The following is a 41298-nucleotide window of genomic DNA, read 5'->3' as shown; positions in this document are numbered from 1 at the left end:
GGTAAAGGTCGAGTACAACAGCAAAAGGCAGGTCGAGCTCGCCGAGGCTGCATTAATTGAAGGCGTAAAAGAGCATTTACAAGCCCCGTGGGGAGAATACATGGGAGAGAGTTTCCGAAGAGTTTTGGGAACATTTATTGCGCGTGCAAAGTTCGCCTCGTATCAGTTTGAACAAGAATATCGGTATATAATAGGGGCCTACAGTACCTACAAGCCGAAAATTAACGAGTTGAACGGCCAGGAATATATGCCATTGGCGTGCTTTGATTCTGAGAATACTTGGATTCGACCTTTGCCATTGGTAGCTGTACGTCTAGGTAGACACTGTCTTCTCGAAATTAAGGATGTCCAAGCGATGCTGAACGCTGCTGGTATTGAGGAGTGTGACGTGTCCAGAGTGAAATAAACAGGTAGTCACGTCTTGCGTTAGGAACGAAGTTACATAGTGCAGTTTTCGAGGATGTATTGGGAATCTCTGCTGGCGTAAGTGCTGATTTGGACCGACATTTAGAGTTCGGGAAATGGATGGTCTCTCTTTCCTGCTTCTAGCCATACCTGGTACGTATCGATTTATGGTGCCGACAAAACTCGGAGAGTCTCTGAAAGCTACTTCATAGTGGAGGCTTCATTTTGTGGCTGATGCAGGTATGTGAGTATGAGTCTGAAGATTCTTTATCTCTGACAACGGAGCTGCTTCTTCACAGCATTAGAATGCTTTAGTAGAGAACTGTAATTGGTTTGACGCAAGAATTAGATTTAGTCTTTTGCAACACCAAGTTCGTCTGGTGAGCGAAGTAACCGTCGTATAACCTGTTCAAACGACCATATAAGGGTGATAACTAGGACGGGGTTGGCTGTAAGCCCCAGGGTGGCAAGCGTAACGATTGATTGAGCAATCAGTGAAGCGGCATCGTGCGAAATAGCCTTCTTTCGGGTGAATTCCATGATTTGGTCTAGTAGCGCAGTAAGGGCGTCAGCAGTGCGGTAAGTAGCTGATAGGGCGATCGACTTGGTTGTTGCAGATTCCTTAGAGTCTTCTTCTGGGAGCGAGGGAATCTGATCTTTTGGAGCTTCGTCCGAGACTGCTAACTTGTCAACAGTATCCTGAAGCGCAAATTCAAAATTTTGAAAGCTAATAGCAATCGAAGGTGTGGAGAGAAGCTCCTCAAGTGCCTGACTGATAGCCCCCGTATTGTTAAAAAGTGCGGAGTAATCGACTTCTGGTCCGAAAAACTGCTGGTCAAGGGCTTTAACCATTTTATTCATCGGTGATGACTGAATCTGGTGTATAAGACTGGGGATGGCAGCAGATATGCATTGCGAGAACTGTGCGACTGGGTCTATTTTTAGTTTTGCTCCACTCCTGTCAAGTGCTAAATTCGTATTTTTCGCAAAAGTATTTAATTGTTTTGCTAGTTCTTTCGCATTGGTCTCGTGCACCTGTTGCACGAAGTTGCTTAGGTCGGGGGTAACACCATGCAACGTTGGGTTTATCGCCTGCAAGCGCAAAGGCTTAGTGGGGTCCATCGGGGTGGCATCATTGTTCATAGTATGCATTTTAGGTTAGTGGGGGTGTCTGGTTCCCGCTGGAAGAACTAGTGTTTTGAACTACTGAGTGGCCGATTCTCCGGCAATGGTCCCGTCTACTAGATATGGGCTGAAACACTTTCAGTTTTTGGATTGGGAAACTCGGCTATGACGTGCTTCTCTTTCTTTTGACATAGAAGTCCATATTTGGCTGGTTGATTCAGAATCTAAGACTTTCATTAAAAGGTTAGGTGCCATTAAATCGAGTTGCATCTACCCCCAAAGGAAGATTCTGAATGCCCCATTCAGCTTGTTCTCGTCGTCAATGCTGGGCTGCTGCGCGCTGTACATGTCGTAGCGCGTAATGCTCACTTGAGTCTAGTTTTGTCTTCTTCTTTCTTAATCTGAGGTGATTTTCCAGAATCAGACTGCTATCGAGGAGTACGGAAGCTGGGGTGAATAGTTACGCTATGCGTGCAATCGCTTAACCGTGAACACCTTTCCCTCTTATTCCATTTCCGGTCATGAAACCGACAGGGCTGACATAGAAGTCAGTGGTACCCAGGTTCTATGCGCCGGCACGCTCTTTGCACTGGATCCCGTTATCGGCGCAATCCTGGGCTGGGCGTTTTCCGGTGACCGAGTGACCTGGTCGATGGCGCTGGGTATCGTGCTGATCGCGGCGGCTGGCGCGATTATTACCTGGCGCGGGGCGCGGGAGTCGCGCGAGCTGCGGGGGCTTGCGCAGTAAAAATGCGGATACCAGAACCCGCCGAAAAGTGGGGTCTCGACGTGTTCTGCTGGAAAACGACAGTGAATGCGGGTAAGTTTGTCGAAGATTTACTGTTTCTTAAGGTAATTCCCTGAAGCGGAAACACGCCTGATAGTTCCCACCGGCCGTGGGGAATCGCACATTGTGAGGAGAATGCACACGTGAAAATCACCTCTACTTTCCGTGGTTGGCGCCGAAAGGTTGCAGCCGTTGCGTCCGTAGTAGCTGTGGCTGCGTCTGCATTGACCATGGCGCCGGCCGCGAGCGCGGCGGGTGACCGAGGCTCGCTGCGTCCGGGTTGTGAGTGGGATTCGTACCAGTACTTCACCCAGAAGTGCCAGGTTTATTCGCCGGCCATGGATCGTAATATTCCGGTTCAGATTGTGGCCTCTGCCAATGGCGGTAACAAGGCTCTCTATCTGCTAGATGGCCTGCGTAGCCCGGCTGATGCCTCTGACTGGGTGGAGCACGGTAACGCCCCACGTACTTTTGAGGGATCCAACGTCAACCTGGTTATTCCAGGTGGTGGCGGCGGTAGCTTCTACACCGACTGGAAGCGTCCGTCGGTTAGTGTGCACGGTCCGTTTGTAAACATGTGGGAGACTTTCCTGACTCAGGAATTGCCGGTTTACCTTGAGCGTGAGTTCGGCATTTCTCGCACTGGTAACTCCATTGCAGGTCTGTCCATGGGTGCATCTGCTGCACTGTCGCTGGCATACAACCACCGAGACCAGTTCGGTCAGGCTCTTGCCTTCTCCGGTTACCTGCACACCACTGCGCCGGGTATGACTACTGCAATTGAGGCTGCTCAGCTGTCGGCTGGCTACAGCTCGTTCGACATGTGGGGTGCGCCTATGTCAGCGGAGCGTGTCCGCAATGATCCGTACCTGAACGTCGAGAAGATGAAGGGGCTGGATCTGGTTATTACCTCGGCAAATGGTGTTCCGGATGAGGTTCGTGACCCGAAGAACCTCTATCGTGTCGTCCCGAAGGCCGGTGGCGTTGCGCTGGAGTCGCTGTCCCGCTTGTCCACCCGCGAGTTTGAGTTGCGTGCTCGTACCTCCGGTCTGGATGCCACGTTTGAATACGAGCAGACCGGTATCCACGATTGGCCAACCTGGGATCGCAACCTCCAGAACTCCAAGGCCCGCATCGAAGGTTTCCTCGGAGCTTAAAACTAGAGCCTGAACGAAAAAGCCCCTATGCGCAGCAGATAGTCCGCAGCGCGTAGGGGCTTTCACATTCTGGGCTGTCGCTAGCGTGGCAACAAGAGGCAATCCGCCACGGGCACTAGGATGCTATGAGATAGAAACGTCGGTAACTTATCGGCGGCAACATCCCCGGTAGACCTTTCGGAAAGTGGTTGATACGTCTCATGGCATCACAGCCTGAACAAAAGCGGACACATACCCCGACAACGTCGTCAAGCCTTGCCGTTGAACGCCTGCAGCGGATTTTGCTGCCAAAGTTGGGTGAGCCCCGTGATGTCCGCTCGCTCTACTTGGTTGAGCCGGAGACTAATGCCGGTCGTGTGCAAGCGCATTCGCGCACGTCAGCCACCATTCCGGCGGGTGATGAAGTTAGTTTTGAAACCTACTTCAATGCTTTTCCGGCCAGCTACTGGCGCCGGTGGACGAATCTGGACAATGTTGTCCTGCGCCTGGAACTGTCCGGTACTGCGCGCGTGGACATTTACCGTTCGAAGATTGACGGTGCGCGTATCGCCGTGACCGGCGAAGTTGTCGGTGATCTGGGTGCGGCGGCTGAAGGTGCAGAAGCCAAGGTGGACGGCAAGGATGTGCACGTCTGCGAAATCCCAGTACCGCTGACGCAATTTGAAGACGGCGGCTGGATTTGGTTTGACCTCACCTGTGAGACGGACGTGGTAATCCACTCCGCAGGTTGGTACTCCGATATCGAGGCGCCGAGCCAGACGTACCCGGACGGCACGGAGCATCCGGCGCCGGAGGGGCGCGTCACTATCGGTATCCCGACGTTCAATCGCCCGACCGACGCAGTTGCTGCTCTTGAGGCGCTGTCCTCGGATCCTGAGGTCGATGCCATCATCGATGCTGTTTTGATGCCTGACCAGGGCACCAAGCACCCGGCAGACGAGCCGGGCTTTGATGCTGTCGCCGAGCACTTTGGTGACCGCCTGCGTATTTTCCCGCAGGGAAATCTCGGGGGTTCCGGCGGGTACTCCCGCATTATGTATGAGGCCCTGGGCGGTCCGGATTCGGATTCGAAGCGTGCGACCGATAGCCCGTTCATCCTCTACATGGATGACGACATCGCCATCGAACCGGATTCCATTCTGCGTGCGGTCGCTGTCGGCCGGTTCGCGAAGTCCCCGATGCTGGTCGGCGGTCAGATGCTGAACCTGCAGGAGCGCAGCCACTTGCACTCGATGGGTGAAGTCATCGGCCGCCATGACTTCATGTGGACTTCCGCTCCGCACGTCCACTATGACCACGACTTTTATGCGCACCCACTGCGCGATCGCGGGGAGCACGGCACTAACGCAACCGGTGAGGTTGTCGATTCGAAGGATCTTCACCGTCGCATCGATGTTGAGTTCAACGGCTGGTGGATGTGCCTGATTCCGCGCGTCGCCGCTGAGACAATCGGTCAGCCACTGCCGCTGTTTATTAAGTGGGACGATGCCGAATACGGTTTGCGCGCAGGTAAGGCAGGCTTTCCGACGGCCACGTGGCCGGGCGTCGCAATTTGGCATATGGCCTGGTCGGACAAAGACGATGCGATTGATTGGCAGGCGTACTTCCACCTGCGCAACCGCTTGATTGTCGCGGCTCTTCAGCACGAGGGCGATGCTGCCGGTATCGTGCGTTCCATGCGCAAGGCCACTTTCAAGCACCTTCTGTGCCTGGAGTACTCCACTGTTGCCATCCAGAACGAAGCCATGAAGGACTTCCTGGCAGGCCCGGAGCACCTGTTCGATATTCTCGAGTCCTCGCTGCCGCGCATCAATGCCCTGCGCAAGAGCTTCCCCGACGCGGTTGTGCTGCCGAGCGCAGGCGATCTGCCAAAGCCCTCCGGTATTCCGGGGGTTCCGACAAAGGATGTCGGTGGTCGTCTGGGCAAGCTGAAGAAGGTCGGTTGGCTGGCCAAGGGTCTGCTGCACAGCGTGCGCCCGGAAAACTCCGAGCACCATGCGGTGCCGCAGGCAAACCTGGCGCCGCTGGAGGCTCGTTGGTTCTCCCTGTCGCGTCTGGATGGCGCAACGGTCACCACCGCTGATGGCCGTGGCGTGGTGTATCGCCAGCGTGACCGCGACAAGGCCAAGGCTCTGCTGGAAGAATCCTGGGAGCTGCAAAAGCAGGTTGAGGAGCGGTTCGAGCAAATGCAGGCACGCTACCGCGCAGCCTATGACGATCTGACCAGTAGGAAGGCCTGGGCGAATGTCTTCGAAAATTAAAGGCGATCCGTTCGGCGAGTCCGACGTTCTCGTTAATATTCAGCACACGCTTAACGACGTCCCGGGTGTGCTGCCCACCGCGCGTGCCATGAGCTATTTCGGTGAGCACGCCCTTGGGTGGATGGGGCTCGCTGCCCTCGGGGCGGCGGTGGATAAGGAGCGACGCATTAGCTGGGCAAAGGTCGGTGTGGCCGCCTTTACCTCGCATGCGGCATCGGTGGTGCTTAAGCGCATTGTCCGTCGCCCGCGTCCCCATGACCGTCGTATAGCAATCGGCGTTGGTACGCCAAGCAAGCTGAGTTTCCCGTCCTCGCACGCGACGTCGACGACGGCGGCGCTGGTGGGGATTGCAAAGTTGGGTTACCCGGCAGCACCGGCCGTGGGCGTGCCGGCGATTATGCTCTCCCGCCTGGTGCTGGGAGTTCATTACCCGACGGATGTTGCTCTCGGAGCGGCGCTGGGTACAGCCACTGCTCTTGCGGTGGACAAGATAGGTGATAAGGTCATCGAGCCGAAAAAGGCGCAGCATAACCAGGGTGGACAGCCCTCCATTGCGGAAAGGAATGCACAGTGACACAGGCGGAGAACGACAACTTGGCCAATGTGTCGGCCAACCAGCGGCAAGCTTCTCAATCAAGGATTGGGTCCGAGCCGCACACTTCCGGTATCGATGAGCCTGCGCACCCGCAGGGGCATCCGCCGAAGAATCTGTTGGACGGCATGATCAAGGCGCTTCGCCCGAAGCAGTGGGTGAAGAATGTCCTGGTCATTGCGGCTCCACTGGCAGCCGGCAACGAGATCATGGACTCGGGACGTTCGATCGGTACGCTGACCGTCGACATCCTGGTGGCGTTTGTGGCCTTCTGTTTGGCCGCATCGTCGATTTACCTGATTAATGATGCCCGCGATGTTGAAGCTGACCGGGCGCACCCAACCAAGCGCTTCCGCCCAATTGCCGCTGGCGTACTGCCGGTGAGCATGGCGTACATTATGGCGGTCGCACTAATCATTGGTTCGATTGCGGTGTCCTGGTTCGCCTCTGAGGGGCCGGGGCTAGCAATTGTTGTGGCTGTATACATTGCACTGCAGCTCGGTTACTGCTTTGGCCTGAAGCACCAGCCGGTGATTGATATTGCGCTGGTGTCCTCGGGTTTCATGCTGCGTGCAATGGCCGGCGGTGTTGCTGCCAACATCAACCTGTCCCAGTGGTTCTTGCTGGTTGCCGCCTTTGGTTCGCTGTTCATGGCAGCCGGTAAGCGTTACGCTGAGCTGCTGTTGGCAGAGCGCACGGGTAAGAAAATCCGTAAGTCGTTGCAGGGTTACACCGCGACTTACCTGCGCTTTGTGTGGACCCTCGCTGCGACCGCCGTGGTGCTGAGCTACGCGCTGTGGGGCTTTGAGATGGGCCGCGCGCCGGGCACTTCATCGACTTCGGCTATTTGGTACGAGATCTCGATGGTTCCATTCACTGTGGCCATCCTGCGCTTCGCAGCTGACGTTGACCGTGGTGATGCGGGAAGCCCGGATGAGATTGCGCTCAAGGACCGTCCGCTGCAGGCACTGGCCGTCCTGTGGCTGCTGTCCATTGCTATCGCTGTCTACGCTGTCCCGACTCTGGGGTAGTTCCCAGTTCTTTTCCCTGTAAGCGAACTGCGATTTCCGTCGGTTTTCTCGTCGGGTTCGGTCGGGTTCGATTGGTAGCTGAAAGCCCATGCGCCGAGGGGTGCATGGGCTTTTTCTGTATTTCGTTAGTACTTAGGTTGTGTTTGGGGTTCTTGTAGGCGTGTTTTAGGTTTCTCAGTTAGTCCTACGGATCAGCCGGGGGGGCAGAATTACAATTTTGTAATTCCATGCTGGTAAACATTGTTTCTCCTTGTGGTGGATAGTTTTGGGGAGAAATGTGAGAAATATTACGGAATGATTACGATTTAAACTTGGATGTAGGGAAACGATTGAGTATCGTTACATACTCGAGATTCTTTTGTGGGGTCTCCAGTTGTCGCGTCACAACTGGAAGCAGAAAAGCGAAAGCTCGCGTAAGCGACTGCCTCCGAAAAGTCTGGCGCGGAGGTAAGTCCGAAAGTAAAGAGGAGAACGATGAGCTTTACTGCAGTGAGTCGTAACTTCACGGTGAAGGTCGTAGCTGCCCTTGTGGCTGTTGCAATGGTGTTTGGTGGCATCATGCTCGCATCCGCGAAGGATGCGAGTGCTGATCCAAACCGTGATCGACTGCGTCCAGGCTGTGAGTGGGATCCATATCAGTGGTTTGTTCAGTACTGCCAGGTTTTCTCGCCGGCTATGAACCGCAATATTCCGGTTCAGATTAAGGCGGCTACTGGTGGCGGCGATGCGTCTCTGTACATGCTCGACGGTCTGTGGGGCTTTAATAAGGGTGCGTCCGGTTGGATTTGGTCGGGCCACATTGCTCAGACCTTCGCCAACGACAACATCACTCTGGTTGCGCCGGCTGCTGGCGACGGCTCCTTCTATGCCGACTGGAACGATCCGGCCGTGACTTCCGAAGGGGTCAAGACTCAGAAGTGGGAGACCTTCCTGACTCAGGAGCTGCCGGTCTATCTGCAGCGTGAGTTTGGTGTCAACCCGAACCGCAACGCAATCGCTGGTTTGTCCATGGGTGCGGCTGCGGCGGTTTCTTTGGCAGCCCGCCACCGTGACCAGTTCAAGCATGTTACTTCGCTGTCCGGTTACTACCAGATGTCGAACGAGGTAGTTGCTACGGGTACCACTGCAATGGTGGCTAGCACTGGTGTAGTGAATCCGACTGGCATGTGGGGTCTTCCGGTTCCGGCTTCGGCGGAACGCCAGGCCCATGACCCTTCGATGCTGCTCGACCAGCTCAAGGGGCTGCCGATGTATGTTTCCTCCGCCCAGGGTGTTCAGAGCCTGTGGAGTGATCCGGAGGTTTTGAACCGTCCGGTGCCGCAGCTCCCTGACACCGTCTGGCGTGCCGTGATGGAGTCCGTATCCCGCGCTTCGACGCAGCGCTTTGAGCAGGATGCTCGCGCTGCCGGCCTCAATGCGCAGTTTGTCTACAGCCCGAACGGTATCCACTCGTGGGAGCTGTGGGGCCGTGATGCCGCGCTTGCTCGCCCGCACATTCTTCGGGCGCTGGGCCTTTAGGTCGATAGTTATTTCAGGGCGCTCTGGCGCGCTGACCTAGCGCTGGTGCTGGATGACTTCTTAAAGGGGGTAGCTTCTTAAGAAGTCTCAATTTTGAAGAAAGACCAATCCTTTTGTTGGGATTGGTCTTTTTTCTGTGTCGAGTCCGGGTTTGGATGCTGAGCGGAAGGTGTGGGTAACGGCCTACAGAGGGGCGCAAAGAGTTGCGCTGTCAAAGCTTGAATTCAGTTCCTTTTGCGTGTGTCTCCACGGTTTTTACCCGTAAGAGGGTAAACATGAGAGTCGAACCTTAAAGTAAAGGGTGAAGCTATTCAGGTAGCTATACCGTTTGTTTCGCAGAACGTGTGTGAGATTCTTCGTGCAGCGGCACGCCGGAGGAGGGGAACCTTCGGATACGTTGCTGGTCACCACGTAATTCTGCGAAGCCGAACGGTAAACGCATAGCTCTAGCGCCGCGTGATGCTATCTGCAGGTGCCTAACCGGCGCCGGTGCAACACTCAACGTCTCAAATAATTTCAACCAGCGACTTTGTAAAGGGAAGCCCTCTTATGCGCGTAACCGCTAGATTCCTCCGTGGTGGCCTCGGCAACAGCCGGAAGTCATCGCGGGCGTTGACCGCACTTTTGGCACTACCGTTGACTCTCGCTCTCGGTGCCCCTGCTGCAGTGGCGGCTCCCGAGCCAGCTCAGCCAGGTCTGCCTAGCTACGAGGAACTTCAGGCCGTTCAGGGGCAGTTGGCTCAATCTGAAGACCTGGGAGACCTTGCTAAGGCCGCTGAAGCAGCGCAAGCTGCTGGTGCGCAGCTACCTGGCCTGGGTATGCCGAAGCCGATGCCAGGGCCGGAGCGTACGCCATTTAAAGTCGATACTCCCGCAGTGGCGAACCTGCCCAGCGGAGTCAGCGTAGACAAGGTCGAGTGGTACACAGATCACCACGTCATTGCGCACATTCGCTCGGCTGCCATGCCGGAGAAGCCAATTCAGGTTGAGATTTTGCTGCCGCGCGATTGGTACCGCGACAAGGAGCGCACATTCCCGAGCGTCTATCACCTTGACGGTATGGCATCGTTTGATGACTACTCCGGTTGGATTCGCGCTACCAATATCGAGCGCTTCTACGAGGACAAGAATGTCCTGGTGGTTATGCCCGCCGGCGGTACATCGTCCTTCTACTCTGACTGGGATCAGCCGGATAACGGTCAGAACTACAAGTGGGAGAGCTTCATTACTAAGGAGCTCGTGCCGGTTATCACCAACGGCTTCCGCGGCAACGATGAACGCGGCATTATCGGTATCTCCATGGGAGCTACCGGTGCTTACAACGTTGCAGCACACTCTCCGGAGCTGTGGAAGTTTGCCGGTAGCCTCTCTGGTTACCTGGATATGACTTCGCCGGGCATGCCGCAGGCAATCTCTCTGGCGATGAAGAACACCGGTGGCTATGACGCGACGAAGATGTGGGGCCCGCTCGGTTCGCAGCGTTGGAAGGACAATGATCCGAAGCTGAACATCGACAAGCTCAAGGGCATGTCGCTGTACATCTCGGCGGGTAACGGCAACACCGGTGAGTGGGACGTGCCGTCGCAGATCGATCCGACGAAGCCGGACAATCCGACCGGTTACGCATTGGAAGTGCTTTCCCGCATGACCAGTGAGACCTTCATCCGAAATGCTCGCGAAAAGGGCGTCGAGCCGGTTGTGAACTTCCGGAGCTCGGGTACTCACACCTGGCCGTACTGGCAATTCGAGGTCAGTCAGGCCTGGCCAACGCTGGCCGATGCACTGCAGTTGCCGGAGTCCGATCGTGGCGCTGTCTGCCGCGTAGGTGGCGAGATTGAGAAGGCCGTTGCATCTCTGCCGGGAATTGGCACCTGCCTGTCGGATGAGTATGGTGTCGCCAAGAATGGCGTGGCTCAGGACTTTACCGGCGGTACCGCCTACTGGCACCCGGATTCCGGGGCACATGTGGTCTGGGGGCGCATCGGTTCGCGTTACAACGAGCTCGGTGGTCCGTCCTCGCCGCTCGGCTACCCAGTGACCAACGAACTGGCTACGCCGGATGGCTCGGGACGCTTCGTTCACTTCGAAAAGGGTTCGATTTACTGGACTCCGGAAGGCGGAGCCCACGAAGTCACCGGCGACATTATGAACGTCTGGGGCAAGGCCGGCTTCGAGACCGGTCCGCTGGGCTACCCAGTCGCCAACCACCGCGATATTCCGGGCGGTGTCGCCCAGGACTTCCAGGGTGGCACCATCGTCAAGATCGGCGGCGAAGAACCTCGCATCGTGCGTGGTGAAATCGGCCGTGTCTACAAGGAGCTCGGTGGCGCTGAGTCCGATCTGGGTCTGCCTGTCGACGGCGACGAGGTCAAGCTCGCCCGCGGCGCTTTCCAGCGCTTCGAACACGGTGCCATTTACTGGACTCCGGAAACTGGTGCACAGCCGGTGCGCTCCAACGACATCACTGACCACTGGGGCAGCACTGGCTACGAAAATGGCCCGTTCGGCTACCCGGTCGGCCCACTGCAGCCAGTCAAGGCCGGCGGTCTTGAGCAGCAGTTCGAGGGTGGCTGGATTCGTCAGCTCAACGGCAAGATTGTCGAAGAGCGCAATAAGCCAGAAGCGCCGGCCCCAGCCGCCGACAACGATGATGACAAGTAAGCCAACCAAAGCAGGGCACTGAATAAGGGATAGACAAATGTCCATGAACAAGTCCTTCCGGACACTGGCTACAACCACAGCTGTTGCGCTGCTGACCTTCGGAGTGGCCGCCTGTGGCAGCTCCACAGTGGAGTCTTCGGAGGTCACCTCGTCGACGACTACGAAGACCTCCACGACGTCGTCAAGCACGAAGACTTCTGCGCCGAAGTCGAGCGAAAAGTCTGCGCCGGAGATCACAGATCCCCAAGCTAAGCGCGTGGACGAAGCGCCCGATGGGCAGATGAAGCTCAGCGAGGCGGACGATTCATACCTCGGAGCGCTGGAAAAAGCGGGAATCGATGTTGATGGGGTGGAGGATCAGCTCATCGGCACAGGTCGCGCGGCATGCGCGGACGCACCGGAGGAGGAGCGTGAAGTCATCGCGCTGGCGATTGCCGGGCAGCTGGTCGCACAGGGGCGCTCACAGGAAAGCGCCGAGGAAGTGGCGAAGACTATTGCAAGCTCCGCTAAAAAGGCGTATTGCTAGCACTCATGCGTAAAGTGCTGACAATTCTGGCGGTCATTGTGCTGGTGGCCGCTATTGGCTTCGGCGTAGTGCAATGGCTTAACGACGACCAAGGCGGTCAAACCCCACCGACCCCCGGTGACGATGGCGGGGTTCTGGCCGAACAACCCGAGTGGTGCCCGGCGGTAGAAGTTATCGCTGTGCCCGGAACTGCGGAATCGCGTGCTGACGATGATCCGATGGCCCCGACCGCGAACCCGCATTCGCTGCTGCTTGGTCTGACGAACTCGATTTCGGAGTCCTACTCGGAGGGTGATGTCAAGGTCTGGACTACGCCGTACCCGGCACAGATCAAGACGCATCAGCTGCCCGACCAACTCACTTACGATGATTCGCAGGCAGTCGGGCGCGATGTCACCGCTAAGGAAATGGCTGACTTGCACGGGCAGTGTCCACTGACGGACTTCGTCCTGATGGGCTTCTCCCAGGGTGCCGCTATTGCAGGTGATTTGGCCTCTGACATCGGCAATGGCCGCGGTGTCGTTCCGGCCGAGCGCATTGCGGGCGTGGCTCTGTTGGGCGACCCGCGGCGTGACCCCAATCAGGGCGTGAACCAGGGCGTTCCGCTGGCTGGTGTGGGCGTCGAGCTGTCATTGCAGCCGCTTGGCGGCATTGTGCAGGCTGTGGTTCCGGGCGCGACGATGCGCGGTCCACGAGACGGCTTTGGTCCTCTTAATGACAAGGTCCAGAATGTCTGCGTGCCATCGGACTCCTTCTGTGATGTGCCTCCGGGAGTGGCCGATGCGATTGCACGAGCGCAGGAGATGATTACCGGCGCGGGTGCGCACGCGACCTACGCCACGAATGATGTGGCAATTCCGGGGACGACTCCGCTGGCCTGGACTGAGGGTTGGGCTCGCGAACTGATTGAGCAATCGCTGGCGCGGTAGAGGCAGCTCGAAATGTGCGAGACGCCCCCGACGGGGACTTGCTGTTAGAATCTTGCTCAAGAACTGGTGTTTAATGTTCCAAAACAACAGTTTCGCTAAAATTTCGAAAGAAATTGACAAAGTTGCAGGAAGCAGTCTGACGGAACCGGTTATTATCGCCCAAGGAACTGCTGTTCATGACCGGGGAAATCTAGGCGAAAAGGTAGGGTGCAATGACGAATCCGACAAACCCATATGGAGATTTCGACGAAGACGGTATGCCGAGGTCCAAGGGGAAGTTCGCTAACAGCTCGGGTGCTTACAGCTCCGGTATGCCGTACTCGGATCCATACCCACCGCAGCAGCCGAACGTGGGGCAGGGCTATCAGGACCCGAGCCAGCACAATTTCCACAACGGGTACTCGAATCCGTATCAGAGTGGTTACCCAAACCAGCAGGCGCCGGCGTATTCCGCTGGCTTCGGCGGCCCGAACCCGCACCAGGGCTACGGGGTGGCAGGTTCCCCTGTCTCGGATAAGTCCAAGATTGCAGCGGCTCTGCTTGCCTTCTTCCTGGGCACCCTCGGTGTTCATAATTTCTACTTGGGGCACAACTCGCGTGGTGCTATTCAGCTAGCACTGACGGTATTCGGCTGGATTACCGCCATCTTCCTGGTTGGCTTCTTCCTCATTATCGGCGTCAGTATCTGGGCATTTATCGAGTTCATTCTGATTCTCGTCGGTAGCGGCTCCTACGCCTATGACGCAAATGGGCGCCGCCTGCAATCGTAGGAGCCCCGTCCGAAGCTGCTAGTTCCTGAACCCGTGCACCGGCGCGGGGATGTAGCCGCCGCGGGCAATGAACTCGGCATTGCCCTTGGCATTGACATCGATGACCGGCGCGTAGCCGAGCAGACCACCGAAGTTCACCTCATCGCCCGGCTTGGTACCTGGCACCGGAATGAGGCGAGCTGCGGTGGTTTTGTGGTTCATCACACCGATGGCGGCCTCGTCGGCAATCATGCCGGAAATCGTGGTCGCAGGCGTGTCACCAGGAATCGCAATCATGTCGAAGCCCACCGAGCAAATAGAGGTCATCGCCTCCAGCTTGTCCATGCTGATCGACCCCGCGCGCACAGCATCAATCATGCCCTTGTCCTCAGAGACCGGAATGAACGACCCGGACAGTCCACCGACGCGTGAACACGCCATCAGGCCGCCTTTCTTCACGGCGTCGTTAAGCAGTGCCAGCGCGGCAGTGGTGCCGTGCGTGCCGACCTGCTCCAACCCCATGTGCTCGAGAATATGAGCGACGGAGTCGCCCATCTCGGCGGTCGGCGCGAGCGAGAGATCCACGATGCCAAAAGGCACGCCCAGGCGCTCCGACGCCATCGTGCCGACCAGCTGACCCGTGCGTGTGATCTTGAACGCTGCCTTCTTGATCTCCTCGGCGACTTCGTTAAAGCTGGCGCCATGCAGATCGCCGAGCGCGCGATCGACCACGCCCGGCCCCGAAACGCCGACAGACACGACGCAATCTGGCTCCCCGACACCGTGGAACGCGCCGGCCATGAAGGGGTTGTCGCCCACCGCATTGGCGAAAACCACCAGTTTTGCGCAGGCAATCGAGCTGCGGTCGGCGGTCTGCGCCGCAGCTTCCTTCACCACTTCGCCCATGCGTCGCACTGCATCCATGTTGATGCCCGCGCGTGACGAGGCTACGTTGACCGAGCTGCACACCAATTCGGTCTCGCTAAGAGCGTGGGGAATGGAGTCGATGAGCCGCTTCTCGCTGGTCGTCGCGCCCTTTTCGACGAGCGCCGAGTAGCCGCCGAGGAAGTTCACCCCAGAATCGCGGGCGGCGCGGTCGAGCGCCTTGGCAACCACTGTGGGATCGCCTTCGCAACCGGCCGTGATGAGGGAAACTGGTGTGACGGAGATGCGCTTATTGACAATCGGAATGCCCAGCTCCGCCTCGATGCCCTCGCAGACCTCCACGAGGCGAGCGGCCTGCCTGGTTACGCGGTCATACACCGCCTGTGCGGTGGCTTCCATTTCAGAGCGAGAGCACTCGAGCAGGGAAATTCCCATAGTGACCGTCCGGATATCCAGACGGTACTTCTCAATCATGTCAATGGTGTCGAGGAACTTAGATTGCGCGAAGTTGAAATCCATCCTGGTCGCGCCCTTTAAATCTCGTTGACGGCGTTGAACAGCGCCTCAGACTGGATTCGAATGACAAGCCCCTCCCGCTTGCCGACGGAATCCATGTAACCCTGCAGCGTGCTAATGGGGGTGGCCTTCTCGTTGAACTCCACCCGCAGGATCATGGTGAACCATTTATCCATGAGTGTCTGGGAAACATCGACAATGTTGACGTCCTGCTCCGCCAGAGCAGTGGTGACGGCGGCGATGATGCCGGTGTGATCCTCGCCGGTGACGGTAATGATGGCAAACATGGCCTCAATTTTAGCCGGTGGGGAGGTGGGGAAAATCTGTGGATGGCGGTTGTGCTGGTGGCAAGTTTGCGGCGAAGCATGTTCAGGGCCACCCAAAAACACTTCACGACACCTATGTCACCTCGTGCCATCTGTGGAGGCGGCATGAGGTGACATAGGTGTCGTGAAGTGGGGAGGAGGGGAGGGGCGTGGGCGTGGGCTGTGCCAGAGCGAGGGGCAGCCCTACGGAGCCAGCCCTATCGGACGTCGACGAACTCCTTGACAATCCACTTGCGCAGTGCGAGCAGAATCAAGCCCAAGACAACCGAGGCGATACCCAGGGTGATGAAGAAGGTGTTCTCAGCAGCGGCATCCTCATAGTTGTAGAAGCCGGCCAGGGTGCCTGCCAGCGAAGTACCCATAGCGACTGCCATCAGCCAGACGGCCATCATGCGCGACGGGAATGCCGCCGGAGCGACCTTTGTAGCAAGGGCGTTGCCGACCGGGCTCAGCATGAGCTCACCCATGGTGAACAGGAAGAGAATCCAGATAATCGCATACAGCGGAGTGGAGTTCTCACCGCCACCGGAGAATGGGATGAAGAAGAACAGCGAGATACCGATGATGATGTTGGCGACACCGAACTTCACTGGGGTGGACCACTGGCGGTCACCAAGCTTGGACCAGGCGGCTGCAAAGACCATCGAGAAGGCGATGATGAAGATCGGGTTGATCGAGTTAATCCAGGCCGGGGACATTTCCCAACCGAAGATCTCGCGGTCGAGGCGGATGTCCGAGTAGATGGCCAGCACCGTGAACTGCTGCTGGAAGATACCGAAGAACAGCACGCCTGAGACGAACATCGGGATGAAACCGACCAGGCGAGTCTTCTCCGATTTCGTCGTAAGTGGCGAGGAGTACATCTGCCACCACAGCACCACAGCGGCGATCAGTGCAATCACCGTGACCACAGTGGAAAGAGTCGTGACCGGAACAATTCCGGTGGAAACCAGCGTAACCGAGACAACAGTGATGACCACTGCGATACCAATCCATACCGGGTACTGCTTCTTCGGCAGCGGGTTCGGAATCTCATGGCCAGCCTCGGCGATGGTGGACTTGCGCATCAGGATGTACTGAATCAGACCGGCAGCCATACCGATAGCGGCCAGGCCGAAGCCCCAGTGGAAGCCCTTCATTCCCCAGATCCAGCCGGTGAGCAGTGGGCCGAACAGGGCACCGATATTGACGCCCATGTAGAAGATGGAGAAGCCGGCGTCACGACGCGGGTCGTCCTTTGCGTAGAGCTGACCCAGCACGACCTGTGCGTTGGTCTTCACGCCGCCGGAGCCGATTGCGATGGAGACAAGGCCAATAGCCAGGCCAATCACGCCGGGGATGAATGCCAAGGAGATGTGGCCAAACATGACCAGGATGGCGGAGTAGAACAGTGTCCGCTCCGAGCCAAGGATACGGTCAGCAACCAGAGAGGCAACGAGTGCGGCCATGTAGACAAGACCGCCGTAAGCACCGACGATGGAGGTAGCAGCACCCTTGTCCAGGCCGAGACCGCCCTGAGTGGTCTCGTAGTACATGTAGAAAGCCAGGATGGCCTGCATGCCGTAGAAGCTGAAGCGCTCCCACATTTCGATGCCGAAGAGGTTGGCGAGACCCCACGGTTGGCCCATGAAGGTACGGTCTTCGCTGGACCCTGCGGGGTTATGAGTTCGTTGGGTCTCAGCAGTTGGTTGATTGCCGAGAGCCTCGTCAGAAGATTTGTCCATTCTTCAATTATCGAGGCGGAGTGCAAAAATTAAAAACCAGATTTAGTCAGTGAACTAAACCGAAGGGCTAGGGATGGGGCCGAAGGCTTAGTCCAGAGACTTACGAGCAACCGCATTCGACGCTGCTCGCCAACCCAGCAGCAGCAAGGCGCTCATGACTGAGGCAACCAGAATGAAGGACCAGTGCGGGACTGCCGAATTGCGGGTGGCCCACACAGCTAGGCCGACGACGACAGTGCCGAGCCACACAATTGCGCCTGAACTCACTGCACGCGGGTTCGGCTCGTTCTTAATCAGCGCGGTGCCCAGGAGGACACCGAATGCGAACGGCCACCAGGTATCGAGGATATTGATGAAGGTAAAAGGATCCTCGGGAGTGTTGTGAGCCAGACGTGCCAACACGGCGAAAATAAAGATGGCGAGGATGTCAATCAAGAACGTCGATACGCGTGTGTTCATGCTTCTTAGTCTAGCGACCCCTCAGATTGGTGGGTGACCAGCGACCAGCGGCGAGGAAGCCATTAGCGGTCAGCGACTGGCTGATGCTCGGGCTGATCCTTGTGGTCGAAGCCGAGGGCGTAGATAATCCAGCCCACAATTGCCACCAGGACGAAGGAAACGATGCGGTAGACCAGCACCGCTGCAAAGGCCTCGGCGCCGGTGGTGCCGCCTGCGATGAGAGCCGCGGTCAAAGCGGCCTCGACAGTGCCGATGCCGCCCGGTGTGGCCTGGATGAAACCTGCGAGCTTGCCGGTTACGAAAGCCAGCAGCACCTTCGTAGCGGAGATGTCATCGACACCAATGGCCCGAATGGCGGCGTAGAGACAGACGATTTCCGCGACCCAGTTGATAAAGGACCAGGTGAAGGAAAGTGCCAAAGTTTGTACGGGCAACTTCACGCTGGTCAGCTGTTTGACGGACTCTTCAAGTCGGTCGACATCGGTGTCCGCGGGCTTCTTCCGAATCTTGTTAAAGACACGTAGACACCATGCACCCGCCTTGTTAAGGAAAGCCGGCTTCTGCGAAATCCGCCACAGCAAAATGGTGGCGAGTAGCACCGCAATTGCCATAGCGATGAGCACTGCGGTCGTTCCACCCTGCCCGACGAAGAAGAGGCTGCCAAGCCCCAGAAATGCCAGACCTAAAAACGACAACGCGCCCGAAAAAAGCACGAACCAGCTGACAAGGACCGCGGATGCGCCCCACTGCATCATGCGCTTAATCTGCAGCGCCGTAGAAAATGCGGCACCACCGGGAACGGTGACCGCCCACGCGTTGGATGCGAGGGTTAGCGCATTGGTGCTACGGCGAGTGGCTGCTTTTACGCCTCCAGCTCGCAACAGCAGACGCATCACTTCCGCCATCGCGTAGAGCGAAAAAGCCACGGAAAAAATGGCGATGAACAGCCACTTAGCGTCAACATCCGCAAGGATTTGCAGCCCCTGGACGACACTGTCCCAGTTTCTTACCGTCAGGACGATACCGGCAATCACGAGGGCTACGAGGATTATCGATCGTAGCCAGCTCGAATTGCCGGTTTTTAGGACATTTTTAAGTCGTGACATAAATCAGAAGCCTGTTCGTCTTCCTGCTCGTCTCCCAGTTCGGCGCTGTGGTGGTCTCCCTAGTCGTCGTTCTTGCCGTCGCGCTCCTTGAGCAACGAAGTGAGCGGACGGAACGGCTGCAGCCACGCACCGCCATCTGGCAGGCGGTCGAGATCGATACGCGGTAGCGGCTCGCGGAAGACGCCCTTGATTTCCTCCAGATCAACAAAGCGAATCGCATCGGAGGCCAGTGCCCAGGAAGCGTGCTCATGAAAACCGATGACGGTTACCCGAATCCCCTCGGATGCGAGCTTTTCCAGCAGCTCCTGGAAATTCTGGCCATCGGCGGACGCAACGACGACACTGCGCAACACGCCTTCGTCGTAACGCCTTTGGATGTGCGCAATCATGTCCGGGTCAACGTCGGTGTCCTCTTCGATCTTCGGCTTTGCGAACACCGCGAAACCGACATTGCGCAGAGCCTCGACCCAGGGGCGGACAATCTCCGCTGAGCCCGGGTTGACGTTGGTGAATACCGTGGCCTCGGGGAGGACATCGGAGCCAATCTTGTGGGATACGCGCTCGGCTTCGTCGATAAGCCATTTGCCCACGGCGTCGAAGCGCGGGCGGTGCGCGGCGGTCGGGCGGGAGCCCAAAATGGCGCCGAGCCCCATGTCCAAGTTCGGGGCGTCCCACACGAGCAGTGCGGTGGGGTGCGTCTCGGTGGTGTTGTAGCTGGCAGAGGTGTTTTGGGTAGTGCTCATGTTCCTATGCCTCTTTCTTGCGCCAGATGAACTCGTGGATGTCGTGGTCGAGGTTCAGGCCGCGGGCTTCGAACTTGGTCGTCGGTCGGTCGAGAAGCATTGGGGATTCCGGCCAGGGCCAGGCGATAGGCTCGAGCGTCGGCTCAACCTCGCGGAGTTCCTCAATCCACTCTGCGTAGTCCGCATGGTCGGTGGCGGCGTGGAAAATGCCGCCGGGCTTCAGACGCGAAGAAATTAGGCGCAACGTGCCGGACTGCACAATGCGGCGCTTGTGGTGGCGTGCCTTCGGCCACGGATCCGGGAAGAACAGGCGCACGCCGGCCAGCGACTCCGGCTCGATCATGCGCTGCAGGACCTCGACGCCGTCGCCGCGGACCATGCGGATGTTCGACACCTCATTGCGCACGGTGGCGGAGAGCAGTTTCGCCAGGCCAGGGCGGTAAAGCTCAACGGCGATGATGTTGTGGTCCGGTTCTTGCGGAGCCATAGCCACGGTGGACGTGCCGGTGCCGCAGCCGATCTCGACGATGGTCGGTCCCTTGCGGCCGAACCATTCCTCCACGTCGATGACCTCGTCGGAGAGGACCTTGCCGTAAGTGTCCCAGTTATCTTCCCAGATCTTTTCTTGGTTGGGAGTCAAAGTGCCTCGGCGGAAGGACAGATTGCCGATGCGCGGGTAGTCAAGACCATCGTCGAATTGGGTCTTTTCCGGACGACCTGAAGGCAATTCGCCCTTCTTCGGCTGGCGCTCATGCGGTTGCTCCGCCTGCTCGTCTGCACGAGTTGGCGATGGTTCGGATTCCTGCGAAACCGCAGGCTGTTCGATATTTTCAGAAAAATCAGAAGTAGTCACGTTCCCTATTGTCCACGACATCGGCCAACTATCCAATCATTGCCCCTAGGATTTTTGTTGTTGTCCTGGCGGTTTCACGCCGGTTGACGATGCCGCGTCGTCCTGAATTGGCGGCACGGCGAGGCGAGTTGTTTTGTCGACTTGCCGAATCCGCGGTCCGCTGTAGGCTGAACGCGAAGCCGCGCTTATTCGTTGGTTGAAGCGGTGCTTGGGGTCTGCCTAGCGCAGCGTTTCAGGGCGCGGAATCTGGCCTACGGGTCGTATGGGGGGTACGCAGGTTTTAACTAAGCCACGCAGGGGATTTATGGGAGGGGACTAGGCCTAATGGACCTTATTTCCGCAACTGATGTCACGGAAACAACACAGCCGACAACGGGATCTACATCGTCGTCGTTGCGCGCTGCTGTGGTGGACTGGCTGTCATCACGGCAGGCCGCGCACTCGGACACCGCTAACACGAGCGGCGCGGAGGTGTGCGTCGCCAAGGCGCTTGAGCGCGAGAAACGGCCACCGATAATCTGCGCGCGATTGCGCAGGGGCGTGCGCGAAACCGCTGTGCGCGAGGCATTTTCGCAATGTCACGCGGAGCTGGCCGACAAGCTGTCCGCCCCTGTCGCGCTGGTCATCGAGCAACAACCGATTCGCCATTCGCTTGCCGACGAGTATTGCGACATCACCACAAACGAGACAGCTGAACACACCTTTTTGTTCAGTTCCGCGTTGCGGAAGATTGCTGAACGCTACGGTGCGGAAGGCGGATCACGCAATGATGACGGGCTACTCGCAGTGCAGTTGACTGAGATCGCGGCAGCCTTTCCCGCGGCTAGAGACAGCCTGGAGGAGTTGCTATGGCAACACCGGACGTAGTTGAGCCACGCCCGGTCTCGGCGGAGGGGTCTGAGCAGCCACCGCTCCTTGTCACCAAAGCCGGGGACGCGGCGGACCGCGCGGACTTCTCGCAGATTGTTGACACTGCGACGCCGCCACGTCGGCTGGAGTTTGTGGATAAACGCAGCGCCGTCGTGCTCTATGTTGCAGACAGCGAGGTGCAGCCCACGCGGGAGTGCGTCAGCACGGTTGCAGCAATTAGCCAGGCCACCGGTCGCGTTGCAGTTGGCCTGATTGGCAATGGTGAGTATGCCGAGGCCTGGCGCCAGGAAATCGACAGCACAATCCCGATGGGAGCGCTGGACGAGAGAATGGCCAGAACCCTGGTTCTGCTGGCAGAAGGCCCGCCCAGAAACTCGGGGGAAACACTGAGTGCGCGCCGGGCTCGAAATGTGCGAGCTCAGCTGACGCAGGAGCGATCGCGCGGAGCTGGGGCGGCGGCGCGATTGCAGCGGAAGATGCAGTTGGCAGCTGAGAGCGCAGTGCGGGATGCACTCCAGGAAGTGGCTGACGGCCCCGCAGGTAATCAGGCGGAACTTCAGGGTCGTGCCGAGGTCGCAGCGACGCGGCTGCAACAGCGGTGTGGCGACGAATTGGGCCTTCGTGTGGAAATTTCAGTGCCCGCTCCAGCAAGCCCGGCTCGCCCCAGTTATGCCATGGACGCGCTGGTGGTGGTGGCCTCGCTTGGCGCGGCGGTCGGCGCAGTGCGGATCGTCCACGGGGTGCTGATGTGGGTTGGGGTGCCGACGCTTGTGGCGCAGCTGGTCGCACTTGCAATAGGCCTCGGCGTTGCGGTGGTGGCGGTGGGCGCAACGATTCGTCGTAACGCACGCCAACGCACCGCGCAGTGGCGGGCAAATTACCTCGCCCATCTGCGGCGAAAATGGACGCAGTCCGTGGAGATGGCGGTGCGCGAGGCCCTTGGTGCGCGGGGTCCGGGATGGCGAATAGAGCAGCTGGCGGAGTACACCGGAACGCCTGCGCGATAGCCGTGACAGCTAAGAGAAATAGGGGGATATCACGATGGATGAGTTTTCTTTACTGCAGTACTTTTCCGATCAACCCGCGTCCGATGGCGGGGCGGAGGCGCGTTCGCCCGCTACGCCGTGTGGTTTGGAGGCGGCGACGCCGATTGATGGGAAGTCGGCAGACGTTGGTGGCGCTGGGCTGGTTGTGGAGGTAGATGGGCAGCTCTACGACCTCGGCGACGACGAGGGGTCAATTACGCTTGCCGACGACTCCGGGTTGTCAATCTATTCGGATTTAGACGGTGACGGCACGGTGGATCACGTTACGACGGTCCGTTTTGACGGCACTTGGGAGTCTTGGAGCAGTGATGATGTGAGGGCTGCTGACGCGATGGGCGGAGCGGCAGTGGAATCGGCATCAGCAGCGGGGAAGTGGGATGCGTACTCATGGGAGCAGTCTGCGCGGGGCAGCTGGGACTAATGACTTTGGAACCGCTGCGCGCGGGGGTACCCGTGTCTCGGTTGCTTACAAATGGGGGTAACTGCACCCAAAGGGTTAATGGTTGTAAATTTATGTGGTGAGGCTGGCCTTATTCGCTGGTTATGGCCATAAATGAACAGGTCGCAAGAATGGGGCGAGGAAAATTATTTGTTGTAAAGCTGTGATGTAACGGCTAGCAAATGAGGGAACGAGCCGATTGTCGATGTGGGGCCCGGCAACTTTCGGTATCCCCCGGTAGCCTTAAATTAAGACGCGAATCAATGAGTCAGGAGAACTGATGTCCGCACCTTCTATTCCTGGTCTCGAGGGCCAGGCCCCGACCGAGAACGCCGAACTGCTGCGCTGGATTGCTGAGGTCGTAGAACTGACCCAGCCAGACAAGGTTGTCTTTGCTGATGGCTCGGAAGAAGAGTGGAACCGCCTTACCCAGGACCTGGTTGATAAGGGAACTCTTATCAAGCTGAATGAGGAAAAGCGCCCGAACTCTTTCCTTGCCCGCTCTAACCCGAAGGACGTTGCTCGTGTGGAGTCCCGCACGTTCATCGCTTCCGAAAAGGAAGAGGACGCTGGCCCGACCAACAACTGGGCGGATCCGGTCGAGCTGAAGAAGGAAATGACCGAGCACTACCGCGGTTCCATGAAGGGCCGTACCATGTTCGTCGTTCCGTTCTGCATGGGTCCGATTACCGATCCGGAGCCGAAGCTGGGTGTTCAGCTGACCGACTCGGAGTACGTGGTTCTCTCCATGCGAATCATGACCCGCATGGGTCAGGATGCCCTGGACAAGATTGGTCCGGACGGAGACTTCGTCCACGCTCTGCACTCCGTTGGCGCTCCGCTGGAGGAGGGCCAGGAGGACGTTGCATGGCCGTGCAACGATGAGAAGTACATCACCCAGTTCCCGGAGACCAAGGAGATTTGGTCCTACGGTTCCGGCTACGGCGGAAACGCCATCCTGGCCAAGAAGTGCTACGCACTGCGTATTGCTTCGGTCATGGCCAAGGAAGAGGGCTGGATGGCTGAGCACATGCTCATCCTGAAGCTCACCAACCCAGAGGGCAAGGCCTACCACATCGCCGCTGCATTCCCGTCTGCATGTGGTAAGACCAACCTGGCTATGCTGACTCCGACCATCGAGGGCTGGAAGGCCGAGGTCGTCGGCGACGACATCGCATGGCTGAAGTTCGGTGAGGACGGCCGCCTGTACGCTGTCAACCCGGAGAACGGCTTCTTCGGTGTTGCACCGGGTACCAACTACTCCTCCAACCCGAACGCCATGAAGACCATGGAGGCCGGTAACACCCTGTTCACCAACGTCGCACTGACCGACGATGGCGACGTCTGGTGGGAAGGTATGGAAGGCAAGCCGGAGCACCTTATTGACTGGAAGGGCAATGACTGGACTCCGGATTCCGACGAGCTGTCCTCGCACCCGAACTCCCGTTACTGCACCCCGATTTCGCAGTGCCCGGTCGCCGCACCGGAGTACGACGACCCGCAGGGTGTCCCGATTGACGCCATCCTGTTCGGTGGCCGTCGCCCGGACACTGTGCCGCTGGTGACCCAGGCTCTGTCCTGGAACCACGCAACCTTCATCGGTGCAACTCTGGCTTCCGGCCAGACCGCTGCTTCCGCTGAGGCTAAGGTTGGCTCCCTGCGTCACGACCCGATGGCAATGCTGCCGTTCATTGGCTACAACGTCGGTGACTACCTGCAGCACTGGATCGACATGGGTGCCAAGGGCGGCGACAAGATGCCAGAGGTCTTCCTGGTCAACTGGTTCCGCCGCGGCGAAGACGGCCGCTTCCTGTGGCCGGGCTTCGGCGACAACTCCCGTGTTCTCAAGTGGATCATCGACCGCATTGAGGGCCGTGTTGGCGCCAAGGAGACCGTTGTTGGTCACACCGCTAAGGCAGAGGACCTGGATCTGACTGGCCTGGACATCGACTTTGCCGATGTCAAGGAAGCCCTGAAGGCACCGGCTGCTAAGTGGCAGGGTGACCTCCCGGACAACGAGGAGTGGCTGAAGTTCCTCGGCGACCGCGTTCCGCAGGAAGTCTGGGACGAGTTCGAGGCGCTGAAGGCTCGTATCGAGAAGAGCCTGCAGGACTAAGATCTTGCTAGCTAACCTAGCTAAAAGCTAGAACCTAGAACCACCCCCTTGTTGCCCGAAGTGGCTGGCAAGGGGGTGGTTTGTGCAGTAGAACGATGAAGGGTGACACGCAATGCAACTAACGCTTTTCTCTGATTTGAGCCTGCGTGTCATCACTTTGATGGCGATGGGGGAGCCGGGGCGCAAATACACCGCTGCCGAGGTAGCGGAGTCTCTCAATGCGTCTCGCGCGCATGTTTCCAAGGTTGTCTCGCGGCTTGTGGAGCTCGGCTTCTTGGAAGCGGTCAAGGGGCGCAATGGTGGCATCTATCTGCGAGATTCGGCTACGGAAAAATCCGTCGGCAAGCTGCTGCGCACTCTGGAAAACAACGAGGTCGTCGATTGTGTCGGCACTGACTGTCCATTGCTGCCGACGTGCCTGTTGCGCGGCAAGTTAGCGGCCGCACAGGAGGCGTTCTTCGCCGCGCTGGATCCGGTGTTGATTGCGGATCTCATTCCCGCCAAGCCGGTTGATGGCGCGGATGGTGATACTCCCGGGGGAGCTAGCGCGCCCGAGGGTTCTCGGCTGAATATTCGTCCGGTTTAGGCGTAGAGCTGAAGGCCTGATTTCGATTCGAAAAGAGCTGAGAGTGGTGCTGTCGAAGCCTGCCTGTCAAAACTTTCGGTGGCGCCGTTTCTGCAGCTAAAAGCGGTTGATTCGCAACTGCAAAGACTAATTTTGGCGCCAACAAACCATATTGCGCAAACAAAATGCGCAATATGGTGATAGTGTGAAGTCATGCCAAACCTGAATGTCAACAAGAACGGCCTGACTCCAGAGCAGGCCGAAGTCGTCACCCAAACCCTGCCCGTCGTCGGTGCCAACATCGAGAAAATCACGCCGAACTTCTACAACCGGATGTTCGCTGCTCACCCCGAACTCATTGCCGATACCTTCAACCGCGGCAACCAGAAGCAGGGGGCTCAGCAGAAGGCGCTGGCGGCATCCGTCGCTACCTTCGCAGCTACCCTGGTCGACCCAGACGCTCCTGCCCCGGAGGAACTGCTTTCCCGCATCGGCCACAAGCACATTTCCGTTGGTATCAAGCCGGAGCAGTACCCAATCGTGCACAAGCACCTCTTCGATGCCATCGAGGAAATCCTCACCCCAGAGGTCTTTCAGGGAGCTGTCCGCGACGCATGGGATGCCGTCTACCTGGAGATGCAGCGTGTTCTCATCAACTTCGAGAAGGGGCTCTATGACGACCTCGGTGTCGAAGCAGGTGATGTTTTCCGCGCCGCTCACGTCGTCTCTCGCGAAGAGCGCGGTGATGATGTCGCAGTATTCTCCGTCAAGCTTGACGACGAAACCCCCGTTTCCTACCTCCCGGGACAGTACATCTCCGTGCGTCAGACCATGCCGGACGGCGCCGGCCAGCTACGTCAATACTCTCTGGTCGGTGGCAAGGAAGGTGTGCTGACCTTCGCGGTTCGTCGTGTCGATGCCTCCGAGGACCTGCCGGCTGGCGAAGTTTCCACACAGCTGTGGGAAAAGGTGCAGCCGGGCGATGCCATCGAGATCTCTCTGCCGGCAGGTGACCTGGTGCTGGACACCAAGTCCGATGACCCGGTGGTACTCATTTCCGCAGGTATTGGCGCCACTCCTATGATCGGCATGCTGGATGCCCTGGTGGCTGCCGACTCTAAGCGTGATGTTGTCGTTCTCCACGCGGACCGCGCAGAAACTGCAGATGCCCTGCGCGCAGAGCGTGACAATGCTGTCGCCGCATTGGCCAATGCTCGCCAGCAGGTGTGGTACGAGCCGGATTTGATGAATCTGGCGGATACGGAGCTGCCGGAGGGCGCTCAGTACTACCTCTGTGGTGGCAATGGCTTCCTGCAGGCCATTCGCCAGCAGCTCGCCGATCGCGGTGTTGCTCGCGATAACGTTCACTTCGAGCTGTTCAGCCCGAACGATTGGCTGCTAGACGCTTAATGCCACAACTGCACCGTCGTCACAAATAAAACCGAATGACCAGCCGCGATATATGTTCGGGCTGGTCATTTTGCAGGTTGTAGCATCGGCGGCTTCGTATTACTTGGCCGGGCCGGAAAGCTCCGCAACAACATCGCCCGCAGTTTGGTTTTCGCACTGCGCAAACCCAATACCGGCCCATAAGTTGAGATATTCAGGATCACCGGCCTTATTCGCCGCGCCGCGAATCGGTGTGGTCAAGTAGTGCAGTTGCGGGTAAAGCTCCGGCGCGACCCTAGAAAACTCCCGAGTAAACGTGTTCTCGATGGCACGCGCAGGCTTACCGGAAAAGGCGTGAGTCAAAACGGTGTCACGCTCCACCAAATCACGCAGTGCCCGTCGGTGCGTTTCCTTCGTACCTGCCTCCGCGGTGGTGAGGAACCGTGTGCCAACTTGCACAGCCACCGCGCCGGCTTCCACAAGCTTGACGACGTCCTCTCGGTTACCCACCCCACCAGCGGCGATGATAGGTACATCGGTTACCGCACATGCTTCGGTGACTGCTTGGGCAAGCTCTTCTACAGAGGCCCCAATGCTGTCGGACGAATCCTTCCCCTCCACAAATGCGCGGTGCCCACCCGCAGCTAGTCCTTGCAGGACAATGCGATCAGCGCCAGCTGCAGCCGCCGCCCGTACGCCCTCAATTGAGGTCGCATTGAGCACCACGCTGCGGCCAGATTCCTTTACCTGAGCAATGACCTCTTTATCTGGGTAGCCAAAAGTGAAGGAGACGAACTCCAGCGCATCGGGGTTGGGCAGAAAATCTTCCGCCAAAATTGCCTCCGCTTTTGCCAGGAAATAGTCATCTGACCAGGTCGGAGTGTCAGGCAAATCGATGTCGAAGTGGGCAGCAGCCGGCGCCAGACGATTACGAAAAGCGGTCCACTGAGCAAGTTCCTCCTCTGAGGTTCCGACACCGGCGTCAGCCGTGTTGGGGCAGAAGAGGTTGATGCCGAAACCTTTGCCGTCGTCAAGCAGTGTGCACGTCTGCTGTGCCTGTTCAGTGAGCTTTTCGACAGTGAGATAGCCGGCGGCAAGGGTGCCGAGCCCGCCAGCATTGGAAACGGCAGCGACGAGTTCGGGCGTGGATGGGCCACCGGCCAGCGGTGCCAGAATGATTGATGACCGTCGGAGGTTTTCGAGTGTCTGCGAGGTTGTACTGCTCATAGGGGCGAGAGTAACACTAAGGCCGGATTCCCCCGCGTGGGAGAACCCGGCCGGTGCCGACGTACGGCGTTGCGCAATAGACGCCGCGCTACCGCCTCAAAAACTCAAGAACTACTTGGTGCTCTCCGGCGGATCCAGCGGCATACCCTGGCCAGCGCGGTAGAAAGGAATGTCCTGCGGTGCCAGCGGAGTCTTGCCGGCGATGAGGTCAGCGGCCTTTTCGGCAATCATCATGGTCGGTGCGTAGATATTGCCGTTGGTGATGCCCGGCATGACCGAAGCGTCCACCACGTAGAGGCCCTCGGTGCCGTGGACCTGCATGGTCTCCGGATCGACCACGGCCATCTCGTCGGAGGCCGGCCCCATCTTGCAGGTGCAGGATGGGTGCAGTGCGGTCTCGGCATCCTTGCGGACCCACTCGAGAATTTCCTCGTCGGTCTGCACATCTGCACCCGGGGAAATCTCGCCGTCGGTGTACTCCTTCATTGCCGGAGTGTCCAGCAGCTTACGGGAGACCTTCACAGCCTCGACCCATTCACGGCGGTCCTGATCAGTGGACAGGTAGTTGAACAGAATCGACGGCTTGACCTTGATGTCCGAGGAGGTGATGTGGACATGGCCACGGGCATCCGAGTACATCGGACCAACGTGGAACTGGAAACCGTGCGGGCTATCGATCTTCGTGCCGTCGTAACGCATGGCCAGCGGCAGGAAGTGGAACATCAGGTTCGGGTAGGGCTCGTTGTCGTTGGAGCGCGCGAAACCGCCACCCTCGAAGTGCGACGTTGCCACCGGGCCCTTGTGGGTGAGCAGCCACCACAGGCCAATGAACGGCCAACGCCACTTCTCCAGGTACGGCTGTGAAGACACCGGCTGGGTGGCGTTGTACTGAATGTAGACCTCCAGGTGGTCCTGCAGGTTTTCGCCGACACCAGGCAGGTGCTTGACGACGTTCACTCCGGCGGCATTCAGAATCTTCTCATCGCCAACGCCGGAGACCTCGAGCAGCTGCGGAGAGTTGAAAGCGCCACCGCAGAGGATGACCTTGTCTGCTCGCACCTGGTGTGTACGACCCTTCCAGGTGTACTCGATGCCGACGGCCTTGGTGCCCTCGAAGAGGATGCGGGTGGCTTCTGCGCGGGTGCGGAGCTCCAGATTTGGACGCTGCAGGGCTGGGTGCAGGTATGCGCGGGCAGCGGAGAGGCGACGGCCCTTGTCGATGTTCGCGTCGAAGGGACCGAAGCCCTCCTGGCGGTAGCCGTTGACGTCCGGGGTGTAGTTGTAGCCGGCCTGCTGGACAGACTTGAAGAAGGCCTTGAACAGCGGAGAATCGGCCGGACCGCGCTTCATGCGCAGTGGGCCGTCGTGGCCACGGCGCGGGTCGTCCTTGTCGGAGCCGAGTGCATTTTCCATGCGCTTGAAGTAAGGCAGAACGTGGTTCCAGCCCCAGTTCTCTAGCCCCTTGGTGTCGCCCCACTTGTCGTAGTCCATGGGGTTACCGCGCTGGTAGATCTGGCCGTTGATGGAGGAGGAGCCGCCGACGACCTTGCCGCGGGCGTGGTAGATGCGGCGACCGTTCATCTCCGGTTCCGGCTCGGATTCGTACTTCCAGTCGTAGTACTTGTTACCGATTGGGAAGGAGAACGCCGAAGGCATGTGAATGTAGAGATCCCAGAGGGAGTCCATGCGGCCGGCCTCGAGCACGAGCACCTGCTGAGTGTGGTCTGCGGACAGCCGGTTAGCCAGCACAGAGCCGGCAGAGCCCGCGCCAACGATGACGACGTCGCGGTGTTCGACTGTAGTGTTGCCATTCTTTTTACCGAAGTTGAAGACAGCCGGGAAAGCTCCCATGTTCTGGTGTACCTCCGTAGGTTGTTTGCCGATGTATATCGGAATGGTTTTCAAGGACTGCGATAAGCCCCGATAAGCCCCAAGTAATATTTAAAGGCAGGCCCTATATATTGATATTGGAATAAGTGGCCGGAGGCGTATCTCAAATCCCCTTCACCTATATAGAATGCCACACAATTGGTATTCAATTCCAGTTGGAACGATTTTAAACGCCTTGAAAACTGGGTAAATATGCAGGTGAAGATGTTGATGTTGGGGTGGAGAATTCTTCTGAATCGATTCTTAAACTTGAGGGATTATTCAAACTAGGTATGCTGGGTTAGTTCCCGAATCTGAAGGATTTTCCTATGTCTGATACTCCGCCAACTGAGAAGGTAACGGAGGAAAAATCTGGATCGTCGCAAGGAATGCAGCGATCGCAGTCGGCCCCTCCACAACAAGCGCAAGCGAGTGTGACCTCCGAGCCTGAGGTCAACTGGCCTGTATTTATTATTTCAGGTGTTGGCATTCTTGCCATTGCCCTGTGGGCTATTTTTGCCCCGGACAATGCAGCGGACACCCTAGCTGGCATTGTCGCCTGGGTATCGAAGAACTTCGGCTGGTTCTATATTGTGACCGCGACGGTGGCAGTGCTCTTCATGCTCTACGTCGCTATCTCGCGAACGGGGCAGATTAAGCTCGGCCCCGATCACGCCAAGCCTCAGTTTGGTCTGTTTTCCTGGGCCTCTATGCTCTTTGCGGCGGGTATCGGCATTGACCTGCTCTTCTTCTCGGTAGCAGAGCCGGTGGCACAGTACTATGGCCCGCCGACCGGAGATGCGGAGACCATCGAAGCTGCACGTCAGGCAGTGGTGTTCACGCTCTTCCACTATGGCGTGACCGGTTGGGCACTCTACGCCCTGATGGGTATGGCATTCGGCTACTTCGCCTATCGCCTGAACATGCCGCTGACCATTCGTTCGGCGCTCTATCCGATTATCGGCAAGCGCATCCACGGCCCCGCTGGTGAAGCGGTCGAAATCGCGGCGATGCTGGGTACCGTTTTCGGTGTCGCAACCTCGCTGGGTATCGGCGTCGTCCAGCTGAATTACGGCCTGCGTGTGCTGTTCGGGGTGGATGAGAGTACGTCCTGGCAGATCGCTCTAATCGTCGTGGCCGTATCGGTGGCTATCGCCTCCGCAGTTTCCGGTGTCGACAAGGGAATTCGTCGTCTCTCGGAGCTCAACGTTGGCCTGGCCATCTGCTTGATGCTCTACATCCTGGTTACCGGCCGCACCGCGTTCCTGTTTGACGCACTGGTGATGAACGTCGGTGAGTACGTCTCGAAGTTCCCGTCCATGACTATGGATACCTACGCGTTCTCCGGAGCGCAGGAATGGTTGAACTCCTGGACCCTGTTCTTCTGGGCTTGGTGGGTGGCCTGGGCACCGTTCGTCGGTTTGTTCCTGGCTCGCATTTCCCGTGGCCGTAGTCTGCGTCAGTTTGTCGTCGGCACGCTGACCATTCCATTCCTCTTCGTTCTGATGTGGGTATCGGTGTTCGGTAACTCGGCTCTGGACCTGGTTATCGGTGGCGATTCGGAGTTTGGGCAGACTGCATTGGATTACCCGGAGCGCGCCTTCTACCTTCTGCTAGAGCAGTACCCGGCACCGATGTTGGTGGCGGCAGTCGCCTCCCTGATCGGTCTGCTGCTCTACATCACCTCGGCTGACTCGGCAGCACTGGTGATGAGTAACTTCACTTCGAAGATCACCGACACACAGCAGGACGGTAAGAAGTGGACCCGTATTTTCTGGGCTGTCGTGGTCGGTGTGCTGACCATCGCGATGCTCTACGTCGGCGGTATTCCGACACTGCAGTCCGCGACGATTGTGATGGGCCTGCCGTTCGCCTTTGTCATCTATCTGGTGATGTATGGCCTGTTTAAGTCGCTGCGACTGGAGCTGCTGCAACAGGATTCGACACGTCGAGCCCTCCATGGGGCGATGTCGGGCCGCGCCGTAGATGGCGAACAGGGCGACTGGCGTAAGCGACTTGCCCGCTCCATGTCCTTCCCGGGCAAGAAGCCAGTCATGCGCTACCTCGACCGAGTGGTACAGCCCGCGCTTGAACAGGTGGCAGAAGCTATCAGGGACCGTGGCGGCGAAGTGACGCTGCACCGTGAACCTGCTGAAGAAGTCGGTATTGACCAGATTGACCTGCAGGTCGGTTTCGGTGAGGAGATGAGCTTCCGCTACCAGGTCTATCCGGTTGAACACTTGACGCCGTCTTTCGCTGGCCTGGTACACCTGGACAGTGATGCTGATATTTACTACTACCGTCTCGAGGTCTTCACGCTTACCGGCTCGCTCGGCTACGACGTCTATGGATACACCCAAGAGCAGCTGATTTCCGACGTCCTCGACCTCTATGAACGGCACTTGGAGTTCCTGCATATGCAGTCTGATCTCCCGGGCACCTCAGATTTGTCCGATAATGCCGAACCTGTCCGCGAATGGTCTGATGACTACGCCAAGGAGGATTCCTAAATGACCTTTAAGCCTTCCACTACTGATAAGGCTCTCGCACCCGAGACCGCCAAATCTCACGAAGGGGCCGCCACGCTGTTTATCAACGGCACCTGGTCCGCTGGAGCCGCTGGCAACACTCGCACCATCGAGTGCCCGGCCGACGGCTCTTTCATCGCCGAGGTCGCGGAAGCAGACGCCACCGACACCGAGCGCGCCATCGCCGCCGCCGACGCTGCTTTCCGACGTACCGGAGAAGGTTCCTGGGCATCCTGGAGCACAGCTGAGCGCAGTAAGTTGGTACTCGATATCGGTACTGCCATCAGGCAGCGCAAGGACGAATTTGCCTGGGCAGAGGCTATGGATACCGGCAAGCGTCTGCCTGAGGCGGCAGCCGATATGGATGACATCATCGCCTGCTTTGAGTACTTCGGGAAGCTCGCGGGCAATGATGCCGGTCGTCTCGTGGATGCGGATGACCCGTCCGTCGTCGCGCGTATTGTGCGTGAGCCCGTCGGTGTCTGTGGTCTGATTACGCCGTGGAACTACCCACTGCTGCAGACCGCATGGAAGGTCGCACCGGCGCTGGCCACGGGCAATACCTTTGTGCTCAAGCCGGCGGAGCTGACTCCGCACACAGCAATTCTGCTCATGCACGTCATCGATGATCTGGGTGTTCCGGCAGGCGTTGCCAACCTCATTACCGGAGCCGGTGCCGAAGCGGGCGCACCGCTGTCCTCGCATCCGAAGGTGGACATGGTCTCCTTCACTGGCGGTCTTGTCACTGGCAAGATTATTGCTGGTGAAGCGGCTAAGTCTGTGAAGAAGGTCGCGCTTGAGCTCGGCGGCAAGAACCCGAACATCATCTTCGCCGACGCCGATTACGAAGCCGCTTTGGACAATGCCCTCAATGCTGCGTTCCTGCACTCCGGTCAGGTGTGCTCGGCGGGCGCTCGCTTGATTGTGGAGGAGTCCATCGCCGAGAAGTTTGTCGACGATCTGGTCGAGCGCGCTGGACACATCCAGCTCGGCGGTCCGCTCGACGAGAAGGCCGAGACCGGTGCGCTGATTTCGAAGCAGCACCTGGATAAGGTCGCGGCATACGTCGATCGAGCTCGTGAGCAGGGCGCACGCGTGCGCGTAGGCGGCGAGATTGCCACGGGCACCACCGCCGATGGTTCCGCCTCGCTTGCCGACGGCTACTTCTACCTCCCAACCGTGATTGACCAGGTCACCCGCGAAATGGACTGCGTTCACGACGAAGCCTTTGGACCGGTGGTGACGGTGGAGACCTTCACCACGGTTGACGAGGCCATCGAGATCGGCAACGACACCGAATACGGCCTGGCCGGTGCGGTGTGGTCATCCAACCGCGAGGTGTCTGAGCGCGTTTCCCGCGAGCTGCGTCACGGTACCGTCTGGATCAACGACTTTGGCCCCTACCTGCCACAGGCCGAGTGGGGTGGCTTTGGTCAGTCCGGTATTGGCCGTGAGCTGGGCCCGACCGGCCTGGAGGAGTACACCGAAGCCAAGCTGGTCTACGAGAACACAGCACCGGCTGTTACCGGTTGGTTCGAGGATCGTCGTTAAATAACTCGGCACAAGCCCGAGCAATAATACGGGAAAACGACCCATCGGCCGTTATACTCACCGATTGAAAAAATCGACTCTGCGCACAACTGCGATAAAGGTTTGCAGTTGTGCGCGTTGTGTTTTCTAAAGGACATCTGCCGTGAACGCTACTACTCGCTCCGACAATGCCAGTTCTAGTACCGCCAGTGGGCCAGATATTGCCTGCGCCGATACTGCCAGCACCGCCGCGACCTTCACCCGCTTCACTCGGCGCCAGCATGTCATCGCCTGGGCTGTGCATGCCTTCACGCTGACTGGTTTGGTGTGGGCAACGCTGGCTGTGGTCGCTCTGTTGGAGGGCCGCCCACATTGGATGTGGCTCTGGTTGGGAATTGCCCTCGTCGTCGATGGTGTCGACGGGAATATGGCGCGTAAGCATCACATCAAGGAAGTCGTCCCGTGGTTTAACGGCGCAGTGGTGGACAACATCGTCGACTATCTCACCTGGACCGCCATACCCGCGGCTTTCATGGTCATGTATCTGCCGTTGGGGCCACGTCCGTTGGCGATCGCCCTGATGATTCTGGTCCTGGTGTCGTCGATGTTCTGCTATGCCAACGAAGCCGCCAAGTCCGGCGACTACTACTTCGTTGGTTTCCCCGCCGCGTGGAATATCGTGGCGGTCTTGCTGTGGGTATGGAACGCGCCCATGGCGGTGTGTATCTCTGCCATTTTTATCTTCAGCGCAATGACGTTGGTGCCGCTGCACTACACGCATCCATTCCGCGTGGAACGCGGCCGGATTGCCAACATTGCCGCAACGTTCATCTGGATTGTCTCGACCGGCATGCTTATCGCAAGTGAGACGATGGCAGCGTCGTTAAGCAAGGCGTCTATCCACGGGCTTGTGGCTGTCAACGTTGCCGCCGGTGCCTGGCTGATTATTGGCGGCGTGCGGCGCTCGCTTAGCGGTCGCTAGCGGCAGTTGGTGGGCGGTTGGCGCAGGATTGCGGAGATGGCGCGGTCGCGCAGCCAGCGGATGTATTCGACGGCGCAGGCTGCAACAATTAACGCAATGACAAAGATGGTGACCCACACCGGATAATCGCGTCCGTTGGCCCAGAAATAGACATAGGGCGAGACGAAAGTCACTACGGTGATCAGGAGCCCCAGCATTCTTCGGCCGAATGAGCGGCCGGTGATCATCTCGACAATTCCCCAGGTGTAGGGGATAGCGGTAATGATGTCGATGCTCCACAGCACCCAGACATTGCCGTGGAATCCGGGGACGAAAACCACAGGTAGCGCGCGGAGCGAAGAGTAGACCATCACCACCAGGTAGGCCAACACTTTCGGGTTGTAGAGCAGGCGCCACACGGGGTTGCGCTCGATGAGTTTGGTCCCGACTTTGCGTAGTGCATGCAGATCCTTTTGCTGCATGACCAGCGTATTTGTTCCCTCCAGCAGGTAAGCGAGCAGTTTTTGCTGCTCGAGACTGCCGTGTGCCCAGGCCTGCACCAGCTCGCTTGGCGAGATAGCGATGGGCACCAGTGGTTCTCCGCGCTGTTTCAGCGCAGTGGGAAGCTCGAGGGTACTGTCATCGAGCTTATCGACGGCCAGTTCCGGGCCCACCACATGAACGATGTCGCCGCCGAGGATGTTTTGTACCTTGTCCACATCACTGTGGGGCAGCGAGCTGAACCAGAGTAGCTGCCGGGAGGAAATCGCCATTCGCAAGGCGGTCCCCAGAGCTTCTGCTGCGTCATCGATGGCGTAAAAGTCCTGCGTGTTGGTGTGGGCGAGTGAACGCAAACTGTCGATTATTGCGACATTTTTGGCATTGAGCTCGCTGAGGCGGGCCACACCGGAAATATCGATGACCGCCTGAGGATCAAGGGCGAAAGCATGGGTAAAAGGAAGGTCGAGTATCGAGCGCATCGCAAGGAACCGCTGGTGTCGCTGGTGTCCAACCAGGGCTGAATTCTGTGCGCTCATAGTATTTTAGCTTGCCACAACTTGCGCTTCTCACCAGCAACTATACGGTTCGGTCTGTCTATTGGCAGGTGTTCTACCCTGTGAAAACTTCATTAAGTTGGACTTTTTTCGCTGTGTAGAGTAGCTTCTAATCCACTAATAGACAGGTCTGTTCATTATGGCTTTGATGACGGACTGGCTCATAAATTTAGGAGAAACACTCTCATGCTCATCTCAGGACTAGCGCTGGGCGCCGTGCTCGGCTTTGTTATGCAGCGAGGACGATTCTGCGTCACCGGCTTCTTGCGCGATATCTTCACTCAGCGCAGCTGGCGTGGCTTCGTCGCCTTGCTGATTGTTATTTCCGTCCACGCCATCGGTCTGGCCGCCCTGACCAGCGCCGGCGTGATTACTCCCGAATACAAGGAGCTGGCACCGCTGGCTGTTATCGTCGGTGGCGTTATCTTCGGTCTGGGTATCGTCCTGGCCGGTGGCTGTGCCTCGGGCACCTGGTACCGCTCCGGTGAAGGCCTGATCGGATCATGGATTGCACTGGTCTTTTACGCTCTGTCCGCTGCTGCCATGAAGACTGGCTTCCTCAATGGGGTACAAGATGCCTTGAAGGACCGCACCGTCGGCCTGACCAGCATCCACGCCTCGCTCGGCATTAGCATCTGGCCCCTGGTCATCGCGTTGAGCGCCGTCACGGCATACTTCGCCGTACGCTACCTGCGTGAAGAATTCTCCGGCCCGCGTCCGGTGACTCTGGCGCCGCGCAAGACCGGCCTGGCACACATCCTGGCCGAAAAGCCCTGGCATGTTTACGCCACCGCTGTTGCCGTTGGTGTGCTCGGCGTTATCGCATGGCCGCTGTCCGCTGCCACCGGCCGCAACGACGGCCTCGGCATCACGACTCCGTCCTCCAACCTTGCCAACTACGTTGTCACTGGTGACACTGAGCGTTTCGACTGGGGCGTCCTCCTCGTCCTCGGCATCCTCGTTGGCTCCTTCATCGCGGCTAAGGCCTCCGGTGAATTCCGTCTCCGCGTCCCGGACGCAACCCAGGGCGCACGCTCGGTCGTCGGCGGCATCTGCATGGGCGTCGGCGCTGCATGGGCCGGCGGCTGCACCGTCGGTAACGGCATGGTTCAGACTTCGCTGTTCAGCTACCAGGGTTGGCTTGCGCTGGCGTCCATCGCCGCAGGTGTCGCTATCGCCGCAAAGCTTTGGCTGAAGCCGTCCGCACCTTCGCTTAACGACGTCCCGAGCACCCCTTCCACCACCAACGACACGGCGGTATCGGCAACGGCTCCGGTCACTTCGGCTGCTACTTCGCCTGTGTCCCTGCCGGGTAGCGACAGTGCAGGTGCCGGTGCCGGTGCCGGTGCCGCTGGCACCGAGGCCTCCCCGCTGGCGGGTGCCTTTGCTGTCGCGCCGGTGGCGTTGCTCGACCGGAGCGTCGTAAAGCAGGAAGACGGCAAGCTCAAGCCGCTGGGCGGCGGGCGTTACGAGCTCGACACCGTCGGTGCGGTGTGCCCATTCCCGCTGATCGAGGCCAAGGACGCGATTGGCAAGATTGAGGTCGGCGAGGAGCTGGTGATTCCATTCGACTGCACCCAGGCCACGGATGCGATTCCACGCTGGGCTGCGAAGGATGGCCACGAGGTCACCAACTTCGAGCAGACCGGTGAGGCTGGCTGGACGATTTCCGTCCGCCGCGGGAAGTAAGGCATGGTGACGGCGGGGGAGCGTTGTTAGGGTGAGGGCATAGATTGATTGACACCAACAACAAAGGAGCTCAACCATGGCAAAGAATATTCGACCACTAGATGCTCTCGTAGCCGCGGGTGCCGCCAGCGTCCTTGTGCTGGCCGGTTGCTCCTCCGATGATTCGGCTAGTACTGAGGCAAGCAGCACTGTTAGCGAGACCAGCTCTTCCGTGTCGGCCACCAGCACTGAGGGCCATGACGACATGGATGATATGGACGATGCCGATGATCATGGCGGTCATGGTGACCACGGTGATGACGCGATGGCCGGCCATGACCATCCGGCCGATGGTGGTCCGGCTCCAGAGGGAATGATTGCGGCGGACAACGCGAAGTTCCCGGTCGGCAGTGAAGTGCAGGTTCTCGCCGATCACATGCCGGGCATGAAGGGTGCAGAAGGCAAGGTTGTTGGTGTTTTCAACACCACTACCTACTCCGTTTCCTACACCCCGACCGATGGCAGTGAGCCGGTGAAGGACCACCGCTGGGTCGTTCATGAGGAGCTGGAGAACCCAGGCGAAGCACCGCTTGCCGACGGCTCCGAGATCACCATCAACGCCGAGCATATGGCGGGCATGAAGGGGGCCAAGGGCACTGTTGACTACTCCACCCAGGAGCCGGTGTACATGGTCGACATTGACGATGATGGTATGACCATGAAGAACCACAAGTGGGTTACTGAAAGCGAGCTCGCACCGGAGGACTAACTAGTCAGGCTTAGTCAGCCACTTCTAGGTTGGTTGCTTCGGGCCGGTTGCTTCGGCCTAACTCAATCCATTAAAACCGGGTATCACGCAGGAAGTGTGGTGCCCGGTTTTTTTATGCTTCGCGCCTATGCTCCGTGTCCAAAAACCTTCGGGTAGCGCGTGGTCCGGCTGGGGCGGAGACGGCGGGGACGGGGCCGGCGAGGGCAGGGGCGGTCGGCCACTTGTCGATGAGCTATTCACCTGTCGATGCGCTATAGCGTGGCCATCAGTGAATAACGCATCGACAAGTGCTCAGGTAGACCCCACAACGTGCGCATAAGTGGCGGAAAACCATCGATAAGACAACGGAAGTCATCGACAGGTCACGGAAAACCATCGATAAGTCGGCAACACCAGTGCGCCTGCTCAGTCCACTCAGCCCCGAAACTGGTATTAATTCGCCGCGTACCTGCATTGGCACTTTCTTAATCAGAAGTGCATTCGCGCATCTCTAAGCGCATAACCCCAGTTCAGTCGGGTGTTAAAAAAGCGTTAATAGGTGCCCGCCGCAGTAGGTATGGGTGTTTTATAACTGTCATGTTCGTAGACATTTTACTTCTTCTACTCACCATTGCGGCCTTCCTGCTACTGCAGGGCTGCGCAAAGGCGGTGAAGAAACTATGACGTGGGAATTGATCGTCGGCGCCATTTTAGGTTTGGCGGCATTGGGCTATGTCCTGGTCGCCCTGATTGATCCGGAGCGATTCTCGTGAGCAACGTCATTATGGGATTTGTCCCGGTAATCATCGTGATGGCCACACTGGCCATCCTTTACATCCCGCTCGGCAATTACATGGGGCGGGTATTCACCACTGATAAACACTTGGGTGTTGAGCGCGGTTTCTACCGCGCCATCGGTGTGCGCCCAGAGGCCAACCAGCACTGGACAAAGTACACCGCCAGTGTGTTGAGCTTCTCCGCTGTCAGCGTCATCTTCGTCTACCTGCTGCAGCGAGTGCAGCAGTGGCTACCGCTCAACCACGGCAAGGGCCCAGTTTCTCCGGACCAGGCGTGGAACACCGCGGTGTCGTTTACCACCAACACCAACTGGCAGTCCTACTCCGGTGAAGAAGCCATGACAGTGCTAACCCAGATGGCTGGCCTGGCAGTTCAGAACTTCGTCTCCGCCGCAGTCGGTATTGCAGTGGCGGTGGCGCTGGTCCGAGGCCTGGCCAACCGTCACGGTGACGGCAACATCGGCAACTTCTGGGTAGATCTGACTCGTACCGTCCTGCGAGTGCTGCTGCCCATCGCCGCTATTGGTGCAATTCTGCTGATTTCGCAGGGTGCCATCCAGAATTTCTCGGCCCCACAGACTATCCAGACTGTCACCGGCGGCAGCCAGACTATCCCGGGCGGTGCCGTGGCATCGCAGGAGGTCATCAAGGAATTGGGCACCAACGGCGGTGGCTACTTCAACGCCAACTCCGCGCATCCATTTGAAAACCCGAATGCGTGGACCAACATGCTGGAGATCTTCCTTATTCTGCTGATTCCGGTGTCGCTGACCAGGGCATTCGGTGTCATCATCGGTGACAAGCGCCAGGGCTGGGCAATTCTTTCCACCATGGCGGTGCTCTACTTCATCTCTCTGGCTGTTGTTATGTCCAGCGAGACTGCATTGCAGGTCTTCCAAGGTGGCGGCATGGAGGGCAAGGAAATGCGCTTTGGCGTGCTGCCAAGTTCTTTCTTTGCGGTGACCACCACCATGACGTCGACAGGCGCGGTGGACAGCTTCCACTCCAGCTACTCGCCACTGGCCGGCGGCATGCTCATGCTGAACATGCTGCTGGGTGAGATTAGCCCTGGTGGTGTGGGCTCTGGCCTCTACGGTATGCTCATCATCGCCATCCTGACCGTCTTCATCGCTGGCCTGATGGTCGGCCGTACCCCGGAGTACCTGGGCAAGCGCATTGGTGTTTCGGAAATCACCAAGGTCTGCCTCTACATCCTGGTCATGCCAGTGCTGGTGCTGGCAGGTGTCGGTATCTCCACCATGTTGCCGTCGACGCTGGACTCTGTTTCCGCCGAGGGGCCGCACGGTTTCTCCGACCTGATTTACGCCTTCACCAGCGCGTCCAACAACAATGGTTCGGCATTCGCGGGCTTCGGTGCCGATACCCCGTGGTTCAACATGAGCCTCGGCTTCGCCATGCTGTTTGGTCGCTTCCTGCCAATTGTCATGGTGCTGGGTCTGGCCGGTGACTTCGCCAAGCAGCGACCAGCCGCCGAGACCGCAGGCACCCTGCCAACTCACCGACCGCAGTTTGTCGGCCTGACCGTTGCCATCGCAATCATCGTCAGCGCCCTGACCTTCCTACCAACCCTCGTCCTTGGCCCGCTGACGGAGGCCCTGTCATGAGCAAGAATTCCAACGCATCTTCCGCATTTTCACCCAGCGCACTGAAAGCGGCTCTGCCACTGGCGCTGAGCAAGATGAACCCGCGCCAGCTCATCGCCACCCCGGTGATGTTCCTGGTCGAAGTCGGTGCCGCATTTACGCTGGTCCTGGCCATTGCGCACCCCTCGCTCTTCAGTATTTCCATCACGGTGTGGCTGTGGTTGACCGTCCTATTTGCAACGCTGGCCGAAGCCGTCGCCGAGGGCCGCGGTAAGGCACAGGCGGAATCGCTGCGCGCCTCGCGCACCACCTCCGATGCCTTCAAACTCAACAAGGGCACCAATGCCGCCGCAGCGCTGGAGAATCCAGCCGCACAGACCACCAAGGTCGCGGCCACGGATCTGGTGCCGGGCGACATTGTCGTGGTCTCCGCAGGCGAGCCCATTCCCGCTGATGGCGACGTGATTGTCGGTGCCGCCAGCGTCGATGAGTCCGCCATCACGGGCGAGTCCGCGCCGGTCATCCGCGAGGCT

The 41298-nt window shown here is 58.5% G+C and carries 36 protein-coding genes (1 of these 36 only partly in view); 25 read left to right on the top strand and 11 right to left on the bottom strand.

The window, feature by feature from the left end:
- The coding region (locus tag CRD20_RS04735) for a hypothetical protein (protein ID WP_187404939.1) at positions 1-406 on the top strand (406 nt) is incomplete at its 5' end.
- A gap of 350 nt (positions 407-756) precedes the next feature.
- Here the strand turns inward: CRD20_RS04735 and CRD20_RS04730 are convergent.
- Positions 757-1548: a hypothetical protein gene (locus CRD20_RS04730; protein ID WP_076772814.1), complete on the bottom strand. Its 792-nt coding sequence runs from the start codon at positions 1546-1548 to the stop codon at positions 757-759.
- 469 nt (positions 1549-2017) lie between these two features.
- On the opposite strand from CRD20_RS04730, the gene CRD20_RS04725 reads away from it, so the two are divergent.
- The 10 genes from CRD20_RS04725 (at position 2018) to CRD20_RS04680 (ending at position 13762) form a co-directional block, all read left to right on the top strand.
- Positions 2018-2278, top strand: a complete 261-nt coding sequence (locus CRD20_RS04725) for a hypothetical protein (RefSeq protein ID WP_255468711.1) — start codon at positions 2018-2020, stop codon at positions 2276-2278.
- Between the two features lie 182 nt (positions 2279-2460).
- Positions 2461-3474, top strand: a complete 1014-nt coding sequence (locus CRD20_RS04720) for an alpha/beta hydrolase family protein (RefSeq protein WP_049193148.1) — start codon at positions 2461-2463, stop codon at positions 3472-3474.
- A 200-nt stretch (positions 3475-3674) separates the two neighbouring features.
- Positions 3675-5735, top strand: coding sequence for a glycosyltransferase (locus CRD20_RS04715; RefSeq protein WP_070642618.1), 2061 nt, complete (start codon positions 3675-3677; stop codon positions 5733-5735).
- The gene (locus CRD20_RS04710) at positions 5719-6309 is read left to right on the top strand and encodes a phosphatase PAP2 family protein (RefSeq protein ID WP_049190962.1); all 591 of its coding nucleotides are present in this window, start codon (positions 5719-5721) and stop codon (positions 6307-6309) included. Before CRD20_RS04715 ends, CRD20_RS04710 begins: the two co-directional genes overlap by 17 nt.
- 29 nt (positions 6310-6338) lie before the next feature.
- A complete protein-coding gene (locus tag CRD20_RS04705) occupies positions 6339-7358 on the top strand; it encodes a decaprenyl-phosphate phosphoribosyltransferase (protein ID WP_049193199.1) in 1020 nt (339 codons plus the stop codon).
- Between the two features lie 474 nt (positions 7359-7832).
- Complete coding sequence (locus tag CRD20_RS04700; protein ID WP_187404938.1) at positions 7833-8876, top strand: alpha/beta hydrolase family protein; 1044 nt, start codon at positions 7833-7835, stop codon at positions 8874-8876.
- A 549-nt stretch (positions 8877-9425) separates the two neighbouring features.
- Positions 9426-11537, top strand: a complete 2112-nt coding sequence (locus CRD20_RS04695) for an alpha/beta hydrolase-fold protein (RefSeq protein ID WP_187404937.1) — start codon at positions 9426-9428, stop codon at positions 11535-11537.
- A gap of 37 nt (positions 11538-11574) precedes the next feature.
- Complete coding sequence (locus CRD20_RS04690) at positions 11575-12063, top strand: DUF732 domain-containing protein (protein ID WP_016421642.1); 489 nt, start codon at positions 11575-11577, stop codon at positions 12061-12063.
- 5 nt (positions 12064-12068) lie between these two features.
- On the top strand, positions 12069-12992 hold the full coding sequence (locus CRD20_RS04685) for a cutinase family protein (protein ID WP_101688133.1): 924 nt from the start codon (positions 12069-12071) through the stop codon (positions 12990-12992).
- A gap of 212 nt (positions 12993-13204) precedes the next feature.
- A complete protein-coding gene (locus tag CRD20_RS04680) occupies positions 13205-13762 on the top strand; it encodes a TM2 domain-containing protein (RefSeq protein ID WP_016421640.1) in 558 nt (185 codons plus the stop codon).
- 18 nt (positions 13763-13780) lie between these two features.
- Here CRD20_RS04680 and CRD20_RS04675 read toward each other — a convergent pair whose 3' ends face one another.
- The 7 genes from CRD20_RS04675 to trmB form a co-directional block, all read right to left on the bottom strand.
- A complete protein-coding gene (locus CRD20_RS04675; RefSeq protein WP_049193157.1) occupies positions 13781-15145 on the bottom strand; it encodes a PFL family protein in 1365 nt (454 codons plus the stop codon).
- Positions 15146-15159: 14 nt separating this feature from the next.
- Positions 15160-15429: an ACT domain-containing protein gene (locus tag CRD20_RS04670; RefSeq protein ID WP_016421638.1), complete on the bottom strand. Its 270-nt coding sequence runs from the start codon at positions 15427-15429 to the stop codon at positions 15160-15162.
- 236 nt (positions 15430-15665) lie between these two features.
- Positions 15666-17192, bottom strand: coding sequence for a peptide MFS transporter (locus CRD20_RS04665; protein WP_016421637.1), 1527 nt, complete (start codon positions 17190-17192; stop codon positions 15666-15668).
- An 87-nt stretch (positions 17193-17279) separates the two neighbouring features.
- Positions 17280-17651: a DUF3054 domain-containing protein gene (locus tag CRD20_RS04660; protein ID WP_016421636.1), complete on the bottom strand. Its 372-nt coding sequence runs from the start codon at positions 17649-17651 to the stop codon at positions 17280-17282.
- Between the two features lie 62 nt (positions 17652-17713).
- Positions 17714-18757 (bottom strand): YbhN family protein, encoded by a 1044-nt coding sequence (locus tag CRD20_RS04655; protein ID WP_187404936.1) that lies wholly within the window; start codon positions 18755-18757, stop codon positions 17714-17716.
- A gap of 59 nt (positions 18758-18816) precedes the next feature.
- Positions 18817-19500, bottom strand: coding sequence for an NYN domain-containing protein (locus CRD20_RS04650; RefSeq protein WP_005510460.1), 684 nt, complete (start codon positions 19498-19500; stop codon positions 18817-18819).
- A 4-nt stretch (positions 19501-19504) separates the two neighbouring features.
- Positions 19505-20353 carry a tRNA (guanosine(46)-N7)-methyltransferase TrmB gene (gene trmB, locus CRD20_RS04645; protein ID WP_239272130.1) on the bottom strand — a complete coding sequence of 283 codons (849 nt, stop codon included), beginning with the start codon at positions 20351-20353 and terminating at the stop codon, positions 19505-19507.
- Between the two features lie 324 nt (positions 20354-20677).
- Here trmB and CRD20_RS04640 point away from each other — a divergent pair, with 324 nt between their 5' ends.
- From CRD20_RS04640 to CRD20_RS04615, 6 genes are all read left to right on the top strand, one after another.
- Complete coding sequence (locus CRD20_RS04640) at positions 20678-21220, top strand: hypothetical protein (protein ID WP_187404935.1); 543 nt, start codon at positions 20678-20680, stop codon at positions 21218-21220.
- Entirely contained in the window at positions 21202-22230 is a 1029-nt protein-coding gene (locus CRD20_RS04635; protein ID WP_187404934.1) for a hypothetical protein, read from the top strand. Before CRD20_RS04640 ends, CRD20_RS04635 begins: the two co-directional genes overlap by 19 nt.
- Positions 22231-22264: 34 nt before the next feature.
- Positions 22265-22690: a DUF6802 family protein gene (locus CRD20_RS04630; RefSeq protein ID WP_187404933.1), complete on the top strand. Its 426-nt coding sequence runs from the start codon at positions 22265-22267 to the stop codon at positions 22688-22690.
- A 298-nt stretch (positions 22691-22988) separates the two neighbouring features.
- On the top strand, positions 22989-24824 hold the full coding sequence (locus CRD20_RS04625; RefSeq protein WP_187404932.1) for a phosphoenolpyruvate carboxykinase (GTP): 1836 nt from the start codon (positions 22989-22991) through the stop codon (positions 24822-24824).
- Between the two features lie 112 nt (positions 24825-24936).
- The gene (locus tag CRD20_RS04620; RefSeq protein ID WP_187404931.1) at positions 24937-25410 is read left to right on the top strand and encodes an Rrf2 family transcriptional regulator; all 474 of its coding nucleotides are present in this window, start codon (positions 24937-24939) and stop codon (positions 25408-25410) included.
- 192 nt (positions 25411-25602) lie between these two features.
- The gene (locus tag CRD20_RS04615; protein WP_187404930.1) at positions 25603-26799 is read left to right on the top strand and encodes a globin domain-containing protein; all 1197 of its coding nucleotides are present in this window, start codon (positions 25603-25605) and stop codon (positions 26797-26799) included.
- A gap of 99 nt (positions 26800-26898) precedes the next feature.
- Here CRD20_RS04615 and CRD20_RS04610 read toward each other — a convergent pair whose 3' ends face one another.
- Together CRD20_RS04610 and betA are read right to left on the bottom strand one after the other, a co-directional pair.
- A complete protein-coding gene (locus CRD20_RS04610; protein ID WP_187404929.1) occupies positions 26899-28005 on the bottom strand; it encodes a nitronate monooxygenase family protein in 1107 nt (368 codons plus the stop codon).
- A gap of 111 nt (positions 28006-28116) precedes the next feature.
- Positions 28117-29856: a choline dehydrogenase gene (betA, locus tag CRD20_RS04605; RefSeq protein ID WP_069359373.1), complete on the bottom strand. Its 1740-nt coding sequence runs from the start codon at positions 29854-29856 to the stop codon at positions 28117-28119.
- Between the two features lie 347 nt (positions 29857-30203).
- On the opposite strand from betA, the gene betT reads away from it, so the two are divergent.
- The 3 genes from betT (at position 30204) to CRD20_RS04590 (ending at position 34914) form a co-directional block, all read left to right on the top strand.
- Positions 30204-32384, top strand: coding sequence for a choline BCCT transporter BetT (gene betT / locus CRD20_RS04600; protein WP_304505182.1), 2181 nt, complete (start codon positions 30204-30206; stop codon positions 32382-32384).
- Positions 32385-33953: an aldehyde dehydrogenase family protein gene (locus CRD20_RS04595; protein ID WP_187404928.1), complete on the top strand. Its 1569-nt coding sequence runs from the start codon at positions 32385-32387 to the stop codon at positions 33951-33953.
- Between the two features lie 142 nt (positions 33954-34095).
- Positions 34096-34914 (top strand): phosphatidylcholine/phosphatidylserine synthase, encoded by an 819-nt coding sequence (locus CRD20_RS04590; protein ID WP_187404927.1) that lies wholly within the window; start codon positions 34096-34098, stop codon positions 34912-34914.
- On the opposite strand, the gene CRD20_RS04585 is transcribed toward CRD20_RS04590, so the two are convergent.
- A complete protein-coding gene (locus CRD20_RS04585) occupies positions 34911-35930 on the bottom strand; it encodes a hypothetical protein (protein ID WP_187404926.1) in 1020 nt (339 codons plus the stop codon). The two genes, CRD20_RS04590 and CRD20_RS04585, sit on opposite strands and share 4 nt — an antisense overlap.
- A gap of 204 nt (positions 35931-36134) precedes the next feature.
- On the opposite strand from CRD20_RS04585, the gene CRD20_RS04580 reads away from it, so the two are divergent.
- The 5 genes from CRD20_RS04580 to kdpB form a co-directional block, all read left to right on the top strand.
- Positions 36135-37637, top strand: a complete 1503-nt coding sequence (locus CRD20_RS04580) for a YeeE/YedE thiosulfate transporter family protein (protein ID WP_187404925.1) — start codon at positions 36135-36137, stop codon at positions 37635-37637.
- A gap of 76 nt (positions 37638-37713) precedes the next feature.
- Entirely contained in the window at positions 37714-38385 is a 672-nt protein-coding gene (locus tag CRD20_RS04575; RefSeq protein WP_187404924.1) for a YdhK family protein, read from the top strand.
- A gap of 659 nt (positions 38386-39044) precedes the next feature.
- Entirely contained in the window at positions 39045-39137 is a 93-nt protein-coding gene (locus CRD20_RS04570) for a potassium-transporting ATPase subunit F (protein ID WP_016421618.1), read from the top strand.
- Positions 39134-40786, top strand: coding sequence for a potassium-transporting ATPase subunit KdpA (kdpA, locus tag CRD20_RS04565; protein ID WP_187404923.1), 1653 nt, complete (start codon positions 39134-39136; stop codon positions 40784-40786). The genes CRD20_RS04570 and kdpA overlap by 4 nt, the downstream gene beginning before the upstream one ends.
- Positions 40783-41298, top strand: partial view of a potassium-transporting ATPase subunit KdpB gene (kdpB, locus tag CRD20_RS04560; RefSeq protein ID WP_187404922.1) — the 5' end (the start) only. Its footprint extends 1593 nt past the window's final position; only the first 516 of its 2109 coding nucleotides appear in the window; its start codon is at positions 40783-40785; its stop codon lies off the right edge, out of view. The genes kdpA and kdpB overlap by 4 nt, the downstream gene beginning before the upstream one ends.

Origin of the sequence: Corynebacterium sp. LK33 (genome assembly GCF_014334955.1) — a bacterium.
GTDB classification, from domain to species: Bacteria; Actinomycetota; Actinomycetes; order Mycobacteriales; family Mycobacteriaceae; genus Corynebacterium; species Corynebacterium jeikeium_D.
This window is presented reverse-complemented; position numbering and strand designations above follow the sequence as displayed.

Coding starts and splice junctions, on each gene's coding strand:
- CRD20_RS04695 (WP_187404937.1), top strand. CDS start 9,426: ATGCGCGTAACCGCTAGATTCCTCCGTGGTGGCCTCGGCAACAGCCGG.
- CRD20_RS04715 (WP_070642618.1), top strand. CDS start 3,675: ATGGCATCACAGCCTGAACAAAAGCGGACACATACCCCGACAACGTCG.
- CRD20_RS04650 (WP_005510460.1), bottom strand. CDS start 19,500: ATGAGCACTACCCAAAACACCTCTGCCAGCTACAACACCACCGAGACG.
- CRD20_RS04585 (WP_187404926.1), bottom strand. CDS start 35,930: ATGAGCGCACAGAATTCAGCCCTGGTTGGACACCAGCGACACCAGCGG.
- CRD20_RS04625 (WP_187404932.1), top strand. CDS start 22,989: ATGTCCGCACCTTCTATTCCTGGTCTCGAGGGCCAGGCCCCGACCGAG.
- CRD20_RS04700 (WP_187404938.1), top strand. CDS start 7,833: ATGAGCTTTACTGCAGTGAGTCGTAACTTCACGGTGAAGGTCGTAGCT.
- CRD20_RS04680 (WP_016421640.1), top strand. CDS start 13,205: ATGACGAATCCGACAAACCCATATGGAGATTTCGACGAAGACGGTATG.
- CRD20_RS04620 (WP_187404931.1), top strand. CDS start 24,937: ATGCAACTAACGCTTTTCTCTGATTTGAGCCTGCGTGTCATCACTTTG.
- CRD20_RS04685 (WP_101688133.1), top strand. CDS start 12,069: ATGCGTAAAGTGCTGACAATTCTGGCGGTCATTGTGCTGGTGGCCGCT.
- CRD20_RS04580 (WP_187404925.1), top strand. CDS start 36,135: ATGCTCATCTCAGGACTAGCGCTGGGCGCCGTGCTCGGCTTTGTTATG.
- CRD20_RS04635 (WP_187404934.1), top strand. CDS start 21,202: ATGGCAACACCGGACGTAGTTGAGCCACGCCCGGTCTCGGCGGAGGGG.
- CRD20_RS04670 (WP_016421638.1), bottom strand. CDS start 15,429: ATGTTTGCCATCATTACCGTCACCGGCGAGGATCACACCGGCATCATC.
- CRD20_RS04630 (WP_187404933.1), top strand. CDS start 22,265: ATGGATGAGTTTTCTTTACTGCAGTACTTTTCCGATCAACCCGCGTCC.
- CRD20_RS04710 (WP_049190962.1), top strand. CDS start 5,719: ATGTCTTCGAAAATTAAAGGCGATCCGTTCGGCGAGTCCGACGTTCTC.
- CRD20_RS04660 (WP_016421636.1), bottom strand. CDS start 17,651: ATGAACACACGCGTATCGACGTTCTTGATTGACATCCTCGCCATCTTT.
- CRD20_RS04610 (WP_187404929.1), bottom strand. CDS start 28,005: ATGAGCAGTACAACCTCGCAGACACTCGAAAACCTCCGACGGTCATCA.
- CRD20_RS04615 (WP_187404930.1), top strand. CDS start 25,603: ATGCCAAACCTGAATGTCAACAAGAACGGCCTGACTCCAGAGCAGGCC.
- CRD20_RS04595 (WP_187404928.1), top strand. CDS start 32,385: ATGACCTTTAAGCCTTCCACTACTGATAAGGCTCTCGCACCCGAGACC.
- CRD20_RS04730 (WP_076772814.1), bottom strand. CDS start 1,548: ATGAACAATGATGCCACCCCGATGGACCCCACTAAGCCTTTGCGCTTG.
- betA (WP_069359373.1), bottom strand. CDS start 29,856: ATGGGAGCTTTCCCGGCTGTCTTCAACTTCGGTAAAAAGAATGGCAAC.
- CRD20_RS04655 (WP_187404936.1), bottom strand. CDS start 18,757: ATGTCACGACTTAAAAATGTCCTAAAAACCGGCAATTCGAGCTGGCTA.
- CRD20_RS04640 (WP_187404935.1), top strand. CDS start 20,678: ATGGACCTTATTTCCGCAACTGATGTCACGGAAACAACACAGCCGACA.
- CRD20_RS04665 (WP_016421637.1), bottom strand. CDS start 17,192: ATGGACAAATCTTCTGACGAGGCTCTCGGCAATCAACCAACTGCTGAG.
- CRD20_RS04570 (WP_016421618.1), top strand. CDS start 39,045: ATGACGTGGGAATTGATCGTCGGCGCCATTTTAGGTTTGGCGGCATTG.
- CRD20_RS04575 (WP_187404924.1), top strand. CDS start 37,714: ATGGCAAAGAATATTCGACCACTAGATGCTCTCGTAGCCGCGGGTGCC.
- CRD20_RS04675 (WP_049193157.1), bottom strand. CDS start 15,145: ATGGATTTCAACTTCGCGCAATCTAAGTTCCTCGACACCATTGACATG.
- CRD20_RS04690 (WP_016421642.1), top strand. CDS start 11,575: ATGTCCATGAACAAGTCCTTCCGGACACTGGCTACAACCACAGCTGTT.
- betT (WP_304505182.1), top strand. CDS start 30,204: ATGTCTGATACTCCGCCAACTGAGAAGGTAACGGAGGAAAAATCTGGA.